General features: G+C 52.6%; 58 protein-coding genes (1 of these 58 cut by a window edge). 27 read left to right on the top strand and 31 right to left on the bottom strand.

The annotated features are described in order from the left end of the window. A protein-coding gene (locus SB719_RS04170) for a LysR family transcriptional regulator (protein WP_304234434.1) crosses the window boundary here: on the top strand, positions 1-576 show its 3' portion. 339 nt of this gene lie to the left of the window's left edge; 576 of the gene's 915 nt are visible here — the last part of the coding sequence; the start codon falls outside the window, past its left edge; it ends in the stop codon at positions 574-576. Here the strand turns inward: SB719_RS04170 and map are convergent. Further along, positions 567-1355, bottom strand: a complete 789-nt coding sequence (map, locus tag SB719_RS04165) for a type I methionyl aminopeptidase (protein ID WP_304234435.1) — start codon at positions 1353-1355, stop codon at positions 567-569. The two genes, SB719_RS04170 and map, sit on opposite strands and share 10 nt — an antisense overlap. Beyond that, positions 1352-1597, bottom strand: coding sequence for a ParD-like family protein (locus SB719_RS04160; RefSeq protein WP_065647575.1), 246 nt, complete (start codon positions 1595-1597; stop codon positions 1352-1354). Before SB719_RS04160 ends, map begins: the two co-directional genes overlap by 4 nt. 336 nt (positions 1598-1933) lie before the next feature. Between SB719_RS04160 and SB719_RS04155 the strand changes: the two genes are divergently transcribed. Next, positions 1934-2170, top strand: coding sequence for a hypothetical protein (locus SB719_RS04155; RefSeq protein ID WP_065647576.1), 237 nt, complete (start codon positions 1934-1936; stop codon positions 2168-2170). 30 nt (positions 2171-2200) lie between these two features. Here the strand turns inward: SB719_RS04155 and SB719_RS04150 are convergent, their stop codons facing one another. Together SB719_RS04150 and SB719_RS04145 are read right to left on the bottom strand one after the other, a co-directional pair. Then, positions 2201-2401 carry a hypothetical protein gene (locus tag SB719_RS04150; RefSeq protein WP_304234439.1) on the bottom strand — a complete coding sequence of 67 codons (201 nt, stop codon included), beginning with the start codon at positions 2399-2401 and terminating at the stop codon, positions 2201-2203. A 94-nt stretch (positions 2402-2495) separates the two neighbouring features. Continuing rightward, positions 2496-2984 (bottom strand): MarR family winged helix-turn-helix transcriptional regulator, encoded by a 489-nt coding sequence (locus SB719_RS04145; protein ID WP_065647577.1) that lies wholly within the window; start codon positions 2982-2984, stop codon positions 2496-2498. Between the two features lie 164 nt (positions 2985-3148). On the opposite strand from SB719_RS04145, the gene SB719_RS04140 reads away from it, so the two are divergent. From SB719_RS04140 to SB719_RS04110, 7 genes are all read left to right on the top strand, one after another. Further along, positions 3149-3826: an SOS response-associated peptidase family protein gene (locus tag SB719_RS04140; RefSeq protein WP_292968932.1), complete on the top strand. Its 678-nt coding sequence runs from the start codon at positions 3149-3151 to the stop codon at positions 3824-3826. Positions 3827-3904: 78 nt separating this feature from the next. Continuing rightward, positions 3905-4165, top strand: coding sequence for a hypothetical protein (locus SB719_RS04135; protein WP_075050691.1), 261 nt, complete (start codon positions 3905-3907; stop codon positions 4163-4165). Positions 4166-4286: 121 nt separating this feature from the next. Next, positions 4287-5135: a glyoxalase III HchA gene (gene hchA / locus SB719_RS04130; RefSeq protein ID WP_304234443.1), complete on the top strand. Its 849-nt coding sequence runs from the start codon at positions 4287-4289 to the stop codon at positions 5133-5135. A gap of 459 nt (positions 5136-5594) precedes the next feature. Next, positions 5595-7523 (top strand): methyl-accepting chemotaxis protein, encoded by a 1929-nt coding sequence (locus SB719_RS04125; protein WP_412158925.1) that lies wholly within the window; start codon positions 5595-5597, stop codon positions 7521-7523. Positions 7524-7832: 309 nt separating this feature from the next. Continuing rightward, positions 7833-8993: a diguanylate phosphodiesterase gene (locus tag SB719_RS04120; RefSeq protein ID WP_304234446.1), complete on the top strand. Its 1161-nt coding sequence runs from the start codon at positions 7833-7835 to the stop codon at positions 8991-8993. Between the two features lie 243 nt (positions 8994-9236). Next, the gene (locus SB719_RS04115) at positions 9237-9500 is read left to right on the top strand and encodes a hypothetical protein (RefSeq protein WP_292968922.1); all 264 of its coding nucleotides are present in this window, start codon (positions 9237-9239) and stop codon (positions 9498-9500) included. A 102-nt stretch (positions 9501-9602) separates the two neighbouring features. Then, complete coding sequence (locus SB719_RS04110) at positions 9603-9800, top strand: hypothetical protein (RefSeq protein ID WP_292968920.1); 198 nt, start codon at positions 9603-9605, stop codon at positions 9798-9800. 17 nt (positions 9801-9817) lie between these two features. Here SB719_RS04110 and ycgZ read toward each other — a convergent pair whose 3' ends face one another. From ycgZ to SB719_RS04085, 5 genes are all read right to left on the bottom strand, one after another. Beyond that, a complete protein-coding gene (gene ycgZ, locus SB719_RS04105; protein ID WP_065647584.1) occupies positions 9818-10060 on the bottom strand; it encodes a regulatory protein YcgZ in 243 nt (80 codons plus the stop codon). Between the two features lie 228 nt (positions 10061-10288). After that, complete coding sequence (locus SB719_RS04100; RefSeq protein ID WP_412158924.1) at positions 10289-10597, bottom strand: hypothetical protein; 309 nt, start codon at positions 10595-10597, stop codon at positions 10289-10291. A gap of 641 nt (positions 10598-11238) precedes the next feature. Then, entirely contained in the window at positions 11239-11889 is a 651-nt protein-coding gene (locus tag SB719_RS04095) for a hypothetical protein (RefSeq protein ID WP_304234449.1), read from the bottom strand. Positions 11890-12124: 235 nt separating this feature from the next. Further along, positions 12125-12385 carry a hypothetical protein gene (locus SB719_RS04090; RefSeq protein ID WP_304234451.1) on the bottom strand — a complete coding sequence of 87 codons (261 nt, stop codon included), beginning with the start codon at positions 12383-12385 and terminating at the stop codon, positions 12125-12127. Between the two features lie 718 nt (positions 12386-13103). Beyond that, on the bottom strand, positions 13104-13622 hold the full coding sequence (locus SB719_RS04085) for a GNAT family N-acetyltransferase (protein WP_304234453.1): 519 nt from the start codon (positions 13620-13622) through the stop codon (positions 13104-13106). A 154-nt stretch (positions 13623-13776) separates the two neighbouring features. Here SB719_RS04085 and SB719_RS04080 point away from each other — a divergent pair, with 154 nt between their 5' ends. Then, the gene (locus SB719_RS04080) at positions 13777-14541 is read left to right on the top strand and encodes an SDR family NAD(P)-dependent oxidoreductase (RefSeq protein ID WP_292968911.1); all 765 of its coding nucleotides are present in this window, start codon (positions 13777-13779) and stop codon (positions 14539-14541) included. A gap of 56 nt (positions 14542-14597) precedes the next feature. Here the strand turns inward: SB719_RS04080 and SB719_RS04075 are convergent, their stop codons facing one another. The 5 genes from SB719_RS04075 to SB719_RS04055 form a co-directional block, all read right to left on the bottom strand. Next, positions 14598-14828, bottom strand: a complete 231-nt coding sequence (locus SB719_RS04075; RefSeq protein ID WP_065647590.1) for a YgdI/YgdR family lipoprotein — start codon at positions 14826-14828, stop codon at positions 14598-14600. 22 nt (positions 14829-14850) lie between these two features. After that, entirely contained in the window at positions 14851-15078 is a 228-nt protein-coding gene (locus tag SB719_RS04070) for a YgdI/YgdR family lipoprotein (RefSeq protein ID WP_412158923.1), read from the bottom strand. A 311-nt stretch (positions 15079-15389) separates the two neighbouring features. Beyond that, the gene (locus SB719_RS04065) at positions 15390-15641 is read right to left on the bottom strand and encodes a biofilm development regulator YmgB/AriR family protein (RefSeq protein WP_304234456.1); all 252 of its coding nucleotides are present in this window, start codon (positions 15639-15641) and stop codon (positions 15390-15392) included. Between the two features lie 50 nt (positions 15642-15691). Further along, entirely contained in the window at positions 15692-15895 is a 204-nt protein-coding gene (locus SB719_RS04060; RefSeq protein ID WP_304234458.1) for a hypothetical protein, read from the bottom strand. 126 nt (positions 15896-16021) lie between these two features. Then, positions 16022-16639, bottom strand: coding sequence for a TetR/AcrR family transcriptional regulator (locus SB719_RS04055; protein WP_304234460.1), 618 nt, complete (start codon positions 16637-16639; stop codon positions 16022-16024). Positions 16640-16781: 142 nt separating this feature from the next. On the opposite strand from SB719_RS04055, the gene SB719_RS04050 reads away from it, so the two are divergent. From SB719_RS04050 to SB719_RS04040, 3 genes are all read left to right on the top strand, one after another. Further along, positions 16782-17441 carry an NAD(P)H-binding protein gene (locus SB719_RS04050; protein ID WP_292968908.1) on the top strand — a complete coding sequence of 220 codons (660 nt, stop codon included), beginning with the start codon at positions 16782-16784 and terminating at the stop codon, positions 17439-17441. A 24-nt stretch (positions 17442-17465) separates the two neighbouring features. Next, complete coding sequence (locus tag SB719_RS04045) at positions 17466-18041, top strand: pyridoxamine 5'-phosphate oxidase family protein (RefSeq protein ID WP_412158922.1); 576 nt, start codon at positions 17466-17468, stop codon at positions 18039-18041. A gap of 102 nt (positions 18042-18143) precedes the next feature. After that, a complete protein-coding gene (locus SB719_RS04040; RefSeq protein ID WP_412158921.1) occupies positions 18144-18608 on the top strand; it encodes an anti-virulence regulator CigR family protein in 465 nt (154 codons plus the stop codon). A gap of 29 nt (positions 18609-18637) precedes the next feature. Here the strand turns inward: SB719_RS04040 and SB719_RS04035 are convergent, their stop codons facing one another. Then, positions 18638-19585, bottom strand: coding sequence for a hydroxyacid dehydrogenase (locus SB719_RS04035; protein WP_304234466.1), 948 nt, complete (start codon positions 19583-19585; stop codon positions 18638-18640). Next, the gene (locus SB719_RS04030; protein WP_292968900.1) at positions 19582-20274 is read right to left on the bottom strand and encodes an RraA family protein; all 693 of its coding nucleotides are present in this window, start codon (positions 20272-20274) and stop codon (positions 19582-19584) included. The genes SB719_RS04035 and SB719_RS04030 overlap by 4 nt, the downstream gene beginning before the upstream one ends. A 164-nt stretch (positions 20275-20438) precedes the next feature. On the opposite strand from SB719_RS04030, the gene SB719_RS04025 reads away from it, so the two are divergent. Continuing rightward, entirely contained in the window at positions 20439-21170 is a 732-nt protein-coding gene (locus tag SB719_RS04025) for an IclR family transcriptional regulator (protein ID WP_065647597.1), read from the top strand. 45 nt (positions 21171-21215) lie between these two features. On the opposite strand, the gene SB719_RS04020 is transcribed toward SB719_RS04025, so the two are convergent. Then, a complete protein-coding gene (locus tag SB719_RS04020) occupies positions 21216-22550 on the bottom strand; it encodes an MFS transporter (RefSeq protein ID WP_304234471.1) in 1335 nt (444 codons plus the stop codon). Between the two features lie 597 nt (positions 22551-23147). On the opposite strand from SB719_RS04020, the gene SB719_RS04015 reads away from it, so the two are divergent. The 3 genes from SB719_RS04015 (at position 23148) to SB719_RS04005 (ending at position 26046) form a co-directional block, all read left to right on the top strand. Then, positions 23148-24131: a DUF1852 domain-containing protein gene (locus SB719_RS04015; protein WP_304234473.1), complete on the top strand. Its 984-nt coding sequence runs from the start codon at positions 23148-23150 to the stop codon at positions 24129-24131. Between the two features lie 23 nt (positions 24132-24154). Then, the gene (locus tag SB719_RS04010) at positions 24155-25186 is read left to right on the top strand and encodes a methionine synthase (RefSeq protein ID WP_304234474.1); all 1032 of its coding nucleotides are present in this window, start codon (positions 24155-24157) and stop codon (positions 25184-25186) included. Between the two features lie 239 nt (positions 25187-25425). Beyond that, a complete protein-coding gene (locus SB719_RS04005; protein ID WP_304234476.1) occupies positions 25426-26046 on the top strand; it encodes a pyridoxamine 5'-phosphate oxidase family protein in 621 nt (206 codons plus the stop codon). A 69-nt stretch (positions 26047-26115) separates the two neighbouring features. On the opposite strand, the gene SB719_RS04000 is transcribed toward SB719_RS04005, so the two are convergent. Both SB719_RS04000 and SB719_RS03995 read right to left on the bottom strand, forming a co-directional pair. Further along, positions 26116-26580 carry a YlaC family protein gene (locus SB719_RS04000; protein WP_065647602.1) on the bottom strand — a complete coding sequence of 155 codons (465 nt, stop codon included), beginning with the start codon at positions 26578-26580 and terminating at the stop codon, positions 26116-26118. Between the two features lie 73 nt (positions 26581-26653). Next, positions 26654-28057, bottom strand: a complete 1404-nt coding sequence (locus tag SB719_RS03995) for a PLP-dependent aminotransferase family protein (RefSeq protein ID WP_065647603.1) — start codon at positions 28055-28057, stop codon at positions 26654-26656. A gap of 424 nt (positions 28058-28481) precedes the next feature. On the opposite strand from SB719_RS03995, the gene SB719_RS03990 reads away from it, so the two are divergent. Together SB719_RS03990 and SB719_RS03985 are read left to right on the top strand one after the other, a co-directional pair. Further along, positions 28482-29738 (top strand): diguanylate cyclase domain-containing protein, encoded by a 1257-nt coding sequence (locus SB719_RS03990; RefSeq protein ID WP_304234479.1) that lies wholly within the window; start codon positions 28482-28484, stop codon positions 29736-29738. A gap of 582 nt (positions 29739-30320) precedes the next feature. Next, positions 30321-36191, top strand: a complete 5871-nt coding sequence (locus SB719_RS03985; RefSeq protein ID WP_412158920.1) for an autotransporter outer membrane beta-barrel domain-containing protein — start codon at positions 30321-30323, stop codon at positions 36189-36191. Between the two features lie 68 nt (positions 36192-36259). Here SB719_RS03985 and SB719_RS03980 read toward each other — a convergent pair whose 3' ends face one another. Next, positions 36260-36880, bottom strand: coding sequence for a LysE family translocator (locus SB719_RS03980; protein WP_304234514.1), 621 nt, complete (start codon positions 36878-36880; stop codon positions 36260-36262). Between the two features lie 557 nt (positions 36881-37437). Between SB719_RS03980 and SB719_RS03975 the strand changes: the two genes are divergently transcribed. From SB719_RS03975 to SB719_RS03965, 3 genes are all read left to right on the top strand, one after another. Then, positions 37438-37704 carry a YdgH/BhsA/McbA-like domain containing protein gene (locus SB719_RS03975; RefSeq protein WP_065647606.1) on the top strand — a complete coding sequence of 89 codons (267 nt, stop codon included), beginning with the start codon at positions 37438-37440 and terminating at the stop codon, positions 37702-37704. A gap of 347 nt (positions 37705-38051) precedes the next feature. Then, complete coding sequence (fhuE, locus tag SB719_RS03970; protein ID WP_304234482.1) at positions 38052-40214, top strand: ferric-rhodotorulic acid/ferric-coprogen receptor FhuE; 2163 nt, start codon at positions 38052-38054, stop codon at positions 40212-40214. Positions 40215-40507: 293 nt separating this feature from the next. After that, positions 40508-40981 carry a hypothetical protein gene (locus SB719_RS03965; protein WP_292968888.1) on the top strand — a complete coding sequence of 158 codons (474 nt, stop codon included), beginning with the start codon at positions 40508-40510 and terminating at the stop codon, positions 40979-40981. 242 nt (positions 40982-41223) lie between these two features. Here SB719_RS03965 and SB719_RS03960 read toward each other — a convergent pair whose 3' ends face one another. Continuing rightward, on the bottom strand, positions 41224-41487 hold the full coding sequence (locus SB719_RS03960; RefSeq protein ID WP_292968887.1) for a hypothetical protein: 264 nt from the start codon (positions 41485-41487) through the stop codon (positions 41224-41226). A 106-nt stretch (positions 41488-41593) separates the two neighbouring features. Further along, on the bottom strand, positions 41594-42067 hold the full coding sequence (locus tag SB719_RS03955) for a winged helix-turn-helix transcriptional regulator (protein ID WP_304234486.1): 474 nt from the start codon (positions 42065-42067) through the stop codon (positions 41594-41596). A 118-nt stretch (positions 42068-42185) separates the two neighbouring features. Between SB719_RS03955 and SB719_RS03950 the strand changes: the two genes are divergently transcribed. Then, positions 42186-43397 carry an MFS transporter gene (locus SB719_RS03950; protein ID WP_304234488.1) on the top strand — a complete coding sequence of 404 codons (1212 nt, stop codon included), beginning with the start codon at positions 42186-42188 and terminating at the stop codon, positions 43395-43397. Here the strand turns inward: SB719_RS03950 and SB719_RS03945 are convergent. Both SB719_RS03945 and SB719_RS03940 read right to left on the bottom strand, forming a co-directional pair. Next, entirely contained in the window at positions 43388-43609 is a 222-nt protein-coding gene (locus SB719_RS03945; protein WP_304234490.1) for a type II toxin-antitoxin system Phd/YefM family antitoxin, read from the bottom strand. The genes SB719_RS03950 and SB719_RS03945 overlap by 10 nt on opposite strands. A gap of 271 nt (positions 43610-43880) precedes the next feature. Then, entirely contained in the window at positions 43881-44387 is a 507-nt protein-coding gene (locus SB719_RS03940; protein WP_412158919.1) for a GNAT family N-acetyltransferase, read from the bottom strand. 563 nt (positions 44388-44950) lie between these two features. Here SB719_RS03940 and SB719_RS03935 point away from each other — a divergent pair. Beyond that, on the top strand, positions 44951-45529 hold the full coding sequence (locus tag SB719_RS03935; protein WP_065647612.1) for a DUF4142 domain-containing protein: 579 nt from the start codon (positions 44951-44953) through the stop codon (positions 45527-45529). A gap of 537 nt (positions 45530-46066) precedes the next feature. After that, positions 46067-47299, top strand: coding sequence for an MFS transporter (locus SB719_RS03930; protein ID WP_304234494.1), 1233 nt, complete (start codon positions 46067-46069; stop codon positions 47297-47299). Between the two features lie 104 nt (positions 47300-47403). On the opposite strand, the gene SB719_RS03925 is transcribed toward SB719_RS03930, so the two are convergent. The 7 genes from SB719_RS03925 to SB719_RS03895 form a co-directional block, all read right to left on the bottom strand. After that, positions 47404-48042: a glutathione S-transferase family protein gene (locus tag SB719_RS03925; protein WP_412158918.1), complete on the bottom strand. Its 639-nt coding sequence runs from the start codon at positions 48040-48042 to the stop codon at positions 47404-47406. Between the two features lie 13 nt (positions 48043-48055). After that, positions 48056-48661, bottom strand: a complete 606-nt coding sequence (locus SB719_RS03920) for a KpsF/GutQ family sugar-phosphate isomerase (RefSeq protein ID WP_304234498.1) — start codon at positions 48659-48661, stop codon at positions 48056-48058. Continuing rightward, positions 48658-50298 (bottom strand): FGGY-family carbohydrate kinase, encoded by a 1641-nt coding sequence (locus tag SB719_RS03915; protein WP_065647614.1) that lies wholly within the window; start codon positions 50296-50298, stop codon positions 48658-48660. The genes SB719_RS03920 and SB719_RS03915 overlap by 4 nt, the downstream gene beginning before the upstream one ends. 28 nt (positions 50299-50326) lie before the next feature. Further along, positions 50327-51280: an ABC transporter permease gene (locus SB719_RS03910; protein ID WP_412158917.1), complete on the bottom strand. Its 954-nt coding sequence runs from the start codon at positions 51278-51280 to the stop codon at positions 50327-50329. A gap of 1 nt (position 51281) precedes the next feature. Then, complete coding sequence (locus SB719_RS03905; protein WP_065647616.1) at positions 51282-52271, bottom strand: ABC transporter permease; 990 nt, start codon at positions 52269-52271, stop codon at positions 51282-51284. After that, positions 52264-53784 carry a sugar ABC transporter ATP-binding protein gene (locus SB719_RS03900; RefSeq protein ID WP_304234516.1) on the bottom strand — a complete coding sequence of 507 codons (1521 nt, stop codon included), beginning with the start codon at positions 53782-53784 and terminating at the stop codon, positions 52264-52266. Before SB719_RS03900 ends, SB719_RS03905 begins: the two co-directional genes overlap by 8 nt. Positions 53785-54033: 249 nt before the next feature. Continuing rightward, entirely contained in the window at positions 54034-55020 is a 987-nt protein-coding gene (locus tag SB719_RS03895) for an autoinducer 2 ABC transporter substrate-binding protein (protein WP_065647618.1), read from the bottom strand. A 633-nt stretch (positions 55021-55653) separates the two neighbouring features. Here SB719_RS03895 and SB719_RS03890 point away from each other — a divergent pair. Both SB719_RS03890 and SB719_RS03885 read left to right on the top strand, forming a co-directional pair. Next, positions 55654-56211 (top strand): histidine phosphatase family protein, encoded by a 558-nt coding sequence (locus SB719_RS03890; protein ID WP_240484873.1) that lies wholly within the window; start codon positions 55654-55656, stop codon positions 56209-56211. Between the two features lie 570 nt (positions 56212-56781). Then, positions 56782-57219, top strand: a complete 438-nt coding sequence (locus SB719_RS03885) for a VOC family protein (protein WP_412158916.1) — start codon at positions 56782-56784, stop codon at positions 57217-57219. The last annotated feature ends 250 nt before the right edge of the window (positions 57220-57469 follow it).

The following is a 57469-nucleotide window of genomic DNA, read 5'->3' as shown; positions in this document are numbered from 1 at the left end:
GTCATGGCGCAGACGCATCTCTGGCTGAATCTGACGCTTACCGTCGATAACAGCCATCGTATCAGCCAGCTGATCAGACAATCTGAAATCGATTTTGGTCTTATCCTCGACCCGGCTGGCCAGAGCGGCCTTGATGTGCTGGCTTTTGCTGAACTGGAAATGGGCGTGGTCATGAATAACCAGCATCCGCTCAGAACCCGTGATGCTATTTCACTCAGTGAACTGAGTCATGAGCGACATATTCTGCCGGGGGACTCACTGGTTGTTCATGAGCGGGTCGCTGCGCTCTACCACCGGCAGGGATTCCGCCCTGACAATGTGATTGGCTGTAATGATATTCGTCTTATCCATACGCTGGTGGCGCAGAACAGCGGGATCTGCGTGCTGAGCCTGCTGGATGTAATGACTGAGGTTGAAAAAGGGGAGTTGAGCTTTGTGCCGCTCCGGCACAACGTCATGCGCCCTCTGACGCTGGCATTATGCACTGCACCGTCGCGGCAGCTTTCGCGCGCGGCACAGATGCTGATTCAGCAGATGACGGAGGTGATTGAGTCGATGAACCTTCTTCAGCGCTGAACCGAAGAGTCGCTGCCGGTGCCATCCGGCCACGGCGTGAGGAGATCAAAGCCGTTATCTGTGACGGCAACGGTATGTTCCCACTGCGCAGAGAGTGAGCGATCTCTTGTTACCACCGTCCAGCCGTCATTCAATACGCTGGTCGCTGCTTTGCCGGCATTGATCATCGGTTCAATAGTAAAGATCATGCCCGGTTCCAGCATCAGGCCTTTACCGGGCGTACCATAATGAAGCACCTGTGGTTCATCATGATAGATCCGTCCGATGCCATGACCGCAGTATTCGCGTACGACAGAGAACTCTGCGCCTTCAGCTACCCGCTGGATGGCTGCGCCGATATCGCCCAGCCGGGCACCGGGTTTCACCACGCTGATACCCGCCATCATTGCATCGTAAGTGATATCCACCAGTCGCCTGGCGCGAACTGAAGGCTGGCCGACAAAGTACATGCGACTGGTATCGCCATACCAGCCCTCTTTGATAACCGCGACATCAATATTAATGATATCGCCCTCTTTAAGTCGTTTCGGACCCGGGATACCGTGGCAGACTACGTGATTGACTGACGTGCAGAGCGTACGGGTATAGCCATGATAGCCAATATTTGCCGGCGTGATTTTCAGGACATCAACGATGTAATCGTGACAGAGACGATCCAGCTCGTCGGTGCTGATACCTGGCTTTATATAAGGTCCAATCATGGCCAGCACGGCAGCAGCAGCATTACCCGCGGCGCGCGCCTGTTCAATTTCCGCGGCATTATGGAACGTAATATTCATGATGCCTTCTCCTGAGTCAGAAATGCAGGATGATTTAAGAGTGCTGCCAGGTCACTCCCTCCGTCGCGTTCAACGCGCATCAGCAGCCGGACCAGCGCCTGATGGTCTTTGTCGGGATAAAGTTCTGCCAGCATGCCCATCTTCATCCAGTGCTCCGCCTGAGCATTAACTGAGCGGCTCAATGCTCCGCTGGCGATACGCAGATTTTCATGCATCAGATCGGAGATTTTCACAATGCCCATGGCTGTGCCTTATATGTTGTGTATATGGTTCATATACTACCTGTAATGAAGGGAGATACAAGGTTGCCTGCGATAAAATCAGTAATGGTGCAGAGTTAAACGCAAACCGGGTGCGATGATCGCTTACGCTTTATCCTGAAATGAACCTGTTTAACATGCAGTAAAATATTTCACGTATCAGGTTAACTGGATATTAATCAGCAAGTTAAATGGAATATACAGGCCTGGCCCGACGTTGCTTGCGGATTGTTTCTGAATGGACATAAATTTTGTAGTATCTTTTTAGCGGTATTAAAAGCTTTTTTTCCAGATGTACACTGACCCGGCGACCGCAGAATGAACAAAGCAGATGATGATGAATGGGTGGATAGAGTAATAGGCGAGGCGGTAATGGCGCTGTTTGAAGAGGCGTTACCTGTTTCTTATGATGCTCTGCTCAGCAGACTGCAGGAGATGCTGGCAACGGAAAAGAGTGAAGCAAAAATCCGTTCGCTCTACTTTGCCATCCGGGAAATCCAGGGGGCAGACTGCCCGATAATCGATGCGGCCTCTCATGATCAGACGTTACACTGAGTGTCGAGGCACATAGCACATTGTAATGGCTTATTGCTCTCTGGCTGTCAGAGCGCGTACAGCGCTTGCATAGGTCTCTTTCATCCCATCAAGCGCCTCACTTTCCTGCTGCCGCAAATGCACAAGAATGTTGTCAATACTTAAAGGCTGTCCGGATTTGCGTAAAAACGACACGGTACGCCCGATGGCGGCATGAATGGCACTGTTGTTATCCAAAACGCTGAGTTTCACGCGGTATCCCTCTGCATATTAATCGGGTATTTATGGCTGCCATTATACGACCTGCACACGTTTTGGCCTGAGCAGACGGGGTCGGGTCAGGCGTTCAGGGCAGTGCCTGATGCAGTTTTTCCCGCAGGGCTGCAACCCTTACGGTAAGATCATGCAGTTCTTCATAAGGGGTATCCATCACCGAAATCATATCGGCGGGCACCCCGGCAGCTTTGCTTTTAAGCTGCTGCCCTTCATCAGTCAGGAAAATAAGTACCCGGCGTTCATCGCCGCCTGAATCGCGTTTACGCACAATAAGACCGGCTGCTTCAAGTCTTTTCAATAACTGGCTGAGCGTGCCGGAATCGAGCCGCACGCGTGCACCTACCTCCGAGACGGTCACCTCATCTTTTTCCCACAGCGCCAGTAATACCAGATACTGGGGATAAGTAAGTCCAAGCGGTTTAAGCCGGGACTGATAAAGCTTGGTCATGGCGAGTGATGCAGAGTAGAGCGCAAAACAGAGGAACTGGTCGACGGTTACCGGTGCGTCAGACAGCGGACGCTCGTTGTTACCGCTTTGATCATTTATATCAGTACACATTCACGATCCATTTGACTGATGCTGGCCGACAGGGAAAGCGCATGCTGCGCCCGGACAGCGACAAGTATTGAACCAAATTAAATTGATGTCAATGTAACTTGGCGCAATCGCAGTAGCTGTCGCGGGTGTGACAAACTGGCCTATGCTTACAGCCGGAGGTCAATATGTGTGGACGATTCGCGCAGTACAGCAGCAGAGATGACTATTTTATGGCGCTCGGTATTGCGCCGGATGAGATCCAGTACGATCCATTGCCTATCGGGCGCTACAATGTCGCGCCAGGTACCCGCGTATTACTGCTCAGCGAGCGCGAAGAGGCGCTGCGGCTGGATCCCGTCTACTGGGGATACGGGCCGGAATGGTGGCATAAGCAGCCTCTGATTAATGCCCGCAGCGAAACCGCTGCCAGCGGGCGGATGTTTAAACCTCTCTGGGAACAGGGGCGGGCGATAGTACCGGCTGATGGCTGGTTCGAGTGGAAAAGAGAGAAAGGGAAAAAGCAGCCGTTTTTCATCTATCACCAGCGCAAAACGCCGCTGTTTTTTGCTGCCATCGGCAAAGCACCGTTTAATCACGCTCAGGGGCACGAAGGTTTTGTCATAGTGACGGCTTCCAGCAATAAAGGCATGGTCGATATTCACGATCGCCGCCCGCTGGTCCTGACTGCAGAAGGCGTTCATGAATGGCTGAGCAACAGCACATCCGCACGTCGTGCCCAGGAGATCGCGCATGAAGCCGCTGAACCCGAAGACGCCTTTTGCTGGCATGCGGTGACCACGCGGGTAGGCAGCGTACGTCAGCAGGATGCTGAGTTAATTGAAGAGATCGAGCCGGAAAAGTAGCGACTGATACATTTTAGCTATCGAAATGAAAACCGGTGTCCGGTTGCAGCCAGCGGTAAGTCATTCAATAATCGAAGCATGACAACTTATCGCGTAAGAGTCGGGTACCACAACCCGTCAGCCCTGACTTTCAGGCAACTTGATGAACTGCTGGAGCCGCAGCGTTTCTGGCGTACTGCTACTCACACCAGTCGCTTTCGATACTATATGGAGTATGAGTATGAATCCGACGTATGCGACCTGTGCGCAGTCTGCGCGCTGGCCTATTCTCAGGCCTGCCGGGTGCGGCGGTGCCCGCTGGTATTAGTTGAGGAAGTGCCTGCCGCTGTGACGCAATAAGTTATGCGTGCGGGTGTGCTCTGCATCATAACAGGCGCAGCGGCATTCAGAATTGGCTCAGTGAGCCAGGCCGGTTTTTCACCTACGCTTTTCTCTGTATTTACTTACAGAGGAAGCATAAATGACGAACGAACTCAGCCGGAAACCCGTTGCCGATCGTGCCGAGGCAGACGCATTTTTCCCCTCAGACTACTCGCGCAATCAATTTACCAGCCCGGTATCCGATCTGGACGGCGCTGACTATCCGGTGCCCGGTGACGGAAGCAAAAAAATTCTGGTCCTGTGTACTGATGAACGTTATCTGTCTTTGGCTAACGATACGCTGTTTTCAACCGGCAATCATCCGGTAGAAACGCTACTGCCAATGTATCACCTGCACCAGGCGGGCTTTGGCCTCGACATTGCAACGCTCTCTGGTCAGATGGCAAAGTTTGAACACTGGGCCATGCCGGAGCAGGATGAAGCGGTAATACAATTTTATCAGCGCTACCAGCCAGCCTTTCGCTCCCCACTCAGGTTAGCCGATGTGTTGGCGACCCTCTCGCCCCATAGCGACTACGCGGCTGTTTTTATACCGGGCGGGCACGGTGCGCTGATTGGCTTACCGGAGAGTCAAGAGGTGGCGTCGTTATTACGCTGGACGCTGGAAAATGACCGTTATCTGATCTCGCTCTGTCACGGCCCGGCGGCATTTCTTTCATTAACAGAGTCCGATAATCCGCTGACGGGCTATGAAATCTGTGCTTTCCCTGATGCGATTGACAAGCAGACGCCGGAAATAGGGTATATGCCAGGTCATCTTGCCTGGTACTTTGGTGAAAAGCTGCGCGCTATGGGTATTTATATTATCAATGAAGATATCAAGGGTACGGTACATCGCGATCGCAATGTCATAACTGGCGACAGCCCTTATGCCGCGAATGCATTAGGCAAACTCGCTGCAGAAACGTTGCTAAAGGCATACGGTTAACACACCTGTAATTTCCAGTCCTGACGGCTCTGTTTGTCAGGGCTGGTATTTTAATGAGACGCCATTTTAATTGAGGGCAGAGTGCGCCACTTTCCCTGCCGAAGAAGAAATCGCTGATTATCGGCGCAGGTAGCTAAAACTTTAACGCTTTATTCTGAGATAAGTTTTTTCGATAGATAACGGGGTTTTGACTTTTTATGGAACCTGTGATTATTTTATAAGATTATGTTTTTTATAGTTTTTAACTTATTTGACTTTGGGTGTTACGCAAGAATATATCGTCAATATATCCTCTGTAAAATAACCGTTAGCAATCTATAATTTTTGAGTTCACGCATTGCGGTAATACCTTGCAGCCCCGGATGCAACGTTGATAACGCATGGGTGGTTAAATTGAAGCGTTTAATAAAAAATATTTCGTTCGGAATTTATCTCTTTAGGCTCACCCAGGAATAGTGCATGAAAAAGATACTAAACACGATCAATCTGCCAGCGAAGTTTATTTTGCTGGGGTTGTTTGCGCTCGGATTATTTATATTTCCTACCGGCCTGTTTATTCAAAGCGGGAATCAGGCGATCGATGCTAAAAAAATTGAGCTTACGGGCATACCGGTTGAAAAAAAGATGCTATCACTGGTTAACCTGGTCCAGCGTCATCGGGCAGAAAGTGCTATCGCTATTGCCAGCAACGATTCAGTTCGTGCTTCGCGTGTGGCGCTGGCAGAGGAGATCGATTCGCTCTATAGCAGTGTTGTCACTGAACTCGGCCAAAACGCGGAGGCTGCACAGCCGCTGGCGCGTTTGAATAAAGCCGACGGGGAGTGGAAAAAACTGCAGACAGAGATTGGTGATAAACACCTTTCACTGGAAGAGAGCCTCAGCCGTCATGCCAGTCTGATCCAGACATTGTTAATAGCAAACCAGGACATCCTGGATTTTTACGGCTTATCACTGGACAGTGACTTAAATACCTATCAGCTGATTATCAGCATTTTCAACCGGTTGCCGTTATTAACAGAAACCCTTGGGCAGATCAGGGCAAGTGGCACATCCCTGATTGCGTCAGGCACGGGTACATCAGAGGTCGCGCTCAGTCAGATGGATTTCCGGCTGCAAAATGGCAATGTAGCGCTGGAGCAATTTAGCAATAATATGGATAAAGTTTTTGCTATTGAACCAGCATTAAAACAGCTGTTTGCCAGCGCGGATACAACCGCCGTGCAGCAGGCACAGGATGCACTGGCGCTGGCCAATGCCATTTTTGTATCCAAAACCAAAACCGTCACGCCGGCAGAGTATGTCCGGGTATTCACTGAGGCGATCAATAACTTTTCCACGCTGGGAAAACAGAGCGCCGATCAGCTGTCGATCATGCTGAATCAGCAAATTGATGCGCGCCGTAATGCGCAATACAGCCTGCTGGGGGTACTTTTCGCGGTGGCGTTACTGGCTGTCTGGGTCGCCGTTATGATATCCCGCTCGGTGACGCGTCCGGTGGAGGAGGCGGTTAACGCTGCCCGCCATGTTGCAGCCGGCGACCTGACCTGTCCGATTCATGTCACTGGCAGCAATGAGATGGGGCAATTGCTGCAATCATTGCAGCAGATGCAACAGCATCTTGCCGGTCTGGTATCAGATATCAAGGAGAGTGCGCTGACTATAGCGTCATCGTCTGAAGAGATCGCAAACGGTAATGGAAACCTTTCTGCCCGCACTGAAGAGCAGGCCGCATCCCTGGCAGAAACCGCTGCCAGTATGGAACAGATGGCATCCATTATCAGCCAGAACGCTGAAAATACTCACCACGCTACAACTATGGCTGAAGCAGCAACGCAGGCTTCATCACTCAGCGGACAGGCGATGTCCTCGGTAATGGAAACGATGAGACGTATCCGGGGCAGCTCGGCAAAAATTGAAGAGATAACCAGCGTCATTGACAGCATTGCTTTTCAGACAAATATTCTGGCGCTGAATGCCGCAGTAGAGGCAGCCAGAGCGGGTGAATCGGGCAAAGGGTTTGCCGTCGTCGCATCTGAAGTGCGTTCGCTGGCACAGCGTTCTGCTTCTGCTGCGAAAGAGATTAAAGAACTGATTGCGCAATCTGTTGGTCACGCTGAAGAGGGGATAGTGATGGCCAGAGATGCAGGTGACAAGGTGAAACAGAGCGTAGAGGCCATCGGTCAGACAGCGCAGCTCATCCGGGATATCTCTGCCTCTTCTCAGGAGCAGAGCAGCGGGATTTCGCAAATTAATATTGCAGTAAACCAGATGGATCAGGTTACACAGCAAAACGCAGCGCTGGTTGAGGAGTCAGCTTCTTCGGCTGGCGACCTTGCAGAACGAGCCTCACGTTTACGTCAGCTGGTGGCTGTTTTCCATACGGTCTGATCTTTTCAAGGATGCGGGCGCGCCCCGCATCTGTTTACAGAGAAAAAAACGCAAACAAACGTCGTGAACCAACACCATTTGCCAAAAAAATTTCCGGCAGCAGACTACAATTCCACCCCGTTTCGCTTATTTACTATGCTTCTCTATGATTCTGAAAAGAGGCAATTTTGTGCATTCTCTGCTGGTTTTTTCTGGAATCATGGATTTAATATTTACAGTAATTCAGCCAGATAATTTCAGACAGCATTATACGTAGCTGCCGCCGGCTGATAAAGTAGACAGGTACACTCACGTAAACTGGAGTATTTAATGCTAACCACAATCATTTACCGTAGTCACATCTCCGCTGATGTGCCTGTCAAAATTTTGCCGGGTATGGTTGAGAAGGCGAGTCTCCTGAATGCGTCGCACCAGATTACCGGTATTTTGCTCTTTAACGGTACGCATTTCTTTCAGATCCTTGAGGGACCTGAAGAGGGTGTTATGACGATCTACAATCGCATCTGTGCTGACCGCCGTCATCACAATGTGGTTGAACTTATGCGTGACTACTCACCTTATCGCCGTTTCGGTAATTCCGGAATGGAACTGTTTGACCTGCGCGAACATGACCAGTCAACCGTACTTCAGGCGGTACTGGATCGCGGTACGTCCCGCTTCCAGCTGACCTATGATGACCGGGGCCTGCAGTTCCTGCGCACCTTTGTGGAATCGCGGGAAAAAGAGAACTATTTTGAAGTGCTGCCAGCCGATCTGTGGGACTTTATCCCCGATATGACAGGGTCGCTTCAGGAAGAGCACGGCATCCATTTCCGCCCGGTGGTCGATCCACTTGGCCGTGAAATCACCGCGCTGGAGGCCATCTCCGACAGTCAGGAGAGTGCAGGTGAAGATGAAGATAAATACAGTGCAAATCTGAACGCTGTGCGTATGGCGCTGATGAAAGCGGGTAAAGCCTGTCCGGATGGCATGACGCTCTATTTAAGTATTCTGCCGATGACGCTGGTTGCAGTGCCAAACGCGGTCGATACCATTACGGATGCGATCAAAAGCGCCGGGCTGGTGCCAGAGCAGATTATTTTGGGCGTCAGTGAAACAGAAGTTATCCCGGGCCTGAACGACTTTACCGAAGCGGTCAAGCAGCTCAAGCAGGCGGGCATCAGCCTGTCGATTGATAATTTCGGTGATGGCTCTGCCGGACTTTCACTGCTGACACATGTACAGCCCGATCGCGTGCGTATTGCATCCGGGATTATTCGTGATGTACACCGTAGCGGTCCTAAGCAGGCCGTCGTGCAGGCTATTATCAAATGCTGTTCAGCCCTTGAAATTAATGTCATTGCATCTGGCATTGAACAGCCTGAAGAGTGGATGTGGCTTGAGGCTGCAGGCGTCATCGATTTCCAGGGGTCGCTCTTTACGCCACAGGGTACATCCGTGTCGTGGCCGGAATATCGCGAAGCGATGTAGCGCCATTCTCTGCATCTGCATCACTCTGACCGACCGGCGCATCATCAATGCAGCCGGTCATTTTTTTTAGCCAGGCTTCTTTCGGTCAGATTTTCATCTCCGCCAGTAAGGGCGTTTTCTGGCATCATGAATACGGTAAATCAGTGAAATTTATACGAAACGCTCAGGCTCATTGCGGTACAGGGTTACACACGAAAATTCTGTGTTAAACTTTGCGACCCCGAACCTGCAGGCGGACACATCATGAAAAAAGAATTTGAAGAAAAACTGACTGAAATTTTAATCGGTGAGGCCGTGACTGATTTACTTGATGCCAATGCGGCTATTTCATGGACTGCTTTACTTGATCGCCTGCGTGTTGGCCTGGATAAAGAGACCGATGAGGATCGCATCCGTGCCGCATTGCGTGCTATCGATGAAGTCAGACGTGAAATGCAGGTAAGGGCATCCGAAAAAGCGATTATCACTGAATCTGACAGACGACCTGCGCGTGGCAAAATGCATTAAAATTGACCACAATCAAAGATTTCCCACAGTCTGACGCTAAATTGTTCCCCGGGAACAATTTCTGTTAAACTGTATGCTTATCCACCTACGGACGGAGGTCATGTGAAAAATGACGCAACCGCCGAAGATATCTACGCCGTTATCGGAACGGTCGTAGCGCGCCTTCTTAAGCCGGATGAGCATCTGACTCTGCATGATATTACTACTGCGCTGCATCAGATGGGTGAGACAGCGACAGGGCAGGATGTTCGTGAGGCCTGCCGCAAAGCTGTAATCATGCTTGCCCGCCAGATGCACTAACTCATATTTACGCAATATTAACGATCAAACAACAATCCAATCAGTGCCTGATAATGCTGCTCTTCTTCAGCGCTGGTTGCTGCTTCAAGACGACCAAGCAGCTTTGTACATAGCGCTTTGCGATTGAGGTTTTTACCTGAGGTCAGAATTTCAACAACCAGTTGTCCCAGCGTTTCCTGCTGGCTCAGAGTGGATGCTTTACTAAAATAGTTAGCGATGTCACTAGCGGATGATGGGTGCTGTACCATATTCTGACGCATAGTTAGCCTCTTTGAGATAAGTAAGTTGTGCTGACAGGGGTAAAGTTATACAACTAACTTTTACTTGTACAGCTTTTTCTGCCCTTCTTTTGTCAGCTTTACCACGATGTTTGTTTTTTATGTTACAAATCAATGGTTTGAACCGGTTCCTGCCAGAACAAAAATCTCACTCTATCTTTGTACAGGTTCAGTGTATGGGTCTGTATAAGGTTGTTCCGATAAAATGTGTTAATTGTCGTCATCGTCGCCCGTCGTGAAAGGCGTCGGTTTAGCTGGCAAGGTTGTTTGCTCATGACGCTTTGCCTGAAGCTGCCATTGTGTATGCGTTGTGTGTAGTCGTTCAGGCTGTACAAAATTTTTCAGCCAGCTTCTGGCATCTGCAATTTGTGCCAGACGCTCATCATTCTCTTCTGTCTCTGCCATACGACCCAGCTCAGCGATCAGAGCCTGAACGCTGATGTCTCTATCGCCCAGTGCCAGATTCAACGTCGCTTCGCCAATAATGACATGACCTATTACCTTTTCATGAAACAACACTTCATCTCTCCTCATCATGGTTTGTAATGGTTTTAAAGTGTAATGAGCAGCAATATTTCTACAATACGTTATAAATAATCAGCTAAGCTCAGGGGCGAAACATATTTAATGACTATGAAATGCAGGTTTGTAACGCACTGATAGCGTGCAACATCATTCTGATGCCGCAGTGTAAACTGACTGAAGGCAGAATAATCTTAAAAAAAATTAATGTTATTTATTTTCTTCTTGTTCAACTTTTGCAGCTGCTCACGCGTTGCACGCTATTTCCGGAATAGATCGATCGGTCATCATTACACGCTGGTCAGCGTGATAAAAAACCAAACACGGTTAACACAAACTCGCTTTTAAGACTATGCGCCTTTTTTGATCGGGCCTGAGCATTGTATTAACTCTCTGAATACTGACCGTTATCGCCGCTTTTCCGTAAGGTAATAATCTGAGCCAGAATTACATCAGCTGAGGATTTCACTTTTGCGGCCCGTATCGGGCAGTGCCGGGATAGACTTTGCTGCACGGCCACGCTAAAAGTACCTGTATATCGCTGCTGCGATTTATACCCATGTTAAGCATGGCACGCTTACGACATACCCGCTCTGCATTAGCAGGCAAAATTTTACGCGGCTCACAGAGAAGGGAAGTTACTGTTCGGGGTCTTCTGGAGCGAGGGGAACCGTGCTGATGATAATTCTGCGCTGTAAATGGCTGTCAGGCTGGCTGCCCCAGCAAAATGTTACCCAGTGTTCGCAAAATTCCTGCCAGTCAGAGACGGGTACCAGCAGCCTGTCGTGGCGGGTGCCATCCCATACATAGACATAATGATCCCGATCGCGCAATGCCCAGGCAATCATGCTTTCCCACATAACCTTTGCCGCATTAGTCTGGGCACTGTCAGTGATAATAATTGAACGTGTATGCAGGAAATAACAAAAAAAACGGCGTGCCAGTCCATGCACGGCCTGTTCATGTTGAGGCTGACGCGTGCGCCAGACCATAATCTGAATGCAGGCGCGCAGAGGAGAAGTATAATCCCTGGTTTCTTCCAGCCTTACCGCATAAACCGTTTCAGGTCTCTTTTCCTGCGTAACCAGCCGGTATTGTTTATCTTCCGGACAGACATACAGAGCATAACCAAACGGCACAATAAAGCCTGGCAGCGTGAATGCACGGGGATCGTCTGCCAGAAAAGCGCTGGTATCATCCCGATTTGGCGCTTCACGACTCAGAATCTGGTTAAAGTGCGTATCAGGCAGGGTGATGGGCATAAGGTTATCCGCTGTATTTCGTTCCAAAAGACCTCCCTGAAAACCGGAGTGGGTGTGATGATAAATTAGCGAAGAATGATAAGCTGGCACAGCAGGAAAGCGTGTAACCGGAAATGATGCTGTATGCGCCTGCCTATATGCAGGGTAGCAGAGCGGAGGTGTCGTCCCTGACAATTTCTCCGGCCGGAAAACGCTTGCGCGTAACCGATAAGGTTATCTTTATCGTCGTCTTCCAGCCGGAGCCGGACTACGTCCATAGGCGTCAGTTCTTTTCGTCGTTCAGGCTTGTCAGTGTCTGCAAATAGGGCACGTACGGTACAGCGTGCTCAGGTTTATCAAAACTTCTCAGCCAGCTTCTGGCCTCTGAGATCTCAATAAGACGGGCATCGCTGCCACCCGCATTCGCCATCAATTCGAGCTCATTAATCAGTGAATGAACGCTGATCTTTTTTTCGCTCAACGCAAGGCTGAGTGCCGCTTCGCCGATAATGACATGACCTATCTCGTCGTGTTGAATAGACAAACAAACCTCCTTTACGATTGCGGGATAACCTCAACACTTACTGTAGGCGTAACGGCAGAATTTGCCGGATATATTTTGAAATTTTCCAAATCAGGTAGCAGAATTTTTTGATCGAATGCTTTTTAGCCAATGAAAATTCTGCAGACTATTGCCGCCAGGCTGACTCTCACATGCTGCAAAAAAAAACCCGCGCAGGGCGGGCTAACAAAATGTTGAATAGGATTTCTCTCGCTGAAAACGCATCCTGTGTGTTGTTTGCCAGAATAAGCTGGCTCATAAATTATAGATGACAAGTCAGCGGAAAACGGGTTTCAGCGCGAAACACGATGAAAAACTGCCATGCTCATCGGACCAGCATAAAATAGTGTGGTAAACCAATTGTGCCGTGTTTAAGCGATTTACAGAATTGTATTACCTGGCCAGAGGCGGGGGAGGCGTGCGCCTTAACAGGCAAAAAAAATGCCTCCGCGAGGAGGCAAGGTAGGAGTTACTCAGCTCAGTGCGTAGTTGGATTTCTCACTGAACATATTAATGATAGAGAAATTTGTCATTTTTTTCCGGCTCGCTTAGTAAAAAAATTTACATGCCAGGTATATAGTTAGCTCGCTAATTATTTAAGATGTTGAATTATGAGTGTTTTTTAAGGTATGAAATCGTTTCCTAAGAATTGGCTTATATTTACATTTCCTGTTTACATCACTTTTTTTAATCATATTTTTCAGGTGATCTTCATTGTTGCAGATGCCTTATCAACCTGGCTCAGAACAATGAACTGTTGATTGTCATAACTAAATTGCGCTACCGGCTGCAGGCCAAGGCGTATGTGCGCTTTAAGAGAGGCGATATTGTCATGCCTGACAAAAAGCACGGGCTTACGCGAACCATAGCGACGACATGCGCGCGCGAAAAGCGCTTCTGAAAGGCCTTTTCCGCGAGACTGCGTAGCGATACAGATCGGACCGTAAATCCAGCAATGTCTGCCTGCAGGCCAGGCGCTAAGCATGGCAGTGATAATGTCAGGCGTATTTGCTGCATTTTCCTGAGTAAACAATACGCCCTGCAGTCGTGATTTTTGCCTTACCAGCAGCACCCAGGTTGCACTATTACTGAGCAGCTCGCACACCCTTTCCTGACTAAATGTTCCCTGTAATAACGCGCTGTTTTGCTGTAAGAGCTGGCTGATTTCTGCACTATCGTTTTTCTGTGCCAGGTGAAATGTACTCTGCTGATTGTTCAAATGTCGCTCCATCTCACTATTGGCATTGTTATAAGTTTTGTCTGTTTTTCGTGCTTTCTCCGTTGAGAGTCATCCTAAAACGTAGGTTTTGCTTGATGACTGACGAGAGCTTGCCAGGCTTAGGGAGGTCATTTCCATCAGATAAGGAGAAATCATGTCACGTTTTGCAGATAAAGTTGTCGTTATCACTGGTGCAGGTTCAGGTATTGGCGCTGCGTCAGCACAACGTTTTGCTGCTGAGGGCGCGTCAGTTGTACTGGTGGGAAGAACAGAAGAGAAGCTGCAAAAAGTCAAAGAGGCTTTACCTGCTGGCAAACATCTTGTTGTTCCATGCGATGTCTCAGATGCAGAGCAGGTCAGGCAGCTGAGTGAAAAGGTTAGCCAGCACTACGGGCGTGCGGATGTACTGGTAAACAATGCGGGCAGTATTGTTCAGGGTAAGATCCACGAAGTTTCGCCTGAAGACTGGAAGACGCTCATGGGCACCGATCTGGATGGCGTCTACTACTGTACGCACTACTTTATGCCAGCCCTGCTGAAAACTAAAGGCAACGTCGTTAACATCTCTTCCGTTTCCGGACTTGGCGGAGACTGGGGTATGAGTGTATATAACGCGGCCAAAGGCGCCGTAACCAACTTTACGCGCGCGCTGGCAATGGATTACGGTTCAGACGGCGTAAGAGTCAATGCTATCTGTCCCGGTTTTACATTCACCGATTTAACTGAAAATGCAAAACAGGATGAAGCGTTACTGGCGCGCTTCTACGATCGTATTCCACTGCGTCGTGCAGGAGAAGCTGATGACATTGCGAGCGCAATTGCCTTTATTGCCAGCGATGATGCCCGCTATATAACGGGCGCTAACCTGCCGGTTGATGGCGGTTTAACGGCATCAAACGGTCAGCCAAAACAAGCCTGATAGCAATAAAAAAAGCCCGCGGCAGTTGCGCGGGCTTATCGGTGATATCACGCGAATTATGAGCGTGGGATCTCGGAAACCTCTTTCACATCAGCTTTGTTAATTTGTTGTTTAACGCCGTTAGCATCAACATAGCCCAGCAGTCCTGACTCTGCTTCTTTCGGTTTGCCGTCGCTGACAATTGTACGACCATCATTGGTATGAATAGCGTAGCTGGTACGGGTACAGCCGGTAAGGGCGGACAGGGCAATAACCGCTGCTACAGGAAGTAAAATAACTTTCTTCATTGTGCTCTCCTTGATAGATGGATCAGTTATTCAGTTCGCTCATGTTCGTGATCTGATCACGATTGATCTGCTCAGTTTTGCCGGTTTGCGCGTTCTCATACGATACCAGTCCGGTATCGCTGTCTACCTGTGGTTTGCCACTGGTAATAATGGTGCGGCCATCAGTCGTTTTAATCGCCTGGTTAGACGAGCAGCCGGTTACGGCTAAAAGTGAAGTCAGGACTACAGCAGCAACAACCATTTTTTTCATCATATTTCCCTATTTCTGGACACGTTATAAGAGGAGCATAGTCCATAATTTCCGGGAGTGGTCTGACCTGGATGATTTTTTTGTGCAATTAATGCGGCGAAAAGCAGAAGCCTGTGTTCTGCCAAAGCGCGCGGTTTGGCATCAGGCCGTTAATGCCTGAGAAACAGATAAACGCAGACATATCGAAAGAAAACGATCGAAATACGTGAAAACATCTTTAGCGAAAGCGATATCACGCCATACAGATGTATCAGTGTGAGTACAAAAAAGAAGATTCGGTAAGTGATGATCGGCGAGGGCAATGACTAACGTCAGGCTGCCTGAATCCGCCCTAACAGCAAGCTAAAAAGATTATCGTAATGCATTTTTTCTGCTGGATCGGTACAGTGATCAAGCCGCGAAAGCAAAGAAATACACAAGGCCTTACGGTTGAGCGTTTTATCAGAACTTAAAATCTCTTTAACCATTTCACCGAGTAATTTGAATTCTGCAGATTGCTGTATTCTGGTCTGCTCTTCTGCGCTGATTTTATCCGCTGCAGGAAAATATGGATTCTGGCACATAACTCTCTCTTCTTAATTTAACAGGCTTAATCAACCTTCACCGGGCACTATTAGTTCATTTTCTTTGCCAGCGACCGAATAACCTTTTCACACGCCTGCTGTACTTCAGGGCTGTCACTCCGCAAACCGGTACGGTATAACGCACCAATAATCTCCTGCAAAGAAAGCGCTTCGCCTGGTTTTAATATTTGCGTAATGACGTCACCCAGTAACGCGTGCATCGCTTCTGCATCTTCTGAATCATCTTGCCGCACATAACCCTCATCCATTTTTAAATTGCTTAACGTTTTTAATATGTCAGAGACGCCTGTAACGTAAAGTCGCGACAACAGTCAAATAACTTAATTAGGAAATGCGTATTTCCTAATAGCGCAGCAGCATTAATCCAGCAGGCGCAGCGCCATCTTAATAGTTTCTTCGCCATTAGTCACATCCTGAATTTTACCCACTACACGCATACCAAATGCAATACAGAGTAGCAAGCCGGCAGTGGTATCGGCATCCAGGTGGCTGGCTATTGAGCCATCATCCTGACCCTGCTGAATCAGCGATATAAGAAAAGCCCGGTTGCGCAGCACGGCCTGGCGCACCAGATGAGATAACTCTTCATCAAGCGTCTGCAGTTCAACGGTGCTGCCTACAACCAGACAGCCGCGCCGTCCCTCAATTTCGCTGGCGGAATCGAGATAGAACTGAAGCAGCTCAGCAACCCGCTCGCGGCCAGTAGCGTATGCGCTCAGACGTTCGCGCAAATCGGTATTTCGAATTGCAATATAGCGCTCAAACACGCGCAAAAAAAGCGAGCGCTTGTCCTGAAAAGCTTTGTAGATGCTACCTGCAGTAAGCTGCATGGCTTCACCAAGGTCGGCAATAGAGGCGGCGTGGAACCCTTTCTGGCGAAAAACGATCATGGCATTATCAAGCGCAACATCAATATCAAAATTGCGCGGTCTGCCGCGTTCACGGGGAGCAGCGGCAGAAGATTTTACTGTTGGCATTCACAGCCCTTCTGAAGCGATTGTTTCCAAAGTATCCCGTTTGCGCCTGAACCGGTCAACGCCGGAGATTTACGCTAGAGTTAAGTGGTTAAATTACATCGTATTGTGATAAATATTTCAGTCTTTGCAGCAGGGGAACAGCATGAAAGACGTCTTTATTGTGGGTGGTGCAGGAAATATCGGACGTCAATTGGGTCAGCAGCTGAGCCAGGACGGTGTGACGGCACGTGCATTGTGCCGCACCGCTGAACAGGAAGCCAGCTTGCAGCAACAGGGTATTCAGACTGTCAGGGGAGATCTGGTTGCCCTGGATGAACAGCAACTTACCGGGCTGATGCAGGGATGCGGGCTGGTGGTTTTCACGGCGGGCGCCGGAGGGAAAGGCGGAGAGGAGATGACTAAGGCCGTTGATGGTGAGGGGCTGATTAAGTCCGTTGCCGCCGCGCAGCGCGCCGGGATAAAACGCTTTATTCTGGTCTCTGCTTTTCCTGAAGCCGGACGCGGCAGGCAGCTTTCTGACACTTTTGAAAACTATATGCGCGTAAAAAAACAGGCCGACGTGATCCTTGCCGCAAGCGCGCTTGACTGGGTGATTGTGCGCCCCGGCACGTTAACCGATGAGCCGGCAACCGGCAGAATCAGCGCAGGGCCGGCAATCGCCTATGGCACTATCGGACGTGCAGATGTTGCCGCCACGCTGGCGGCGCTGGTCCATCAGCCTGCCGTGTCCCGCGTCATCATTGAGCTGACGGCGGGAGAGAGACCCGTTACAGAAGCGATAGACGCGCTTATTACACCTTAACCCATTCAGCAGTAAGGAGAGGCTATGGCACTTTCACTGGATGCGCATCTGCAGGCAATCTGGCAGAAGTTAACGCATGCGGTGAGCACGCGCTCACCTTTTACCCTGATGCAGCTGGCGAGCGTAACAGGAAACGCGCAGCCTAAACTCAGAACAATCGTGCTGCGCGATTTCAGTCCTGCGCCAGCCTCATTACTGTTTACCACTGACGCACGCAGCGCAAAAGTGCAGGAGATGAGGGCTAATCCGCATGTCTCGCTGCTGGGCTGGGATGCAGAGAACAGCCTCCAGCTGCGACTGGAAGGTGAAGCGTGTCGCGTTGATGAGCGCGAGTTGTGCCATGCTATCTGGCAAACGCTGCGGCCCTCTGCGCAGCAGCTTTTCCACTCACCTGATTCACCCGGCACGATCCTTGACGCTCCGGAGGCGGCATGTGCCGGACACGCTTCTGCCTCGTTAACTGATCCTCCGGAAAATTTTGCGCTGATACGCATCATAGTAAAGCGTATAGAGCTGCTTGATGTCAGTGCCGATCCGCATCAACGCTGTGAATTCTTACTGCAGGCGCACGGATGGGCGGGGCGGTGGCTGGCACCTTAGTTTCTCTCTCAGCCGCGCAAACCACAGGATCAGGTTCCGGCAGAAAAAAGATCCAGATTTACTATAATTATGTTCAACATTTTTAACCTGAGAGCAGAGGCGATGAGCAAATCTTTCACTCCAGCGGCTACGCTGGCAGCCCTATTTGCATTAAGTCTGATAGCCGGATCAGCAGCAGCGGATCCGGGGAAGGGCCATGGTCAGGGACCACACGGAGCAGGTGAAAAACATGCCGGTAAAGGAAATCCGCATGCTGACAAGCACTCCCATCAGGGCCAAAGCAGCGCGGAACAGGCGGGATCAGCGCTGAGCTATGCAACGGCACGCGCGCTGGCAGAGCGCTATGGCGTCACAGGCTATCGGGCTCTGCCGCCAGGCATTGCTAAAAATGTTGCACGGGGTAAGCCACTGCCGCCCGGGATCGCAAAGAAAACGTTACCGGCTGCGCTGGTAAAAGAGCTGCCTTACTATCCTGGCTATGAATGGCGGGCCGTGGGGGATAACCTGGTCCTGATTGCACTAAGTACCGCCGTAGTCACGGCGGTACTCAACGGTGTATTTGACTAGATAGCCCGGCTGATCGGGCTAAAAAGCTGTCAGGCCAGAGTTCGCTGTTTTGTTTCACTCAGTACGCTGACAATATTTGCAGCGGAAACTGTGCCCATCTTGATGTAAGAGGCGTCGCTGACACCACCAATATGCGGTGAAAGAATAACGTTCGGCAGCGACTGCCAGCAATGAGGCACGGTCAGCGGCTCTGCGCAAAAGCTGTCGAGTGCGGCGGCACGCAGTCTGCCGTCAGCGAGCGCTGCGGCAAGCGCTGGCTCATCGACCAGGCCGCCGCGGGCAGTGTTAATAAAAATGGCGTCGCGTCTGAAATGGCGTAGCGCGGCGTCATTGATCATTGCGCGGTTATCCTCAGTCAGCGGGCAGTGCAGGGATACTACGTCAGCCTGTTGATAAAGTGCTTCCAGCGTGTTTACCTGCTCGCATCCTTCAGGCACGAAAGTAGCGTAAGGATCGTAAGCCAGCACGCGCATGCCAAACGCGTAGCCAGCTCTTGCGACCCGGCGACCGATTTCGCCCAGCCCGACCAGCCCCAGCGTACGGCCTTCCAGTTCAAGAGATTTATGCACCGATTTGTCCCAGTGCCCGGCGCGCATACGCGCGTCGAGTGGCACAACAGATTTTGCGCAGGCCAGCAGCAGCGCCCACGTATGTTCTGCGACCGCTGCAGCGTTGGCGCCTGGCGCTGAGCAGACGCGTATGTTCCTTTTCGCCGCTGCTTTTTGATCGATGACATCAATCCCGCTGCCGTGTTTGGAGATCACCCGTAAGGCCGGGGCGGCGTCCATGATCGCTGCGGTAATTTTTCCATACCGTACCAGGATAGCGACCGGGTTATGCTGGTGGCAGAGATCGATAAGTTGCGTCTCCGTGGGCTGTTTGCCGGCAAAAATAACGTCATAGCCGGTCAGAAGCTGCAGGGCCTCCTCCGCCAGATCGCAGCCGGTTACCAGAATAACGCTGCGTGCTTCGCTCATAGCGTCTCCTCCGCAGCAAGCATGCCAGCCTGGCGCAGCGCCTGCTCCAGCCACGGCGCACGCGTGTCGCCCGCTGCGATAGCCGCAATACGCTGGGTTTCGGCCGCCAGCTTCTTTTTCGCCAGCGCAATGACCGTTTTTACCTCCTCTCGCGGGATCACCACTACGCCGTCAACATCACCCACAATCAGGTCACCGGCCTGCACCTGCGCTCCTGCTACAGAGATGGGGTGATTAACACGACCCGGGATCAGTTTTGTGGGTCCGCTGGGATTCAGACCAGCAGCGAAAACCGGGTAGGACTGGCTGGCGAGCGCGTCCGCATCACGTACCGCTCCATCAATAACGATACCGGCAATGCCTGAGGCTTTCGCCTGCGTGGCCATAATTTCTCCCAGCAGTGCGCAACTGATATCACCCTTGCCATCCACAATGATGACGTCACCAGGCCGGGCAATAGCGAGCGCAGCATGGATAGCCAGATTGTCACCCGGTCTGACCTCAACGGTAATCGCCGGACCCGCTACTTTCATGTGCGCCGCAAGGGGTTTAATTCTGCCATGCAACGTGCCACGGCGGCCGGCAACATCAGCAAGGATAGCCGCCTGATACTCTGCGGCCTGGCGCGTATCTTCATCAGATACGCGGGTGATATTGCGATTGATCATCGGAAGTGTCGGAGAAGTCATACTGCCTCGCTGTTTTACCAGGTGAAATTGATATGTACAATATAAAACTACTATAGCGAGCTTGTCGGAAGATTAGCCAGCGCCGGACGGCAGTTTGTGACGTAAATACGAGGTGACTCACAAATATTCAGGTACACTCGCAGTCGTCATAAAAGGAGAAAACAATGGGTAATGAAGGCGTTATTGCAGTTGAAAAGGCGCTGGCGCTGCTTGACTGTTTCCGTCCGGGCGATAACAGCCTGACGCTGACGGCGCTGGCGCAGGCATCGGGCTACCACAAAACCACGGTATACCGCCTGATGAATTCGCTGGAACGCATGCACTACGCCGTGCGACATGACGACGGGACCTATGGACTTGGACCGCGCCTGCTGTATCTCGGAAAGCTTTATGAGCAGTCATTTCATCTTGCAAGCGTCGTGCAGCCGGAATTGCATCAGCTGGCACAGGAGACTGGCGAGAGCGCCAGCTGGTATGTCATTGAGGGCGGGCAGCGGCTCTGTCTGTTCCGTGCGGAAGCAACAGAGGGTTTGCGCCACAGCCGGCTGCCGGGAACAACCTATCCGCTGGATCACTCTGCTATTGGTCAGGTTTTACGCTACTGGGGACTGAATGAGCCCCTGTTTAGTGAAGAGCCACTGCTGCCTCTCTATACCTCCGGAGCCCGCGATCCGCACACGGCAGCCTATGCTCTGCCGGTATTTGGCGTGAGCGACAAGCTGGTCGCCGCGCTGGCGCTGACCGGTCCCTCCTCGCGGCTCACAGAAGCGCGCCGAAAAGAAGGCGTAGCCAGTGCAATGTACCATGCTGCCGCGCGGCTCTCGGTGCGGCTGGGGGCTTCGCCGCAGTTTTGCACTGCCCGTTATGGCGAGGGGATAGCAGCCGCTGGCGAATAACAGGGAGCCGGCCTGCAGCACCGGCTCCCTCAGCGTGGCCCGCTGTTAGTGTGTTGTCGCGCGCGCTTTATTTTCTGTGTGGCGCGCCATCTTTCTGCCCATGATCACAACAGCGATGCCTCCTGCCAGACAGAGTACAGCAAGCGGCAGAAGCGCCAGCGTATGGCTGCCGGTTTTCTGATTAATAATGCCGTACACGTTTACCATCAGGCCGCCGCCAATCAGATTAGCAATAGCGCCAATGGCTGCCAGCCCGGCCGCTGCTGAAGAGCTACTCATCCACCCGGACGCCAGCGCCCAGAACGGACCTTTCATTGAGTAAGCGCCTACCAGAATCAGACTCAGAATAATAATCGTTGCCGGCAGAGAGAGGTTAATAAAGGCAGCGGCAATACCGCCTGCAATCATGAATAGCGTCAGCGCAGTGTGCCAGCGCCGTTCGCCGGTGCGATCGGAGTTACGGCCCCAGACAATCATCAACACGGAAGCCAGGCCATAAGGAATGGCATTAAGCAGGCCGGTAGTGAGATTATCCAGCTGGAAAGACTTCAGGAGCTGCGGTGACCAGACGCTGAGCGTTGTACCGGCTGCTGACGCACCGGAGTAGATCAGGGCAAAAAGCCAGATCTGACGATGTTTCAGCAGCTGCCAGGTAGAGATGTGACCAATATTTTTACGTTCACTGCGCTCTTTCTCCAGCGTCTCTTCCAGCCACTGCTTCTGCTCAGGGTTCAGCCAGCGCGCCTCATGCGGGCGATTACTCAGGACAAAGTAAGCCGCGATGCCCAGCAATACAGCGGGCAGCCCTTCGATAATAAACAGTAAGTGCCAGCCGCGCAGGCCGAACCAGCCATCCAGCGTCAGGATCAGTCCCGACAGCGGAGAACCGATAAAATTGGCCAGCGGGATCGCCACCATGAACGAGGCGATGATGCGTGCACGGTAGCGGGAAGGGATCCACCAGGTCAGATACAGTACTACGCCGGGAAAAAACCCAGCTTCTGCTGCACCCAGTAAAAAACGCAGCACGTAGAGCGAGGTTGAGGTCTCAACCAGCGCCATACACATACTTACGATCCCCCAGCTGATCATAATGCGCGGGATCCAGAGCCGTGCTCCCACTTTCTGCATGGCGAGATTGCTCGGAACCTCAAACAGAAAATAGGCCACAAAATAGAGGCTGCTGGCAAAGCCAAACGCCGCTTTTGTCAGACCTAAATCCTCGTTCATCTGCAAAGCCGCCATGCCGATGTTTCCGCGGTCAATAATGGAAACCAGATAACTGACGACGAGGAAAGGCAGAATCCGCCAGATCACCCGGCGCATCGTTTCACGCTCCAGCGCGGTCACAGGCGCCTGGTTAAGTAGAGATTGAGTCATTGTGTCCTCGCACAGTTCAGATTAGATAACATCGCTGTTGTTTCACTCTATAAAACCCGGTTGTACAAAATAAACTATCAGACTCTCCGCGTGCGTCTTGTGCAGGATAGTGGAATTGCGGTTCAGCTCACAGATTAACCGTGGCCCGGATGCGGATTTGTGATCGATAACGCTGCAGAAAGTTCATCTCTGGCATCTGCAGGCTCCTGCGCCTGCGTTGTATCACCCTTTTGTTCTTAACATTTGCACTGATGCCACAAATATTTTCAGCTAAGTGAAAAAGTCGATGTTGAGATTTATTCATCCTGACAGCGTTGAATGAATATAAATTTTTCATAAAAAACAGCATGTTGAAAACAGAGCGATTCGCAACTTTCATCACGTTGAACCCCGGCGGCACTGACTGACGCGTTCAGGCGTTGCAACATGAAAAAGCTTCAGGTTTGGTGAAATTTAATCACTTTTTTTCAGCAGGGGAGTAAGGCATAAAAGAGTCAGCCCATTGAGGAAATGGTTATATCAAATCAGCATTCAGCGTCGGTTTTACAGGCAGACAGAGAAGCAGGTTTACATCAGAAATTGAGGTGAGAAATTACGATGAACAAAGAATTTACCTTTTCAATTAAAAGCCTTCGTTTTGACGAAAACTATAATCCTTCTGCAAACACGCGTATCACCACTAACTTTGCTAACCTGGCAAGGGGTGAAATGCGTCAGGAAAACCTGCGCAACGCACTGAAGATGATTGATAACCGCTTTAACTCACTTGCGCACTGGGACAATCCGAAAGCTGACCGCTATGCCGTTGAGCTTGATATCATCTCCGTTGAGCTGAATATCGATCCGGCTGGAAATGAAAAGCCGTTCCCGGTCATCGAAGTCCTGAAAACAGGCATCGTGGATAAAAAAACCGGTCAGCGCATTGAAGGCGTCGTCGGGAACAATTTCTCCTCCTGGGTACGCGATTACGATTTCAGCGTGGTGTTATCTGAGCATAATAAAAACCAGTCCGGTTTCAGCACCCCGGCAAACTTTGGTGACCTGCACGGCAATATCTTCAAAGGGTTTGTCAGCTCAGATATCTATAAAGAAAGCTTCAGCAAGCGTCCGATCATCTGCCTGAGCGTCTCCAGTAAAAATACCTATTATCGTACCGGTAATCATCATCCGGTTCTGGGGATTGAATATCGGCAGGATGCGGATTCGCTGACCGATCACTACTTTGCCAAAATGGGCCTGCAGGCGCGCTACTTTATGCCGCAGGGCAGCGTTGCGCCGCTGGCTTTCTATTTTGCCGGCGATCTGCTGCGCGATTACAGCGATCTGGAGCTCATCAGCACCATCAGCACGATGGAAACGTTTCAGAAAATCTATCGTCCGGAGATCTACAACGCGAACTCAGCGGCCGGACAGGAGTATCAGCCGAGCCTGTCACACAAGGATTATTCACTGACACGCATCGTATATGACCGTGAAGAGCGCACGCATCTGGCGGTTGAGCAGGGTAAATTTACCGAACAGCATTTTATCAAGCCTTACCAGACTCGTCTGGAGCAATGGTCTGCTGAGTTTGCGCACTGATTAATGGAAAAAGGTTATCTATAGTGAAAAAGTTATTACCGACATCGACGTCTGGCAGTTTACCTAAACCTTCCTGGCTGGCGCAGCCGGAAACATTATGGTCCCCGTGGAAACCGGCGGGTGACGATCTGGCCGATGCCAAGCGCGATGCGCTGCGTCTCTGCCTCGATGACCAGCTGCGGGCCGGTATTGATATCGTCAGCGATGGTGAGCAGACGCGTCAGCATTTTGTGACGACGTTTATTGAGCATCTTAACGGCGTGGATTTTGAAAAGCGCGAAACGGTGCGGATCCGGAATCGCTACGATGCAAGCGTTCCTTCGGTGGTAGGTGAAGTTTCACGTACTAAACCGGTATTTGTTGATGATGCAAAATTTCTGCGTCAGCAAACCACCCAGCCGATTAAATGGGCGCTGCCCGGTCCAATGACCATGATCGACACGCTGTATGACGGGCACTATAAGAGTCGCGAAAAACTCGCCTGGGAGTTTGCTAAAATTCTCAATCAGGAAGCGAAAGAGCTGGAAGCCGCTGGCGTGGATATTATTCAGTTTGATGAGCCTGCGTTCAACGTCTTCTTTGACGAGGTCAATGACTGGGGCATTGCCGCGCTGGAGCGTGCCATTGAGGGATTACAGTGCGAAACCGCTGTACATATCTGCTATGGCTACGGCATCAAAGCCAATACTGACTGGAAGAAAACGCTGGGTTCTGAATGGCGCCAGTATGAAGAAATCTTTCCGCGTCTGCAGCAATCGAACATCGACATCGTATCGCTGGAGTGTCAGAACTCCCGCGTGCCGATGGAGCTGATTGAACTGATCCGCGGTAAAAAAGTGATGGTCGGTGCCATTGATGTGGCGACCAACACGGTTGAAACGCCGGAGCAGGTAGCGGAAACGCTGCGTAAAGCGCTGCAGTTTGTCGATGCGGATAAGCTCTATCCCTGCACCAACTGCGGTATGACGCCGCTGTCGCGTCAGGTTGCTCGCGGCAAGCTGGATGCGCTGAGCGCCGGTGCTGACATTGTGCGCCGTGAACTGCTGGGCCAGTAATACGTTTAAGGATGTATCAGGGCTGACGTCTGACGTCGGCCCTTTTTTTATCATTCTTAACCGCGCTATACACTTTTGCGGCTATCCCGGCCAGGCGGCTTATCAGATAAACAAATAGATTTATACGCAGGCGCTGAAAATAACTGTGCTGCAGCGCAGCAATATGTCATGCGCACATTGCTTCCGGCGCAAAACATCCCTTACTTTAGCCGCAGGTTTGTAAAATACAGGAACCCGGCATGGCAGATGACAGCAGTACGATCACCGATTTAAGCGCGCTTGAAGCGTGCTACGGCCCCGTGGCTAAACCTTCGCTGACCAAAGTTACCGATCATATTCACGCCGCCTATCGTCCTTTTATCGCTGCGTCACCGTTTGTCGCGCTGGCCACCTGCGGGCCGGACGGACTGGACGTTTCACCCAGAGGCGATCCGGCAGGATTTGTACACATTGAGGATGAGCGCACGCTCTGGCTGCCCGACAGGCGCGGCAACAACCGTATTGATAGCCTGCGCAATATTCTGCATGACAATCGGGTGGCACTGCTTTTCCTGATCCCGGGCATCGGAGAGACCCTGCGCGTGAACGGCACCGCCGTTATCAGCATCGATCCCGCCTTGCTTAACCGTTTTGCGGTGAATAATCAGCTACCGAAAACGGTTCTGACCATCACGGTTGAGAGCGTTTTCTTTCAGTGCAGCCGGGCAATTATCCGTTCCAGGCTCTGGGATCCGGCTGCGCACATCACGCGAGATGCGCTGCCGAGCACCGGTTCCATACTGCACAGCATTTCGCAGGATATTGATGCGAACGCCTACGATGCGGCGTTACCTGGTCGCCTGAAAGAGACGCTCTATTAACCCGGCCTGAGGCCGCAACAGCAACGTGCACTGTACAGCCTGCCAGCAGGCTGTTTTCAGTTCCGCAGACTACCGGGTTCTCAGACGGTAGATATCAGCGAAGTAGAGATGACCTTTACGGGCATACTGCGCCTGCAGGGTGGCTTTTTCGCTTTCAGTCAGGACATCTCCATTGAGCAGGTCATGAATAAACGCCTCCCTGACATAGACTTCCATGTACCAGTCGCCGGTATAGCAGTTCTTCCACGCGCCCTTGTCGATATCTTTCACCCGATAAGACGGGTTCACGTGAAAAAAGAAAAAGAAGTTACAAACTGCGAAAATGGCACAGCAGACGACATATTCGATCATGCCGAAGGAGTCGGAATAGAGTAACAGTGCCATGGTCAGCACAAACAGAAAACACATCAGGCCATACAGCCCCGGATACTGACGGATAAACGACACGTCGAAATAGGGACGATCGTTGCGTTTTTCCGCGCGGTTGATGCTGTCCAGCTCCTGCTGCAGAAGCGCATTAAGTTGATTGCTCATGTTTTAGACCTTATCTGCCCATGATGATGGAGTTAAAATTTTACTGTGTGTTTTTAGCGGCCGCGGCGCGCGGCTAAATCGCCATACCGGAAAAGTGAATCGGATCTGCCAGCATCGCCGCCAGAATTTTCAGGCTTTCTTCGCACTGCTGACGTGACTGTGAACCGCCGAGGCAGATACGCAGCGCATCGGCAGGCACATTACCGGTGCAAAATGCTGCGCCGGAGACGGCGCTGATCCCTTTTTCACGCAGTTTTGCCGCAATGTCAGAGGCGTTAGCGTTGACCAGCCCCGGCAGCGGCAGCCACAGGTGATAACCTGCGCTGTCAGCCTGAAACGGGTATCCGCTCAGGCAGGTGGCCGCAATCTGCTGGCGGACACCCGCTTCCTGCCTGATAGCCATCAGCATGCGTTCTGCGGTCCCGTCATTGATCCACTGCCGCGCCAGCGCATTGGTAAGCGGGCTGGACATCACCGTCAGCGCCCGCAGCACGCCGGAAAGCAGCTGCGTCATCTGTCTGTCCGGGCCTTTCACAAACGCGATACGCAACCCGGGGCCAAAGCACTTCGACAGGCCGGTAAGATACCAGGTCAGTTCCGGTATCAGCTCCGCAAAAGCAGGTACCGGCGCATCACTGAGCGCAGCGTAAGCGTCATCTTCAATGACCGTAATGTTATACCGCTGGCAGCACTCAGCCAGTGCCCGCCGGCGCGCCTCCGGAACCGTTATCGTGGTCGGGTTTTGCAGCGTCGGATTGATATAGAGTGCGCCGATCTCCCCGCTGCGACAGAGCGCTTCAAACGCCAGCGGATCGGGCCCCTGCGCGTCACAGAGTACCGGCTGCAGCCGCACGCCCAGATGGCTGGCAATCGCCTTCATGCCAGGATAAATCAGGCTGCTGACACAGACCGCGCCCTTTTTGCGCTTCAGCAATGTCATGATGCCCATCAGGGCGCTGTGAATGCCCGGACAAACCAGCACGTCCGCTTCGCTCTCTACGTGAAGTTTGCGCCCGATCCAGCGCATCGCTGCCGCTTTATCCTCTGCCGTGCCGCCAAAATCCTGATAGCGCAGCAGACTCAGCATGTCGGTCTGGTTAAACAGGTTGATGGCCCCTGCGCGCAGCGCTTCCTCAACGGCTGCACCGGCAGGCTCTGCCGGCGCATTCATGGTCATTTCGTAAGTGCTGGCAGGCAGAGCTGAAGAGGCTGACGCCCGCGCACGAATAAAACTGCCGAGTCCTGGGCGTGAGTCAATTAATCCTCTGCGCCGCGCTTCCGCATAACCGCGCGTTACCGTGGTGTAATTCAGGCCCAGCGTTTCCGCCAGTTCACGCAGCGGCGGCAGACGATAGCGTGAAGGCAACTCGCCTGTACTGATGCCCTCTGCAATGAAATCTGCGATGCGCAGATAGGCCGGACGTTGTGTAGACTGCTGTAGCAGGGTTGCCCAGCGTGTGAAAAGCGGCGTAATCATCATAAATCCTGCTCAGGACATTACGCAGACAGATATATCACAGTCATAATCAAGGTGTAACTTGATTGCATAATTGATTGCATCAGTTTTTTCTCTAAGTCTGTTTTAGCGCGTCATGCCTCCCCGCGTCTGCGCCTGCCGGCGTACAGTAAAGCGAGATTATCAAGGCCCGTAAGCCGGGATCATTCTGTAGCGATTAAAGATTGCAGGCGGGTCAGCCGATAACGCTTCTGTGCTGCGTCAGTTTTTGTATCGGGTCAGAGGAACAACGACGTTTTGCCGAATCGGGCAGGCGTAAAATTATTCTCTGACTGTTATCGTTCTCTTAGGCGCGTGCAGGATAGCAAGCAGGGCGAGCGGGATATCTGCCACAATCAGTTATATGTTTCTTTCGTATCGTCAGAATAAATCAGGTCCAGCTATCATGAGCACAACGATCAAACCTATTTTATCCGCCGTTTGGTCCACCAACACCCTGGGGATCTGTATTGCCAGTCAGGAAAGCCCCGCCGGCCTGATGCCCGCATTGAAAGGCGTTACGCTACGCGAATGGCTCAGCATCGCCCAGGCTGATGAAGATGCAAACATTGCGCTGCTGCTCACTGCGGCGCTGGATCGCGTGTTGCCTTTTCATATTGAAGTGCCCATTAATTGTCTGGATGGCACCCTGCGCCACGTTATTATGTCAGGGCTGCCGGGCGATCGGTCAGAGGGTTCACACCTGCAGTACAGTGGCTTCGTGCTGGATGTCACCGGACAGCGTAAGGCGCTGGAAGATGCGCTGCGCACGGCGGCTGAGTATCGTCTGCTGATTGAAAACAGCACGGATCTCATTGCTCACTGCGATGCCGAAGGGCGTTATGTCTCTATTTCGCCCTCATACAGCGAAATGATCGGCTGGTCAGCTGAAGAGATGCTGGGTCAGCAGGTCACCGACTTTTTGCATCCTGACGATCGCGCGCCCGCCGCTGCGGTGCTGCACACTATTTTCACCGGCGGTGAACAGCCGGACGTAGTGGAAGTGCACAAGATGCATCGCAACGGCCACTACATTACGCTTGGCACAAAAGCCTGCGGCGTAACCGATCCCTCAACAGGCAAGAATATCGGTGCTGTGCTGGTGTCGCGGGATATCACCCGCGACAAAGAGAAAATGCTGCAGCTGGAGCAGCAGGCGATGCGCGACGCGCTGACCGGTCTGCCTAACCGGGCCTGGTTTTTTAAGCAGGTCGACGGCATGCTTGCACAGCATCAGGACCCGCGCTATGTGACGGTGCTGTTTCTCGATTTAAACGGATTTAAAGCCGTTAATGATTCAATGGGCCATGCGGCAGGCGACAGTCTGCTGCAGCAGATAGGTGAACGGCTGCAAAGCTGTATGGCACCGGATGAGTCAGTCACACGGCTTGGCGGCGATGAGTTTGTGGTGGCAGCCCGATGCCCCGATCGCAAAGCCGCTTCTGCCATTGCAGAGCGTCTGATTGCCAGTCTGAATCTACCTTTCAGCATCAGCATCAGCAACAGCGCAGTAAGCATCGGAGCCGCAATCGGCGTAAGCCAGGCGCGACCTGCTACTTCATCCGCTAAGCTACTGCTTCAGCAGGCCGATACCGCCATGTACCAGGCTAAAGCACGGCGCGATGTCTCATACCAGTTTTTCTGCTTGCCCTCGCATCTGTAACCGGCCCCGGCCTGGCTGTCATGCGCGGCGTTCTGTTAATCCCTGATGTGATACCTGACGCGGGTTGTGCGCATGACACAGCACAGCGCAGTTTTCACGCGTTTATGCATTTAGTTAATCGGTATGGCTGTGATTTTTCTGAGTGGTCGCTTAAAAAGCGGTGTTAAAAAACGGTACATTAATTTCTTCTATTTTATTTAATAACTAATAAGTTATTATTTTTTTTAGCTCCAGTGAAATACATTAATACGTAAGGCTTTTATCTTAATTTCTGATTTATGCGCTAACGAAGCGTAAGCCAGGCTGGACAATGCATTAGTAACGTGATGTTATTGTCTGCGCATCGATTACTTTTCCTGCCATTTTCAAAATAAATACGCTCTGCCGATGCCTGAAAGCCATGTTGTGTTTTCAGGATTTGCTTTTTTCTCAGCTGAGGAAAATATCGTGTTTAAATTAAATCCTGTACTTCTGGCCCTTATTACAGCACAAGGTATGATGTTTCCGGTTTTAAATGCATCGGCGGAGATCTTAAAACCCTATACGCCTGAAAATAATGATTATAAAGCGGGTGCATTTTATTTGCGTGATGGTTCAGTTCAGACGCTGACCGGGCTGCCGCAGTTTACGCCGGGCGAGAGTGGCGTAACCCGCACAACGCTGGGTGAGCTACAGCGTGCGGGCCGGATCGTTACTGATACGCTAACGGGGCAACCCCGTATTAACGTCGGGCAGCAAAATCTGAATATCGTTATTCCCGATCCCGCGAACAACAGCTATAAATCCTTCCACGTTTATGACAGCCTGGCCTTTACAGATTTACCGGGGATTAATACAGAGACACAGGCAGAGGACTTTTATGCTGTAAACGATCGGCAATATATTGATGCCCGCGTCGCCTCAGTTACACGCGGCACGCTTAATATAAATATCGGGCGACCTGACAGAAATGCAGGTTCGGCCACAAACCGCTGGTCAATGGCGGCCAGACAAAGCCAGCTTTTTACCACGGTGCAGCGCGGTCATCTCAACTGGAACAGTAATAACCGTATTATTTTCACCGCCGTTGAGGCACCTTCCGCTAATAATCAACTGACGCTCAGCAGAGATAGCGTGGTGAATTATACCGGGACGTTTACCGTCAATACGCGAGATGGCGGGGTCACAACGTTCACGGTAACGTCGCTTGCAGAATTGCGTAATTATAATGACTGGCTGATTAATCAGCTCCTGAACGACAATATTACGCAGGAAGCGTATGGCCACGCGTTTAATAAAGCGTTTTCGCTTAATGCAGGTCGCGTGCTTTATCGCACCGGTGCCGCCAACAGCCGTGATGAAGTCAGGCTGCCGGTGGGCGAACGGGCGGTGTTAAGTGCGAACGGTCCTGGCGCCAGCGTGAAAATTTCTGCACAGCGTACGCTTGAGGTTATCAACGCCAGCACGGCGATGCAGGCCAGCAATGGCGCTACGGCCATTATTGATGGCAAGCTCGCGGTTACCGGCTCGGGGAGTACAGCGAGCCGGGCACTGGCACTGCTTTCAGGCAGCACCGGAATAAATAACGGCACGCTGAACGCGGGCTTTCTGAATAACGCCAGCGGCACAGGCGTTGACAGCAGGACGCTGGGCGATATCGGTAAAGCCGTTGCGGTAAAAAGTGGCAGTCGCTTCATGAATAATGGCGTGATTAATCTTGCTCCCGGCAATGGATCTGAAAGCCGGGAAAGCAGCGCAATCTGGATCGATCAGGGCAGTGCGGTTAATCGCGGCAGCATCAATGTCGGCGTCACGGACGTGGTTAATAACAGCTCAGCGGCAGGGGTCACATTAAGCGCTGCAGGGCACTTTATTAACGCGGAAAAAGGCACGATCGCCATCGGACGGTCGCCGCAAAATCGCAAAACGGACAGGACGCAGGAGGTTGCGGTTAATCTGGGCGGCGGCGTCAGCGGTATTCAGCAAAGTGGTAACAGCAGTGTGATCAATAATGGCCGTATTGTCATCGGCTCCCGCGTGCAGAACGCCGCAGGTATGCGCGTGGAAAATGCACCTTATGCGCTGACGCTGAATAACGGCGTTATCGATATCAACGGACGGGCACAGCCTCAGCCGCAGGAAAACATCGGCATGCTGGTGCTCAATGCCGGGCAGTACGGGCGGGTGGGCAACGCAGGAACAATCAATGTTAACGGTGATAACAGCACCGGCCTGCGCATTCTCGCCACGAAGAACCATAGCGCCAGCGCCTGGTCCGCCGGCACTATCAATGTAAAGGGTGATGCGGACTTGCCTGGCGGCACGCATAACACGGCCGTCCGGGTAACCGGCGAGCAGGGCGGTCAGGCGCGCGCCATACTGCGTGGACGGATCAATTTACAGGGTGATGCGGCTATCGGCGTGCGTGCAGATGGCAACGCACAGGTGGATATCGCCGCCAGCGCAGTGCCGCGCGCCGGCGAAGGCCGGAATCAGATCAGTTTCCTTATCCAGGGCCCGGACGCCCGGATCCGGCTGCCCGCCAGCGGCCGCTACGCCACTTCCAGCCCCAACGGGACGCTGTTCCGCCTGGCGGACGGCGCAGACTTTAACGCCAGCGGTACCACTCTCTCGCTGAATGCACCGGGCGCCACCGGCATCGTGGGCAGCGGCCGGGGCAGCGATATCGTAACGCGTAACGCCGTGTTCAATGCGGGAGCGTATGCCAGCGCCGTGCGGATTGAAGGCGGCGCGCAGGGCACCCTCAACGCTGAAACCCGGCTGCGTCTGACCGGCAAAGGTGCCAGCGCTGCGACAGTTGACGGGTATAAATATGATCTGAGCGGTCGCATTATCAGCGCCGATTTCCTGCCGGATAGCCGCACGCTGCTGACCAGTCATGCGGCTATCCGCGGGCTGGCGGATGGGCAGTCCGGGCTGGTGGCATTAAACCAGGCGCAGCTGATCAATACCGGTCATATCACCTCAGGGGGAGAAGGTTCAGTGGGGATCCTCGCCCGCTTTGGCGCAAAGGTTGTCAATCGGGGGGATATCAGCGTGCTGCGCGGCGCTACCGGCTTATACGCTGGCGGTTTCGCCACGCCGGAGGAGAGCACCGCGACCACAGAAATAACCACCCGCGGCGCATTAAATGTCTATGGCGGATCGGGCAACCGGCAGACAACCCTGGGCGCGGCCGCCAGCGGTGAGCAGGCCGTTCTGAACCAGAACGGCCTCATTAATCTGTATGGCGCCAATGTGGTCGGTGCCCGCGCTGAAAAGAACGCCATCATCAACAGCGGCGCGACAAGCCGCGTGGTGTTTCATCATGACAACCAGATCGGCTATCAGGCCACCGATGTGGACAGCATTATTTTCAGCAGTGGTGGCAGCACTGACGTCAGCACAGCCGGCTCGACGCTTTATCAGGTCAGCAATGGCGGTGATGTGTATGCACGTGAACCTGGCACGATCACGCTGAGCGGAGCCAATACGACCGGTGTGTCGGTCTCGGGCAGTACGTCATACGCCTACCGCACCGACAGGTATAACGTCAATGGCAGGGGCGCTGCGGCGCTGCGCGTCTATGAGCGGGGTGAAGGGATCGTCACCAGTCCCATCGCACTCAACGGCAATAACACCAGTGGCGTAATAACCGCCGGTGACCAGGCAACCGTCTATGCTGCTTCTGACATTACCGGTCGCGGTCGTCAGATCACCGCCTTCGACGCAGGCTACTATTCGGCGATATTCAATCAGTATCAGGGCGTGGTGAATTTAACCGGCCCTGAGAGCACGGGCGCGCGCGTGCACGACAACGCGTCGTTTCTTAACTTTGGCAGCGTGCGTATCGCTTCAGGCACCGGCATTGATGCCAGCAGCGGGTATGGTTACTACTATCCGCGCGAGAGCAGCCGCCTGCAGGTAGATGACGGGATTGCCGCGCTGCGGGTCGGAAACAGTGGCGGTCTGGCGGTTCAGGGCGATGGCCAGGGCTACAGCACAATCACGGCCAGCGGGCGTGCCGATGGCGTGCTGCTGGATAACGGGGCGCAGTGGTTTCAGGCCAGTGATATTACGCTGGGCGCCTATGGCCGTGGCAGCGTTATCAATAACCGTGCCGGGTTAACGGCTATCTCGCTGCAAAATGTGCGGCTGGAGACCGGGCGTGGAACCGGTATCCGGTCAGCGGTCTCTTTTGACGGTGAAGGCTACGCGCAGATTATCGTGGGCGAAGGCGGGACCGGCTATCTGTTTGCGAATGAAGATGGTTCAGCGACGCGTAACGATCTGTTTATCGGCCAGGGCTATTCCATCACGGTTCCCGGTAAAGGCACCGCCATACGGGCGAATACGACAGGGGACGTTGTCACTGCGGGGTCCATTGCTATTGAGTCTGCTAACGGGGGATCCGCCGTGGTAACCCGTACCGCCAGACGGGTCATCAATCAGGGTAATATCACGTCGCAAAGTCTCGTTGCGCCTATCATTGATTTGCGCGGCGGTGCGTCTGTCTTTATCAACGAAGGCACCGTAACCGCACCCAATCCACACACCGTGGTGGTGGCCGGGGGGGCGTCCCGGGATGTGGTTGCGCTGCTGGGCGGCAGAGTCACCGGCGATGTGCATACCGGTAACGGTGAAGATACGCTGATCGTTACCGGCGGCACGCTGAAGGGCAGCCTGACCATGGGCAGCGGTGCAAACAACCGCGCCACCGTTCAAAACATCAGCCTGCAGGACACCCGGCACATTACTACGGCCGGTGGTGCAGGCAGCACGCTCAATCTGCACGACCTGACGGCGCGCGGCGGTTCCTTTGCCAGCGACGATCCGAAAAAAGGAACCAATATCGGCGCCGGCTGGAGCACGCTGAATTTTTCCGGCACCCGCTGGATGCTCACGGATAACCTTCGCCTGGCGCACAGCACCATCAATATTGATGCGAATTCGACCCTGCAGGCGGGAAATGGTATTCAGCCGCTGCTTCAGGGCGGCAGCGCTACCTCGCTGCAGGTGAATAACGCCGGTACACTGGACCTGACAAACGGCAGCAGCCAGGCCGGTAACTCGCTGACGATCAACGGCGACCTGACTTCAGTAAACGGCACGCTGCGGCTTAACTCTGCGGCCACCCGCAGCGATATCTTACGCGTTAACGGTAACGTCAGCGGCACGACGCTGATTGATGATGAACTGCGCGGCGCGCCGCTGATGGATCGCAACCGTGACGGAATTATCGGGGCGACAGAGGGTGTTTCGCTGGCGCAGGTGTCAGGCAGAGCCGCTCCGCAGAGCTTTGCACTGAAACAGGGGTATGTGGCTTCAGGCCCGTGGCAATATCGCTTATATAGTTTTGCGCCAGGCAGCAGCGCCGCCAGTCAGCGTCAGCTCAGCGGCAGCGGCGATGATTTCAGCGATTACCGTCTGGCTAACGCATTTGTCTGCGCAGACGGCGTGCTCTGCCAGCCGCAGTCAGGCAATGGCAAAACCGGCCTGCGCAGGGCGGTGACGCCGCAGATCCCGTCCTATATCTCTGCTCCCGTTGGCCTGGCCTGGTACACGCTGGCGATCACTGACGATCTGCATAAGCGGCTGGGCGAACTGCGCCAGCAGCACGATCCCGATGCAGCGGACGGAGAGATGTTTGTTCGCTATCTGGGAGCAAACATGCATTATCAGAGTAGCCGGGGCCTGAGCAATTACGGCTATGATGCTGACCTTGATTACAGTGCGGTACAGCTCGGCGGCAACCTCATCCGTCTGGATGGCGCAGACGATAGCCTGCGCGGGGGTATCGCCTGGACGCGTGGCAACACGCGTATTCGTCCGCATGCGGCAGATGGCTACAGCTCAACTGCATTCGACAGCGACAGCGTGGCGCTGTATGGCACGTGGCAGCATAACAGCGGCCTCTATGTTGACAGCTCGCTGTCATGGAACCGCTATCGTGGTGAAACAGACATCATGCGGCAAAAAGCGGTGGCTTCGCCAGAAGGCAGCGGCTGGGCGGCGTCACTGGAGTCAGGCTACGCCATAGAGCTGACCCGGGGATGGCGTATTGAACCCCAGGCGCAGCTGACCTGGCAGCGTCTGGATATGGACAGCCTGACCGATCGGGATCAGACGCGTGTCTCCTGGGATCGTTACCAGCAGACCGTTGGCCGGCTCGGCGCGCGCCTGGACCGCACGTGGCAGGATGAGAGCCTGCGGCAGTACACGCCTTATCTGCGCGTCAATTACTATCACGGCTGGGGCGGAACGGCAAAGACCCGGGCAGGTACGGCTGACGGTACGGACAGCCAGCGTTTTGACAGCGGTAAGTTCGGGCAGATGTGGAATGCCGGCCTTGGCGGCACCGCGACGCTAACCCGGGATGTCTCCCTCTATGCTGAAACCGATTATCGCAAAGAGATTGATGGTAACGGTGCGCGCGGCTGGCACTACAATGCCGGTGTGCGCTGGTCGTTTTAAGCGGGGATATTAGTCGGCCTGAGCAGCACTTCAGGCCGGCTGCGGCAGATTTGCCACTGAGAGTGTGTTCAGCGACGGCTCAGGGCCAGACGGGCTGCAAAGGCCAGGAAAATGGCGCCGGTGGTACGATCCATCCAGCGAATAACCTGCTCTTTTCGCAGTATTGTCGCCAGCGGGCGCGTGGCGCTTATCAGTATCATCGACCAGCACGTCCCGATCGCTATATGGATACCGACCAGAATAAAGGTCCAGAGTACCGGTGAGTGGCCCTGCGGAATAAACTGCGGCAAAAAAGAGACATAGAAAATGCCAATCTTAGGGTTGAGTGCGTTTCCGAGTACGCCTTTCAAAAACCAGTTTGCGCTATTTTTAGCGGTATGGTCAGCCAGTGCCAGCTGCTTTCTCGGGCGCAGCAGCATGTTAATGCCCAGCCAGCTCAGGTAAAGAGCGCCACAATATTTCAGCATGTCATAAGCCAGTTCTGACACTGCGATGAGTGCGCCCAGCCCGAACGCAACGGCGGCTCCCCAGACCAGACAGCCGGTGCTGATACCCAGCGCCGCGTGAACCGCCTGTTTTCTTCCCTCAACCGTTGCCGTTCTCAGGACCAGCGCGGTATCCAGGCCCGGCGTCAGAGTCAGTAACAGCGCGGCAACGCTGAATGCCAGCAGCGCATCTATCATGGTCATCATTTATCTCCTTAAGGCAACAGGTTTTCTCTGCTCCCGGGCTGCTAAGCAGCAGGCGTGTGCAGCATCATCTTCCCGGCCAGCGGGCGATCTACAGCATATAGCGTTCGCGATGAACGCTCAATTACCGCCAGAGCGCAAAACGCACTGCTGCTTACCCGACCCGGGAAAATAATCATCGCCCTGGTAATGGCCCGTCATACAGAAATAAATATCCGACACCGCGATCTGCTGTGATAAAAAAAATTAAAACGTTGTCAGTGATAATAAAATAAAAGAGGCAAAGGTTTGCAGCCAGTAAATATATTAACGCCCGGCTATTCCTGCCGCGGGCGGAGCACATGCTGCCGGAAACGGCCAGGCAGGCTATTGTATTCAGGAAGAAAGTGACAGCTACGGCATCGCCAATGTATTACCCGACAGGGCAGAAGGCTGCAGGTTAAAGCGGGCTGCCCGCATAATTAAAAAATCTCCTGAAATAACGTTGCTTTATTTCTATTCTGAACTATCTGTTTATAGGGACATCCGGTTAATTTTTATTCCACGAGGACTAATGTATGAAACGTAAAATAATGGTCGCTGCTGCTCTGTTTCTGGGAACACTTGCCTCTGGCTCCGTTTTAGCCGCGCAGGAGATCACTAAAGAACAGGCCAGCCAGTATCAGGAAGTGGGCAAGATAAGCTCAATGAAAGAGCAGACTGCACCTTCAGATGCCAAAGCTGACCTGTCTAAAAAGGCAGATGAAATGGGCGGTAAATACTACGTGATTACCTCTGCAAAAGAAGGTTCAAAGATGTCAGCTACCGCTACCGTGTACAAGTAAAAGCGGGCCTGTTATATACCAGCGGCAGGCTATGGATGGCCTGCCTGACTTGCTCCGCCAGACCTCCCTGTTATCATCGCTGATACCTGCTGCCTGCCTCACCTTTTCCTGAATCGACACAATTTAAACCCCGGTCATTGCCAGGTTTCCGTTTCTATCCATATGATTCCTGTGTTTTTTACAAAAAGTTACATTTTCGCTGGAATCTTTTAAAGAATTGCTAAAGCAAATGATTATCATTGCCATTCGCATAATAAAGCTGGCTTCAGCCTGCCTGTGTTGCACGGATAACGACGATAACCAGCACAGAACGGCTTAACCTTATACCCACGCGCAATGGAAAATTTATGGCTTTTTATAGCAGGGAATCAGGGCTCAACAACTTCTTCAGCATCTCATTACTGGCACTGACCGTACATACTCTTCTTGCTCCTGCCCGGGCAGCTGAGGAGGATGCACAGGAGATGATTGTCAGCACTAATCCGGCCGATAACAGTGCGCTCAGTAACCAGAACTATGCGGTGCAGACCACCCGCGCAGGCACGAAATTAATGCTGACACCGCGCGATGTACCGCAGTCTCTTAGCGTCGTGACACAGCAGCGCATGCAGGATCAGGATTTGCAGTCGGTTAATGATGTATTAACCAACGTTACCGGCATATCCACTAATCTTATCGACAGTGAACGCTCTGAGTACTATTCACGCGGCTTCAAAGTCAGCAACTTTACGTTTGATGGTATTCCGGCGTTAGTCAACGACGCATGGAATTACGGTGATGCAGCATCTGACTCCGCCATTTATGACCGCATTGAGATCGTGCGCGGTGCAACCGGCCTGATGACCGGCGCGGGCAGCCCGGCTGCTTCAATCAACATGGTGCGCAAACATGCCGACAGCAAAATCGCTACCGGGACGCTAAGTGCCAGCTATGGCAGCTGGCATAAGCAGCGTTATGTGGCGGATCTCTCTTCTCCGCTGAACGGCGATGGCAGCCTGCGTGGCCGCGTTGTGAGCGGCTACACTGACCAGCAGAGCTGGCTGGATCGCTATCAGAAGACTAAAAAGTTTATTTACGGTGTACTGGATGCCGATCTTTCCGAAAGCACCACCGTGTCGCTGGGGTATGACTACGAAGATAACAACACCGGCAATCCGACCTGGGGTGGTTTGCCGATGTTTTACAGCAACAATGCCACCACGCATTACGATCGCAGCCTGAATTCAGCAGCCAGCTGGGCGCGCTACAATACCCACTCCCGTAAAGTCTTTGCAGATATTGAGCATCACTTTGATAACGGCTGGAATATGCATATCAACGGCACGCATGCCGAAAACAGGTTCAGCGATAAGCTGCTCTATGTGATGGGGAATCCCGATCGGGAGAGCGGTGAGGGGACGACCGGCTACGGCAGCATGGATCGCGGCAAGCGTAAACTGGACTCTGTTGATGGCTTCGCCAGCGGCCCCTTTGAGCTGGCTGGTCGTCAGCATCTGTTAATGGCGGGTGCCAGTTACAGTCGGCAGCACAATGCCACTTACAGTCAGGATGGTTTCAGCGATGCAGAAGCACGTGAGATCACTGCTGCAGATATGGGTATTTTTGATAACCACTGGCGCGGTAATGTAGCGGAGCCGGCGTGGCAGGGCTGGTATCGCAACGCCAATGACACGGTCCGGCAGAAATCCGTTTACAGCGCAGCACGTCTGTCGCTGGCCGATCCGCTGTCACTGATTGTTGGCGCGCGCTATACCCAGTGGAGCACCACCGGCAGCAGCGGAGAAATGACCAAGAATAACACCACGCCTTATGCAGGGCTGGTGTATGACATCAATGAAACCTGGTCCGCTTATGGCAGTTACACCGCTATTTTCCTGCCGCAGACCTATCGCGATACCCGTGGCGGTTACCTGTCACCCGTAACCGGGAAAAGCTATGAAACCGGGCTGAAATCTGCCTGGAACGATGGCCTGCTCACTGCCACCGTGGCGATATTCCGTATCGAAGAGGATGATGTCGGTCAGGCGCTTGATGGGGTCTACCTGAGTGGCAGCGAGCAGGCTTATGTCGCCGCTAAAGGTGCTGTGAGTAAAGGCGCAGAGTTTGAACTGAATGGCGCACTGACTGACAATCTGCAACTGACGTTTGGTGCCACCCGCTACGTTGCGCGTGACAAACGTGGCCGCTTTAACAGCTACCAGCCGCAGACTTCCTTTAAGCTTTTTACCCGTTATCAGCTGGCTGCCATTCCTGATCTGACCATTGGCGGCGGCGTTAACTGGCAGAATCGGGTATTTAAGGATGTGACCAACGCCAGCGGTGAGAGCGTACGGGTGTATCAGGGCAGCTATCCGCTGGCTTCGCTGTTTGCCCGCTATCAGGTGAATAAGCAGGTTGCCGTGCAGGCCAACCTTGATAATCTTTTTGATCGCCACTATTACAGCTATATGAACAGTTACGTATATGGTGAGCCACGAAATGTGAACGTCAGCGTCTCCTGGCAATTCTGACTGCACAACACTCAATATCCGCATTCAGGCATGCAACACGCAGACATGCCTGAATGCTTCCGTTATTACCCGCACGCTTGTCTCCTTTCTGCACGCTCAGGCCGCTCATCTATACTGACTATTCCAGCCGGACCTGCACCGGCATTCTGCCGGCAATCTAAAGCCCGGCACGCAGGTAAAAAGCGTTTTGATAATGTGGCCGTGTGAATGTGTTTATTACATAGCGCGTTCCTGCCTTATATCCCGGCAGAACGTAAGAACAAATAAATTTCTCACTATCCGGAAGATCACGAATGAAAATAACGCATTTTGTTTATTCTGCCCTGATTGGCGTTGTCGCCAGCTGCCGTTCAATGACGCCGATGGCAGCGCTTGCTGTGGCACGCCTTGCGAAGCGCGATACCTCTGGCACGCTGCTGCTGCTGGACCGGCCGCTATTTAAATATGGCGCGTTAGCGATGGGGATAGGGGAACTGTTTGGTGACAAAATGCAGTCAGCGCCGGACCGCACTGTATTTCCGGGTCTGTCTGCGCGCGTGGCCAGTGCCGGGATTGCCGGGGCCGCGCTGGCGCCCAGGGGAGAGGAAAAAACCGGGGCCGCGATAGCTATTTCTGCCGCTGTGCCACTGGCTTATGCCACGCTCGCAGCACGCAAAAAAGCCATAGCAGATATCGGGCAGACCAGAAGTGGCCTGATTGAAGATACGCTCGTTGTTGCTCTCGGAGCTGCAGTGGTCTTTTTCGCCACGCGTTCTGACCGTCATTAATGACAGGATGATCCTGGCGGGTCACTATAAAGCGGGGCAGCTCGGGTTTCTGACTGAGGCCAGGATAAGACGTTGATGATGGGGTGAGGGCAGGTTATGTGCCTTTTATCCGTTCCTGCAGGTTTTGCCTGAATAAACAACCGGGTGTCATCCCTGACAGCTTCTCCGGCCGGTACGCGTCGGACGCGCCCGTTATGAGGCTGGCTTATCTTCGTCGTTTTCCGGCCGGAGCCGGGCAACGGTTAGTGGTGTTTTCCGTCGTCGTCCGGGTCTGCTCTCATCGTTAAGTGCAACCCAGCCTGTTCACGCATATCAGTTTGAGAAAAACCATTAAGCCAGTGTTTGGCTTTTCTGATTTTCTCCGCTCTGACCGCGTTAGCGGCGTTACCAGCCATCAAATCCAGCTCCTCTGTTAAAGTTTGCTGGTTAATGTCCTGTCCCGCCAGTGCAAGGTTGAGTGCTGCCTCTCCGATGACAGGTTTCTCCTGATCGTCGTGTTCAAACACTGAATACACCTCCTGATACGCGTCAATGACAACCTCACCGTTAACTGTAGTTCCGGCATAAATAAAATGCCTGCCCCGGCAACGCATACGGTTTTAAGAACAGGGGTTAACAGTCGTGTTCATCTTTTTTAGCGGTAATAACGCTGTTACGGTAACAATCAGCGGGCCCAAGGACGCGACCATTTGAGGCACGAACTTCCAGTGTCAACAGCGGCTCGCCGTTAACGTTATCCAGCAACACCGAATGCATTTCACCTTGTTTATACAGGTAACGCTCACCCCATTGCCGCATGGCAACCACAACGGGAAAGGCAGATCGACCCATGTCGGTCAGAATATATTCTTTATAGGCACTGCCATCGGAAGCAGGGCTGATCTCAAGTACACCTATCTCAATCAAATGTTTTAAACGTGTTGCCAGTATGTTTTTTGCCAGCCCCAGGTTTTTCCGGAACTCACTGAATCTGCGCACATCGTCAAACGCTTCACGAAGGATCATGAAGCACCAGCGCTCACCAATCGACTCCACGGCCCGGGCAACAGGACACTCACTGGTCTGAAGCGATTTCTGTTTTGCCATTGCGTCGTCCTTATGTGGTTTTACGCCTGTCAGCATATCCAGCCTGAAAAGAAGTTGCAAAAAGAAACCTATACAGGTAGTTATAAAAAGTGGTTTCAAATTAAAACCTGAGGGCAATATGGCTGAGATACCAGGCGGGGCAGCAGACGGCAAAAAAGGCATACCAGCAGAAGACAACCACACGCTTTCCTCCCGGGCAGTCCTGCTGTTTTCGTTGACGAGCGCGCTTGCTGTCGGAAATGTCTATATGGTGCAGCCCCTGCTGGAAGCGATCGCTAAAAGCCTGCATGTGGCCCCGGGCTCCCTGGGAAGCGTTGTCGCCATCACGCAAACGGGATATGCGCTGGGCCTGCTGTTACTGGTGCCGCTGGGAGACAGGTGCGATCGGAAAAAACTGGTGATCATTCAGCTACTGCTTTCTGCGGTGGCTTTAACCGTGGCGGCGCTGGCAACCCGTTTTATTATGCTGCTCTGCGCATTGCTGCTGGTGGGGGTGATGGCCGTTGTCGCACAGGTTATTGTAGCGTGGGCGGCTACCGCCGCCGCGCCGTCACAGCGCGGCCGTGTGGTTGGCAGCATCACCAGCGGTATTGTACTGGGCATACTGCTTGCCCGGGTTGCTTCCGGCATGATTGCTGATATTGCAGGCTGGCGGGCAGTCTATTTCACGGCCGCAGGCTTGTTGCTGATGCTGACTGTTACGCTGGCGGTGCTGATACCAGCCCCGGGTTTACCGCGGTTGCGTGCCTCATATCTTTCGCTTGTGCAGTCCATGTTTGCGCTTTTCATCACCGACTCCCGACTGCGTCAACGTGGAATCATGACTTTCCTGATTTTCACCGCTTTTAGCCTGATGTGGACCTCCATGGTATTACCCCTCGCCGCCCTGTCCGCCTCGCTTACCCAAACCGGTCTGTTTGGTCTGGCTGGCGTGGCCGGTGCACTGGCAGCTTCAAGGGCCGGGGTCTGGGCTGACAGGGGGAAAGGTGCCCACATAAGCGCTATTGCGCTGCTGCTGCTGGCTCTGTGCTGGCTGCCGCTGGCAGGTCTTGAGAGATCCTGGTGGCTTTTACTCGCGGGCATTATGATGCTGGATTTTGCGGTTCAGGCGGTTCATGTGATCAATCAAAGCGCTATTCTTGCCGCCCGGCCTGAAACGGCAAGCCGGCTGGTTGGCGCCAACATGTGTTTTTACTCACTGGGTAGTGCGCTGGGTGCCATCACAGCAACGCATCTGTATGCGATATGGGGGTGGTATGCAGTCTGCTGCGCAGGCGCACTGATAAGCGTTTGTGCATTGCTTTACGGGATAAAGGTATATCAGCAATGAAAGCACATCATCTGCTTTTCGCCAGCATGATCACAATCATCCGGAGCTGCAACTTTTTTGTAAACGTAATAGTTCACTTCGGCAAATTCACCGCACTCCGCTTGCGTCATTGACTCATTGATCTGCGCTGCGTTCGCCGGGTTGCTAAACAGGGCGATCGTTTCTATAAGCGACCCGACCTCTTCCGCATCGATTAGAACAACATCAGGCACCGGTGTTATTTACCCTAAACGTCCGGTGGGTTTTAAAGCGCACAATATATACACAGATCTGCGCTAAGAGCGAACAGTCATACCCTTATCCATTCATTTGAGTGAAGTAAAATATCCGGACAAAGCATCAATAAAGGGAATTTTTGAATATATTAAGTCCCAGGAGGCTGCAAAGTCTTCTGTGGCGTGTTCGTCAAAATATACATTCTGATAGCGTTGCCAGCGTCCGCTTCTGACTTAAAGCGGACCTTGTATCAGAACTGCATTACGGTTAACCGGCGTGAAGTTCGTAAACAACGCAGATCTCATTGTAATGCTGTTCTTTTGCTTTGTAAGTCATGCCTAATCGCTGCATTACTCTATGAGAGGGGATGTTGTCAGGGTCGGCGACAGCCACCAGGTACGTTGCGCCCGCCTGCGTTACCGCGAAATCTATAATCGCTTTAGCGGCCTCCGTCGCATAGCCTTTACCATTCTGTTCAGGAACAAGCCGCCAGCCAATCTCTAAGGGGGCATCCTCAACATTTGCCAGGCGCTGGAGGCAGGCTGCACCAATGAACACGCCGGAACGCTTATGTTTGATCGCCCACCATGAAAACCCGTATTTATCCCAGCGGGCCTGCACACGCCTGATACTTTCTATGGTCTCTTCCGGGGTTTTAACTACACCTTTGTTGATATAACGCATCACGCTGGCATCATTATCCATCGCCCTGAGCCCCTGATAGTGAGAGTCATTAAAAGGTTCGAGCTGTAAGCGCGCAGTTGCTATTTCCATTTAACACTCCTTTTTATGCGGCGATGTTAACCTTGTGCCCCGATTTCAAAAAAATAACCTATTACGCAGTAAACAGCATCACCTTCCGGCATAAGCCGGCGTTATTTTCAATGCTGGTTAATGAAATCTTTAAGGGGCCCGGTTAATTATCTTTTATCCTGAACGCCTGTTTCAACCTTATCTCAGATGCCTCAGTTAGCGTTTTTGCCGGGCGGGTTATCCGGCCTCCGGCAACGTCAAAATTGCTGGCGCTTGTTCAGGAAGAAACTCCCCCGAAATTCAGTGAAGGTTTAGAATGTACAACCTGCATATTGCATTGATCACTCTCAGAAAGAATCGTTTCGTTTTTTTGAAAGCGCGCAGATTTTTCGCGACTCGCTTTTAACGATCTCATTCTGACCTGTCATATGCAGATCTTCCGGGATATAGCACGGCAGGCAAGTCCGGCTCATGCCTCTCTTTTTCCCTGTCTATACTGACTAATGCACTTCTGATTTCCCTGCAAGGCTGTCCGGGGTTAATAGCCTGACGTCAGCCATCGTATAAATATTCCGGAGAACAATATGCATAAGAATAAAACCCTGAAACGCGTGCTGGCTCTGTCGGCAGTAGTAGCAATGTTTAGCACGGCTGGCGTGTATGCTCAGACGCCAGCCAGCGCAGCACAGAATGGCGCTGCCAGCCAGAGTATGTCGGGCGGCAAACTGAGTAACGGCGATGAAAAAGCGCTGAAGGATATGGCGCAGGCCAATATCAATGAAGTCGCCGCCGGCAAAATCGCGCTGAACAAAGCGGAAAGTAGCGACGTAAAAGCGTATGCGCAGAAAATGGTAGACGATCACAGCGCCGCTCTGACTAAAGTTCAGACAGTCGCCGAACAAAAAGGCGTAACGCTGCCAACTGAGCCAGACGCTAAGCACAAAACTATGGCCGCTAAACTGGAAAAACAGAGCGGCGCTGAATTTGACAAGATGTATATGACAAACGCCGGCACTCAGGATCACAAGATGGTGCTGTCGACCCTGCAGAGTGACGCAAAAAAGATCAAGGACCCTGACGTCAAAGCGCTGGCTGACGCGCATACGCCGGTTGTCGAGGAACATCTGAAGTCTGCCCAGGAGATGTCGCAAGCCGGTAAATAACTACCTTACAGGCTCCTGAGATGTAAATATAAAGCGTTGCAGTAAAAACGTTGTGAGTGTCAGCATTAAAGAACATGCGCGGTTTTTACACCTAAAGAAGCCGCATAACGCCCGCCTGGACGCTGTCGCAAGCTGACACTCACTTTACGGGTTGTTCGCCAGAATAGATCCGCAGCTGATGTTCGCACAGCTACAGCGTCATCATGCCAGGTTCCGCTCTCACACAAAGCGGACAGATGCAGACGTCGTAAGTCTTTATCAATCACGCGTATATTTAGCTCAACAGGGTGCAGCAAGATGCAGCCGGGCACTGATGCATCCTGTTTCTGACAATGGATCCTGTATCCTGTATAAAAATCGGGAGAACATCATGCCTGACATGGTCGCCAGATCTGCCAGGTCACTCACTGCTGTTATCCGGTGCGGGTTTATCAGCTGATCGATGCCACCCGGCACAGGCACGGATTCTGCAGCATTGACGGTCCCGGCATCAGACCTTTAAAACCGACTTACTTTCATCTGCAAAGAGACATGAATATGGCTTCGCATTCTACAGAACCCGAACATTCTCCGGCGATCCCTTCCTCAGAAACCGCCGGCTCCGCTCAGGGGTTCCTTGCCAGCATCGTAGGGGCTACAGCGCTCGCGCACGGCTGTAATGACATGATTCAGGCCGTATTGCCCTCAATCTATCCCATGCTTAAGGCAAGCTTTACGCTCACGTACGCGCAGATTGGCCTGATATCTTTTGTATACCAGATAACGGCGTCTCTGCTTCAGCCCTGGGTAGGCCTTTACACCGATAAACACCCCAGACCTTTTCTGCTCCCTGCGGGCATGGGCGTCACCCTCATGGGGATCGGGTTGCTCGCGGTTGCCGGGAATTTCATGATGATTTTACTTGCCGCGGCGATGATTGGCGTTGGCTCGTCCGTTTTCCATCCGGAAGCCTCACGCATCGCCCGGATGGCGTCGGGAGGACGCTTTGGTACCGCGCAGTCCGCTTTTCAGGTCGGCGGGAATGCGGGATCGGCGTTTGGTCCTCTGCTGGCCGCACTACTGATTATTCCTCATGGCCAGCTTTCTGTGGCCTGGCTAATGCTGTGTGCGCTGGTCGCCATTGTCATTCTGACCCGGCTTAGCCAGTGGTCCGCCCGCCACGGTCAGGCGCACATGAAGCGCCACAGCAGCGCCGCGCTGCAGACATTTTCCCGGGCAAAAATTTTTCAGGCGCTGGCTGTGGTCAGCGTTCTGATGTTCGCTAAATTTACCTATATCGCCTCACTGAGTAACTATTTTACGTTTTACCTCGTGCACCGCTTCAGCATGCCGCTGGAGCACGCGCAGTTCTGCCTGTTTGCATTTCTTGCAGCCGTGGCGGTCGGCACTTTTGCCGGCGGACCGATCGGCGATCGCATTGGTCGTAAGGCGGTGGTGTGGATTTCATTTTTAGGCGTTATCCCTTTTTCGCTGTTACTGCCCCATGTAGGCCTGGTATGGACCATTGTGTTCACCATTTTTATCGGCCTGATCCTCTCATCGGCATTCTCTGCGCTGGTGGTTTACGCTCAGGAAATCGTTCCCGGTCGTGCAGGAATGGTAGCCGGGATCATGTTTGGCACGATGTTTGGTATCAGCGGGCTCGCCGCTGCGGGTCTTGGAAAAATGGCGGATGTCTATGGCATTGAGTGGGTTTACAGCCTGTGTGCTTTCCTGCCTTTGCTGGGCTTCGCTACGCTGTTCATGCCGGATACAAAGCGCAGCCGGTGATACTCTAAAAGTGATACCGTTTCTGACACAGAGCGGACTGATGTCGGGTGGCAAGGTCCGTTATGAGCCAGAGGCGGGTGGTCTATTCCGGTTTCTGTTCAAGACTACGCCCTGAGCTCATCATAAGAAACCATGACATGTTCACGGAAAGCCTGACGGGAAGTCAGGCGCATATAATATGCCCGCACATAGGGAAGGGGGCTTCGCTCAATATCGATATCATAATAACGGTACAATACGTGACCAAACTGAATGTCTGCCAGTGTGAGGGCGTCTCCGGCTAAAAAGGGGTGTTTTGCCAGGCGCTCCTCTGCAATCTGAAGCCTGGTTTCAAAATACGCTACGGCTGACTGAATAGCCTCAGCGTCCCGTTTGTCTTCAGGCGTGCGCACCACTCGCCAGAAAACGGGCGCAGTGAATGCCTGCGCAATATTAAGCTTTGACCACTCAGCCCATCGATCAACGTCGGTTTTAGCTAACAGCTCAGCAGGCCAGAAGCTTTCACTCCCATACCGATGAGCGAGATAACGCAATATCGCGCCTGTTTCCCACAGAGGGGGATTCGCGTCATCCTGCAATACCGGTACAGTACGATTGGGATTAAGGGCGTAAAACGCCTCAGAGTCTGTGCCGCCATACTTATGCCCTGCATCGTGACGTTTATACGGCAGACCCATTTCGCCTATACACCACATCAGCGCCTGCACATTCGATGATGTTTTCCTTCCCCATACTGTCAGCATCGGGCTCTCCTGTTTAATCCTGTTCGCGCAGCGTTTTACCGACATTGCCGCCCGGATGAACGTTCAGCAGCCGCTTCTGATCGAAGCCGTTACGCAGCATAATGTTGCCGCACAGCGCATCAAATACCGCCAGCACCAGCACAATAGAGGTAGTGGCTAACATATTAAGCGGGTCGATTTCACGCTGAACATGCGTTTTCACCACTAGCGTGGCAGCGCGGGCAATGGCTGAGTCCGGATTCTCCGTCACGCTAATAATCGTCACGCCTTTGGTTTTAAGCGTCGGCAACAGGCGCGTCAGCTCTTCAGAGTTCCCGCCCCGTGATATCAGGATCATCAGGTCGTTGCTGCGCATGAAGCCCAGATCGCCATGGGCCGCATCGGTAGCGCTGAGATACACCGCCGGCTGCTCGACGCATGCCAGCATGTGGGCGATTTTTCGGGCGGCAATGCCCGAGGTACCAACGCCCGTCACGGCAATTTTTCCCTGGCAGCCGGTGACCAGCATCAGCAGCTGCTGCCAGGTCGCGGCATTGAGATGACGCTGCAGCGCCAGTAACTCCTGGCTGTAGGTCTGCCAGCCCTGACACGCCAGGGCAAATTCTTCATCCGCAGTCATTGCGATTCCCCCTGCATCAGATGCCGGTATTTCATACTGTCATGATACATCTCATGGAAGACGCGGTACTTACGATCGTAATACTCTTTGATTTTGTTTGTCTGTGGCGTGATGGTCTTACCGATACGGCTCATGGCGGCCATCGCTTCTGGCAACGAGTCATAAGCGCCCGCCGCGACGGTGCCCATCATAGCGCTGCCAAGCAGCATCGCTTCACTCTCTTCCGGCAACAGCATCGCGCAGCCCGTTGCGTTGGAGTGCTCCTGCACAAAGATTGGGTTTTTGATGCCGCCGCCACACGCCATCATCGTATCAATGCAGTAACCATTCTGGTTCATGGTTTCAATAATGTGGCGAGTGCCGAGCGCCAGCGCCTGTATGGTGGCGAGATAATGCAGCGCCATGTCTTCCGGCGTGCGTGACAATTTCAGGCCCGTCAGCGTGCCAGTCAGTGTCGGGTTGGCGCGCGGTGAGCGATTGCCGTGAAAATAGGGCAGCATATGAATATCTTTAGTCAGAAACGCAATATTCTCAGATTCGCCCGCCATGTTGCGCAGAATGCCGTTGAGGACCTCATAAATGTTTTTACCGCTGTCTTTGCCCTGTTTAAGCAGATCCTGATAGCAGGGGTGCGACTGAATCACATGGTCAATCAGCGCGCCGGTAGTGGATTGTCCGCCTTCATTCAACCAGTAATCTGGCAGGATCGCCGAATAATAGGGCCCCCAGATGCCGCCGATATAGCGCGCGCTACGCGACATCGCCATATGCGCCGTAGATGTGCCGCCAATGAGTGCGATGCGGTTGTCAAAATCCGCTGATTCGCCGGATGCACCGCTGGCGCCAAGAATGCCAAGGCTGCCTGCGTGAGCATCAATAATCGAGACGCTGACCGCGGTACCCGCTATCAGTCCCATCTCTGCGGCAGCGCGCTGTGTCAGCCCATGCCCCAGCGGCTCACCCATAGCTTTTACTTCGCTGCCGATTTTTGATGCGTTGTTTTCCAGCAAATCTTCCAGACCGATCTGACGAAAATAGCCTGGATCCCAGCGGTCTTCATGACCGATATAGGTCCATTTGCAGACGGTGGAACATAACGAGCGCGTGGGGTCCTGCGTGGCGCGCCAGGTAAGAAAATCTGGCAGGTCGAACAGATGCCCGACGTTGTTCCAGGTGGTCGGCATGTGCTGTTTCAGCCAGAGCAGTTTGGGCGTCTGCATCTCCGGCGAGATAATTCCACCAACGAACTCCAGCACGCGATGGCCGGTGGCATTGATACGTTCTGCCTGAGTGATGGCGCGATGATCCATCCACACAATGATGTTTTGCTCACTGCGTCCGGACGGACTGACAGTCAGGGGTTTGCCCTCTTTATCCAGCACCACCAGCGAACAGGTCGCGTCAAAACCGATGCCTTTCACCTGAATCGGATTGATATCGGCCTGGCTGATTACGTCTCTCACAGCGTTACAGACGGACTGCCAGATCTCGTCGGAAGACTGCTCAACAAAATCAGCTTTCGGGCGGTATAACGTAATTTCACGGCTGGCCTGACCGAGCATACGGCCAGTCATATCGAAAACACCCGCGCGGGCGCTGCCGGTTCCTACGTCTACGCCAATAAAATAACTCGCCATGTTCTTTCCTTTCTTAGAAAGCTTTCGCTTATGATTTTCTGTTTTGCAGTGCGATAAACAGGATCAGGACGCAACCCCACAGCGCCATAGTCAGGTAACTGCTGACGCCCATCAGATTCAGGCCACTCTCCAGCATTTGCAGGACGATGAGCGCCAGTACCAGCCCGATAACCCGGCCAAAACCGCCGTCGGGATTAATTCCGCCGAGCACAGAGGCCAGAATGGTCACCAGTAAATAGGCATCGCCGTAGCCCGCTTTCGCCGAGTTAAATTTGGACATCATCAGCAGTGCTGCACCCCATCCGAGCAGCGCAGAAAGCACGTACACTGCGATGGTGACTTTGTGCGTGTTAACACCGCTAAAGCGCGTAGCCTGTTCGTTGGAGCCCATCAGATACAGGCTGCGCCCCAGCGTGGTATGTTCCAGCAGGACCCACAGCAGCAGCGCTACCAGCAGGAATAACAGCAGGGCAACCGGAATGCCCATCAGGCTGCCATTACTGAGATACTGGATGGCCGCCGGAAAACCGGAAAGCACTGCGCCGTTGGTCAGCAGAATATTCAGCCCGGCGATCAGCGTCATGGTACCGAGCGTCGCCAGGATCGGCGAAACGCCGATATACGCGATCAGCGCACCATTGAGCACGCCAATGGCTACCGCTACGGCCAGTCCGGCGAGCAGCGCCAGCGCGAAATATAGCGGCTGGTCAGGGTGCGCCACCAGAATGGTCGCCATCACCAGCGAACAGGCATTGGCACCGGCGATGATCGAAAGGTTGATACCGCCGGTAAGCATGGTGATTCCCATTCCCAGCGCCAGCATGCCCAGAATCGGTAACTGTGAAGCGATCGACTGGAAATTGCCGACGCTGTAGAAGCTGCCGCCCAGCGTGAACGAGAACAGCACGGCAACGGCGACGATAATCAGCAACTGCAGACGGATGATGCGGTCGCCGGGGAAGAGCCGGTTTAAGGTTGTCATGTCACATTCCCTTTGCCAGTTTGCGTTTTTCATTCCACGCGGTGCTGCTGATGCTGACCAGAATGATCACGCCGCTGAATACCTGATGCCAGTAAGATGAAATGCTGAGTAAGGTCAAACCATTCTGCAGGAAGGCCAGCAGCATTACGCCCAGAATGGTGCCGGTCAGCGAGCCACGCCCGCCGGTCATGCTGGTCCCGCCTAAAACTACAGCTGCCAGGACCGTCAGCTCATAACCGAGCAGGGAGTTGGGCGCGACCGACTGAGTGATCTGCGCCTGCACCACGGCAGCAATGCCCGCCAGCAAACCCATAAAACCGTAGACGTAGAAATGCAGCCGCAAAATATTCAGACCAAGACGCGAAGCGGCATCACGATTGCTGCCCATAGCGTAAATCTGACGACCCACGCGGGTCCGGTTCATCAGTACACCGGTAGCGATGATCACCCCCAGCAGGCTGAGAAGCGGCAGGGTGAGCCCATAGTCGTAACCGTCGGCGGCGGTAAAGGAGAACCAGTTAATGCCGTTCATAAACCAGTCGGGGAAACCGTACAGCCAGGTGCCGTTAGTGAGATACACCAGCAAACCGTAGAACAGGTTCAGCGTGGCGATGGTGATAATGATGGCCGGTACGCGCAGCCAGTAAACCAGAAAACCGTTGACCAGCCCAAGTAGCAAACCGGTACCCATCGACATAGCAAATGCCAGTGGGAAGCTGCCACCGTGATGGATGATGTAACTCGCCATCACATATTGGCCGATGGAGGTTACGGCCGGGAAGGAGATGTCGATACCTCCGGCGATCAGCACCACAAACAGACCGCAGGCCAGGATGCCGAGAATGGCGTAGCTGGTGGCGACGTCCGTCAGGTTACCCAGCGTCATAAACTCGCTGGTGCGGACGCTCAGACCAATCACCAACAGCAGAACCAGCAATCCCAGCCAGAATTCGTGCTGTGAAAACAGTTTCGAGAGCGATTTATTACCCATTGATCACCTCCGCAATCTGCGCTTCGCTGCTCTGATGCGGCGCAAACTCCGCTACCAGTTCACCTTTGCGCATCACCAGCACGCGATGGCTGTTGTAATACGCTTCCGGGATCTCATCGCAAATCATCAGCACCGCCATGCCGGACTCTGCCAGATCGCGTGCGATGCGGTAAATTCCCTCTTTGTTGGCAATATCCACGCCGACAGTCGGCGAATCGAGGATCAGGATATGTGGCCGCGTCGCTACCCATTTGGCGATGGCGATACGCTGTGCATTACCGCCGGAAAGCGTTTTCACGGGCAAGCTGCTGTCCGAAACTTTAATGTTCAGGTCACGAATCAGCTCTTTCACCACCAGGGCGGCTTTGTGGTGATCCATCAATCCGGCGCGGGTGTGCAGCTTGTCAAAAATGGATACCAGCGTGTTGTCGTAAATGGATTGCTCCATGATTAGCCCCTGCGTCAGACGGTCTTCTGACACATAGGCAATACCGTGCCGGATAGCGTCACGGTTAGAGTGGAATTTCACTGCATTACCGTTAATACGGATCTCGCCGCTGTCCGGTTGACTCATGCCGAACAGGCTGAGGCAGAGTTCCGTACGCCCGGAACCGAGCAGGCCAATAATCGATGTGATCTCGCCCTGACGCAGTGACAGCGAAATATCATGATACTGGCTCTTGCGGCTCAGATGGCGGACCTCCAGCAGCGGCGTCACCCCGGCGGGTGCCCGGTGCGGCAGGTGGCTGTAGGTAAAGCGCTGCCCGGTCATCAGGAACGCCAGCTCGTTGCTGTCGAGTTCGCTCGCCGGCCAGGTGCCGACCAGTTTGCCGTCGCGCATCACGCTGATACGGTCGGCCACTTCCATTACTTCATCCAGACGATGGCTGACAAACACCACGCAGATACCGGCGGCTTTCAGCTCACTTACTACCCGCAGCAGGCCATTGACCTCAGTGCGGGTCAGTGATGCCGTGGGTTCATCCATGATCACCAGCGTGGCATCAGCGGCGATTGCGCGGCATATTGCCACTAACTGACGGTCGGCGATTGAAAGCTTTTCTACTTTACGATCCGGATCCAGAGAAACGCCGACCCGTTGCATCGCCGCCACAGCCTTTTTGCGCATTGACTCACGATGTACCCAAAAATCACCGCCCGGAAGATAACGATTAATGGCAATATTTTCGGCTACCGACAGATTTGGGAAGAGAGACAGATCCTGATAAATAACCTGAATACCGTACCAGGAAGAGAGCTGCGGCGTCAGGGTATGAAATAGTTTTCCATCCAGCGTAATCGCCGCGCCTTTTTCCGGCTGGTAGACGCCGGAAATAACTTTAATTATCGTGCTTTTGCCACAGCCATTCTGACCGGCCAGACAATGCACTTCGCCTTTATTGAGCGTCAGGCTGACATTATCCAGTGCTAATACGCCGGGAAACTTTTTACTGATTTTCTCAAGGCTGATAAAGGCTTCAGCAGGGGCAGGGGGCGTGTTGAGCGTATCCATCATAGATCCTTAAGCATACCGGTTATATTCGGGCTGGGGCTTTGGCTGCACTTACTCCTGCGGATCACTGACGGATGTGATCGCAGGAATTCATGCACACCCAATCCGGGTTATTTAGGATATAGGTTTTCAATCTCTCAGTAGAAATTCAGATACAGCACAGCATACAACGCCGTATCTGTTTCTATTTGCCTGGTGTAGCGCGGGAGATAATATATCTCCGGAAAATAAAATAATTAAAATGACCCATCAGAAGCCAAGTGATTTCGCATTCTCTGGTGTGACTTCAAGAATTTTATTAAAGCGGATCACTTTTTTATCCATATCTACATCGGCTTTGCCCAATTTTTCAATACTCAGCTCTTTAGTCACTTCTTTACCCTGAAGCAGCTGATCGGCAACTGTCACCAAGGCGTAACCGGCATCTTTCGGATCCCACAGCAGAACTTTCTTAATATCACCGCGCATCAGGTAAGGAGCCGCCTGGCCTGGCATAGCGATACCGACAACTGCAATTTTGTTTTTTGCACGTTTCTGCTGAACAGCCTGACCGGCACCGATAGGACCGAGCGAGCCGAAACCGATAATCCCCTTCAGGTCAGGGTAGGTTTTCATTAAATCCAGCGTGGTGGAGTATGACTTATCAATATTTTCGGCCACTGGCAGACGTGAAGTCACTTCATGCATGTCCGGATACTTCTCTTTCTGATATTTAATCGCAGCATCCGCCCACGCATTGTGCAATGGCACGGTCAGAGAGCCGACATAAATGGCGTAACCCCCTTTGCCACCCATATCTTTTGCCAGCTCATCCATGTTGGCCTGAGCATATTTCTGGCTGTCGATGGTTTCGACATCCCACTGGCCAATTTGCTGATCCGGCGATTCATGCGTTAATACCACGATGCCCTGATCGCGGGCTTTTTTCAGCACCGGTTCCAGCACTTTAGCGTCATTGGGTACCACAATGATTGCGTTAACTTTTTTAGCGATCAAATCTTCAATAACCTTGACCTGCTGGGCCGGATCCGGGGTAGACGCACCGACCTGGTATGCGTTGACATCCAGTTTCTGCGCGGCTTCCTTTACGCCGACCTCCATACGGGTAAACCAGGGAATGCCCGTAACTTTGGCAACGACGGCGATATCGTAAGGTTTGGCGGCAAATGAAGGTGTTGTAAATAACATGCATGCTGAAACCACACATGCACTGACTAATGCGAGGTTAAATTTCATTTCGGTACCTTTCTTATGAGGTTCTGATAAAGGGGACAGGCGACAGCTTTCACATCCACGTTCTGAGATTAACGTAAGGAGATATCGCTTTTCGCTCGCCCTTGAGCGAAATGTGAGCAATGCCCACATTTGTTAAATTAAATGGTTTTTTATGTAAAAAATAAGTTATAAAAATCCGTTTTGAGCCGGGTTATTATTTTACGGGGCTAAAAACCTGCCTTTTATTAACATTTATTAAGTAATTTATTAACAATAAATTAACTTAACCGACCATCGGCGGTGTTTTTATCATCAGTCTGGTAGCGGCCATGCTTTTTATTTGAGCAGAGTGTGAACAGGGTCACGAAGGCAGCGGGCAGACCCCGGTTTCGTCTTGCGGCAAACCGGGAAGCGACGTAAGCAGTCCGGTTGTGGCGCTAAGCGGACTGACATCGGGCTGATGTCCGCTATGGGCGAGAAGCGGACATCATGACGGTGTAAAGTGTGTATTAAGGTATTTACTTTTTCATACAGTGATTCTCACCTGACATATCACCTCATCGATCAGTATCAATCCTGGACAAAGTAGTGGTGCGTCATATGTTTATCGCGTTAGTCTGACCGCCTGGAAGGACCACAAGCAAGAAGCGTTGTATGGAAATTATTTTAATGCGTCATGGAAAGCCCGCTTTTACAGGCTCTGCGAAAGTAACGAGCCGTGAAATGTCCAACTGGATTGCAGATTATGATCGTTCTGATACAGGAGAAGATATACCGCCTGAGTCCAGTAAATCATTGGCGTTCAGCGCATCGCAAATCCTGAGTAGCCCTCTTCCCAGAGCACTTTCTTCCCTGAAAGCATTAGACCTTGAACCGGATGTCATTGATGAGGTTTTCAGGGAAGCAGATCTGCCGGTATTTCCTATGCCCGGTTTCAGGCTATCCCCGACCGTATGGGCTGTTTTTTTCCGCGTCATGTGGTTATGCGGCATATCCCGTGACGTAGAGCGCGTGGGAATAGCAAAGAAACGTGCTATTCAGGCTGCGGGTATCCTTGCAGCGTTTGCAAAAAGATCTGACGGCCCCGTGCTGCTTATGGGACATGGAGTAATGAATCGGCTAATTGCAAGGGAACTGAGGTCGTTGGGTTTCAAAGAATATCGTTATCAGGGTAGTGGTTACTGGAACGCAAGTAGCTACAGGCTTCAGTAAGTAAATATGGAAAGGGCATATCTGGCCTATTCAGACATTGGAAATGAGTCGTTTCGTTTCCGGCACACAACAAACAGATACAACCGCTACGGTTCGCTTTGATCGAAAATTATACTATCAATCGTTGTGCTGCTTGTCTGGGGACATGTATGCTTTCTGCCCCTTCTGAATGTGAAGGAACACATATGCTCTCTACGTCAGGATCACCTTCCTGATGCCTTAGCACGCGCCATACCTGCATATGCACGCTCAGAATCCGCAACCACAGAGATAACCTGCATTGTCATCTTTATGGCCGGACCGGTGAGAGCTGCTCTACCCAACGCCGGGCCGTGACCGCGTAGTTCTGACATAGAGATCAGCTCAACGGTTTTTCTGTTCTCCGGAGCACGTCGTCCAGGGTGTCTAAGCATACAGGAATAGAATCTTTTCTGACTGCAACAGCAGTACCCGGGTCCGGACAGTAGTATGTTCAATTAAGCCATTCAGATATGTTTGCTCACAGCGAACATTCAGGTTTTCTATAATTGATATTGGTTTACGATGCAGTCGCGCACAGCAGGTAATTATATGATAAAAAAAGCAGATCACGTCGGATTTTCAGTCAGAAGCATTGAAGAGTCATTATTTTTCTGGACTGATATTCTTGGCGGAAAGTTATTACGCGAAGGAAAAATGTCTGGGCCTATCATTGATGAAGTGACAGGCGCAAGGGTCGCTGATGTGCGAATGGCGTTGCTTGAACTGGCTGGCATCAAAATTGAATTACTGCAATACGATAACATCAAACAGCCAGAAGAACCTTCAGTACCTTATATCCCTGGCTATGCTCACCTTGCATTTATAGTTGAGGATATTGATACGCTCTTGAGTAAAGCATCTGAGTATGGCTGGAAGACACCAGGTAAACCTCAGACAATCTTATCGGGCCCCATGCAGGGAACCAGAGTAATCTATTTACAAAGCCCCGATGGACAGACGCTAGAGTTGATGGAGCAGGGTCAATAAAGTCCACATCGTGTCACCGCGTACTGGTATGACGCACATGCAGGCGGTTACCGGGTCAGGCATCATTCTGCAGCGCGATGGCCGGAGCTGCTGAACAGGGCTGGGCTATTCAAGGTTAATCACGCGCAGGCCTGACCAGCACCGCTCTCCGGCACCGGTTATCAGCACGACGGGCGCCTCACTGAAGCTGCTCAGCAGGGTGCATACCCGGCTCATTAAATCCGTAATCTTTTCAGAACCCACGTAGACG

Source organism: Pantoea sp. SIMBA_079 (assembly GCF_046940275.1).
GTDB classification, from domain to species: Bacteria; Pseudomonadota; Gammaproteobacteria; order Enterobacterales; family Enterobacteriaceae; genus Pantoea; species Pantoea borealis.
This window is presented reverse-complemented; position numbering and strand designations above follow the sequence as displayed.

Excerpts from the sequence above, each read along its gene's own strand:
- map (WP_304234435.1), bottom strand. The coding sequence starts at position 1,355 with ATGAATATTACGTTCCATAATGCCGCGGAAATTGAACAGGCGCGCGCC.
- SB719_RS04160 (WP_065647575.1), bottom strand. The coding sequence starts at position 1,597 with ATGGGCATTGTGAAAATCTCCGATCTGATGCATGAAAATCTGCGTATC.
- SB719_RS04155 (WP_065647576.1), top strand. The coding sequence starts at position 1,934 with ATGAACAAAGCAGATGATGATGAATGGGTGGATAGAGTAATAGGCGAG.
- SB719_RS04145 (WP_065647577.1), bottom strand. The coding sequence starts at position 2,984 with ATGTGTACTGATATAAATGATCAAAGCGGTAACAACGAGCGTCCGCTG.
- SB719_RS04140 (WP_292968932.1), top strand. The coding sequence starts at position 3,149 with ATGTGTGGACGATTCGCGCAGTACAGCAGCAGAGATGACTATTTTATG.
- SB719_RS04135 (WP_075050691.1), top strand. The coding sequence starts at position 3,905 with ATGACAACTTATCGCGTAAGAGTCGGGTACCACAACCCGTCAGCCCTG.
- hchA (WP_304234443.1), top strand. The coding sequence starts at position 4,287 with ATGACGAACGAACTCAGCCGGAAACCCGTTGCCGATCGTGCCGAGGCA.
- SB719_RS04125 (WP_412158925.1), top strand. The coding sequence starts at position 5,595 with ATGAAAAAGATACTAAACACGATCAATCTGCCAGCGAAGTTTATTTTG.
- SB719_RS04120 (WP_304234446.1), top strand. The coding sequence starts at position 7,833 with ATGCTAACCACAATCATTTACCGTAGTCACATCTCCGCTGATGTGCCT.
- SB719_RS04115 (WP_292968922.1), top strand. The coding sequence starts at position 9,237 with ATGAAAAAAGAATTTGAAGAAAAACTGACTGAAATTTTAATCGGTGAG.
- ycgZ (WP_065647584.1), bottom strand. The coding sequence starts at position 10,060 with ATGCGTCAGAATATGGTACAGCACCCATCATCCGCTAGTGACATCGCT.
- SB719_RS04080 (WP_292968911.1), top strand. The coding sequence starts at position 13,777 with ATGTCACGTTTTGCAGATAAAGTTGTCGTTATCACTGGTGCAGGTTCA.
- SB719_RS04075 (WP_065647590.1), bottom strand. The coding sequence starts at position 14,828 with ATGAAGAAAGTTATTTTACTTCCTGTAGCAGCGGTTATTGCCCTGTCC.
- SB719_RS04070 (WP_412158923.1), bottom strand. The coding sequence starts at position 15,078 with ATGAAAAAAATGGTTGTTGCTGCTGTAGTCCTGACTTCACTTTTAGCC.
- SB719_RS04065 (WP_304234456.1), bottom strand. The coding sequence starts at position 15,641 with ATGTGCCAGAATCCATATTTTCCTGCAGCGGATAAAATCAGCGCAGAA.
- SB719_RS04055 (WP_304234460.1), bottom strand. The coding sequence starts at position 16,639 with ATGCCAACAGTAAAATCTTCTGCCGCTGCTCCCCGTGAACGCGGCAGA.
- SB719_RS04050 (WP_292968908.1), top strand. The coding sequence starts at position 16,782 with ATGAAAGACGTCTTTATTGTGGGTGGTGCAGGAAATATCGGACGTCAA.
- SB719_RS04045 (WP_412158922.1), top strand. The coding sequence starts at position 17,466 with ATGGCACTTTCACTGGATGCGCATCTGCAGGCAATCTGGCAGAAGTTA.
- SB719_RS04040 (WP_412158921.1), top strand. The coding sequence starts at position 18,144 with ATGAGCAAATCTTTCACTCCAGCGGCTACGCTGGCAGCCCTATTTGCA.
- SB719_RS04035 (WP_304234466.1), bottom strand. The coding sequence starts at position 19,585 with ATGAGCGAAGCACGCAGCGTTATTCTGGTAACCGGCTGCGATCTGGCG.
- SB719_RS04030 (WP_292968900.1), bottom strand. The coding sequence starts at position 20,274 with ATGACTTCTCCGACACTTCCGATGATCAATCGCAATATCACCCGCGTA.
- SB719_RS04025 (WP_065647597.1), top strand. The coding sequence starts at position 20,439 with ATGGGTAATGAAGGCGTTATTGCAGTTGAAAAGGCGCTGGCGCTGCTT.
- SB719_RS04020 (WP_304234471.1), bottom strand. The coding sequence starts at position 22,550 with ATGACTCAATCTCTACTTAACCAGGCGCCTGTGACCGCGCTGGAGCGT.
- SB719_RS04015 (WP_304234473.1), top strand. The coding sequence starts at position 23,148 with ATGAACAAAGAATTTACCTTTTCAATTAAAAGCCTTCGTTTTGACGAA.
- SB719_RS04005 (WP_304234476.1), top strand. The coding sequence starts at position 25,426 with ATGGCAGATGACAGCAGTACGATCACCGATTTAAGCGCGCTTGAAGCG.
- SB719_RS04000 (WP_065647602.1), bottom strand. The coding sequence starts at position 26,580 with ATGAGCAATCAACTTAATGCGCTTCTGCAGCAGGAGCTGGACAGCATC.
- SB719_RS03995 (WP_065647603.1), bottom strand. The coding sequence starts at position 28,057 with ATGATTACGCCGCTTTTCACACGCTGGGCAACCCTGCTACAGCAGTCT.
- SB719_RS03990 (WP_304234479.1), top strand. The coding sequence starts at position 28,482 with ATGAGCACAACGATCAAACCTATTTTATCCGCCGTTTGGTCCACCAAC.
- SB719_RS03980 (WP_304234514.1), bottom strand. The coding sequence starts at position 36,880 with ATGACCATGATAGATGCGCTGCTGGCATTCAGCGTTGCCGCGCTGTTA.
- SB719_RS03975 (WP_065647606.1), top strand. The coding sequence starts at position 37,438 with ATGAAACGTAAAATAATGGTCGCTGCTGCTCTGTTTCTGGGAACACTT.
- fhuE (WP_304234482.1), top strand. The coding sequence starts at position 38,052 with ATGGCTTTTTATAGCAGGGAATCAGGGCTCAACAACTTCTTCAGCATC.
- SB719_RS03965 (WP_292968888.1), top strand. The coding sequence starts at position 40,508 with ATGAAAATAACGCATTTTGTTTATTCTGCCCTGATTGGCGTTGTCGCC.
- SB719_RS03955 (WP_304234486.1), bottom strand. The coding sequence starts at position 42,067 with ATGGCAAAACAGAAATCGCTTCAGACCAGTGAGTGTCCTGTTGCCCGG.
- SB719_RS03950 (WP_304234488.1), top strand. The coding sequence starts at position 42,186 with ATGGCTGAGATACCAGGCGGGGCAGCAGACGGCAAAAAAGGCATACCA.
- SB719_RS03940 (WP_412158919.1), bottom strand. The coding sequence starts at position 44,387 with ATGGAAATAGCAACTGCGCGCTTACAGCTCGAACCTTTTAATGACTCT.
- SB719_RS03935 (WP_065647612.1), top strand. The coding sequence starts at position 44,951 with ATGCATAAGAATAAAACCCTGAAACGCGTGCTGGCTCTGTCGGCAGTA.
- SB719_RS03930 (WP_304234494.1), top strand. The coding sequence starts at position 46,067 with ATGGCTTCGCATTCTACAGAACCCGAACATTCTCCGGCGATCCCTTCC.
- SB719_RS03925 (WP_412158918.1), bottom strand. The coding sequence starts at position 48,042 with ATGCTGACAGTATGGGGAAGGAAAACATCATCGAATGTGCAGGCGCTG.
- SB719_RS03920 (WP_304234498.1), bottom strand. The coding sequence starts at position 48,661 with ATGACTGCGGATGAAGAATTTGCCCTGGCGTGTCAGGGCTGGCAGACC.
- SB719_RS03915 (WP_065647614.1), bottom strand. The coding sequence starts at position 50,298 with ATGGCGAGTTATTTTATTGGCGTAGACGTAGGAACCGGCAGCGCCCGC.
- SB719_RS03910 (WP_412158917.1), bottom strand. The coding sequence starts at position 51,280 with ATGACAACCTTAAACCGGCTCTTCCCCGGCGACCGCATCATCCGTCTG.
- SB719_RS03905 (WP_065647616.1), bottom strand. The coding sequence starts at position 52,271 with ATGGGTAATAAATCGCTCTCGAAACTGTTTTCACAGCACGAATTCTGG.
- SB719_RS03900 (WP_304234516.1), bottom strand. The coding sequence starts at position 53,784 with ATGGATACGCTCAACACGCCCCCTGCCCCTGCTGAAGCCTTTATCAGC.
- SB719_RS03895 (WP_065647618.1), bottom strand. The coding sequence starts at position 55,020 with ATGAAATTTAACCTCGCATTAGTCAGTGCATGTGTGGTTTCAGCATGC.
- SB719_RS03890 (WP_240484873.1), top strand. The coding sequence starts at position 55,654 with ATGGAAATTATTTTAATGCGTCATGGAAAGCCCGCTTTTACAGGCTCT.
- SB719_RS03885 (WP_412158916.1), top strand. The coding sequence starts at position 56,782 with ATGATAAAAAAAGCAGATCACGTCGGATTTTCAGTCAGAAGCATTGAA.